The sequence below is a fragment of the Pseudarthrobacter oxydans genome (assembly GCF_013314975.1).
Lineage (GTDB): Bacteria > Actinomycetota > Actinomycetes > Actinomycetales > Micrococcaceae > Arthrobacter > Arthrobacter oxydans.
Window position 1 is genome coordinate 56,498 of the sequence record NZ_JABTYH010000008.1, and the last position, 57,671, is coordinate 114,168.

Annotated in this window: 48 protein-coding genes (1 of these 48 cut by a window edge); 33 read left to right on the plus strand and 15 right to left on the minus strand. The window is 66.8% G+C overall.

Translation table 11 applies throughout. From position 1 onward, the window contains the following. The 19 genes from ftsL to dnaE form a co-directional block, all read left to right on the plus strand. A protein-coding gene (ftsL, locus tag HTS88_RS07535; RefSeq protein ID WP_174176981.1) for a cell division protein FtsL crosses the window boundary here: on the plus strand, positions 1 to 457 show its 3' portion. 290 nt of this gene lie to the left of the window's left edge; the window shows 457 of its 747 coding nt (coding positions 291–747); its start codon lies beyond the left edge, outside the window; it ends in the stop codon at positions 455 to 457. Between the two features lie 48 nt (positions 458 to 505). Next, positions 506 to 2,302, plus strand: a complete 1,797-nt coding sequence (locus tag HTS88_RS07540; RefSeq protein ID WP_174176983.1) for a peptidoglycan D,D-transpeptidase FtsI family protein — start codon at positions 506 to 508, stop codon at positions 2,300 to 2,302. A gap of 83 nt (positions 2,303 to 2,385) precedes the next feature. Beyond that, on the plus strand, positions 2,386 to 4,047 hold the full coding sequence (locus tag HTS88_RS07545) for a UDP-N-acetylmuramoyl-L-alanyl-D-glutamate--2,6-diaminopimelate ligase (protein WP_174176985.1): 1,662 nt from the start codon (positions 2,386 to 2,388) through the stop codon (positions 4,045 to 4,047). A 6-nt stretch (positions 4,048 to 4,053) separates the two neighbouring features. Continuing rightward, a complete protein-coding gene (locus HTS88_RS07550) occupies positions 4,054 to 5,520 on the plus strand; it encodes a UDP-N-acetylmuramoyl-tripeptide--D-alanyl-D-alanine ligase (RefSeq protein WP_174176987.1) in 1,467 nt (488 codons plus the stop codon). After that, a complete protein-coding gene (gene mraY / locus HTS88_RS07555) occupies positions 5,517 to 6,626 on the plus strand; it encodes a phospho-N-acetylmuramoyl-pentapeptide-transferase (RefSeq protein ID WP_104188696.1) in 1,110 nt (369 codons plus the stop codon). Before HTS88_RS07550 ends, mraY begins: the two co-directional genes overlap by 4 nt. Then, the gene (gene murD, locus HTS88_RS07560; RefSeq protein WP_174176989.1) at positions 6,608 to 8,182 is read left to right on the plus strand and encodes a UDP-N-acetylmuramoyl-L-alanine--D-glutamate ligase; all 1,575 of its coding nucleotides are present in this window, start codon (positions 6,608 to 6,610) and stop codon (positions 8,180 to 8,182) included. Before mraY ends, murD begins: the two co-directional genes overlap by 19 nt. 2 nt (positions 8,183 to 8,184) lie before the next feature. Continuing rightward, positions 8,185 to 9,525 carry a putative lipid II flippase FtsW gene (gene ftsW, locus HTS88_RS07565; RefSeq protein WP_174176991.1) on the plus strand — a complete coding sequence of 447 codons (1,341 nt, stop codon included), beginning with the start codon at positions 8,185 to 8,187 and terminating at the stop codon, positions 9,523 to 9,525. Between the two features lie 6 nt (positions 9,526 to 9,531). Beyond that, entirely contained in the window at positions 9,532 to 10,632 is a 1,101-nt protein-coding gene (gene murG / locus HTS88_RS07570; RefSeq protein ID WP_174176993.1) for an undecaprenyldiphospho-muramoylpentapeptide beta-N-acetylglucosaminyltransferase, read from the plus strand. Continuing rightward, positions 10,629 to 12,005 carry a UDP-N-acetylmuramate--L-alanine ligase gene (murC, locus tag HTS88_RS07575; protein WP_174176995.1) on the plus strand — a complete coding sequence of 459 codons (1,377 nt, stop codon included), beginning with the start codon at positions 10,629 to 10,631 and terminating at the stop codon, positions 12,003 to 12,005. Before murG ends, murC begins: the two co-directional genes overlap by 4 nt. Beyond that, on the plus strand, positions 11,998 to 12,978 hold the full coding sequence (locus HTS88_RS07580) for a cell division protein FtsQ/DivIB (protein ID WP_174176997.1): 981 nt from the start codon (positions 11,998 to 12,000) through the stop codon (positions 12,976 to 12,978). The genes murC and HTS88_RS07580 overlap by 8 nt, the downstream gene beginning before the upstream one ends. Positions 12,979 to 13,160: 182 nt before the next feature. Then, on the plus strand, positions 13,161 to 14,399 hold the full coding sequence (gene ftsZ / locus HTS88_RS07585) for a cell division protein FtsZ (RefSeq protein ID WP_066275125.1): 1,239 nt from the start codon (positions 13,161 to 13,163) through the stop codon (positions 14,397 to 14,399). An 8-nt stretch (positions 14,400 to 14,407) separates the two neighbouring features. Further along, positions 14,408 to 15,097: a purine nucleoside phosphorylase YfiH/LACC1 family protein gene (locus tag HTS88_RS07590; protein WP_174176999.1), complete on the plus strand. Its 690-nt coding sequence runs from the start codon at positions 14,408 to 14,410 to the stop codon at positions 15,095 to 15,097. Beyond that, positions 15,090 to 15,851 carry a YggS family pyridoxal phosphate-dependent enzyme gene (locus HTS88_RS07595; RefSeq protein WP_174177002.1) on the plus strand — a complete coding sequence of 254 codons (762 nt, stop codon included), beginning with the start codon at positions 15,090 to 15,092 and terminating at the stop codon, positions 15,849 to 15,851. Before HTS88_RS07590 ends, HTS88_RS07595 begins: the two co-directional genes overlap by 8 nt. A gap of 90 nt (positions 15,852 to 15,941) precedes the next feature. After that, the gene (locus HTS88_RS07600; protein ID WP_104188679.1) at positions 15,942 to 16,472 is read left to right on the plus strand and encodes a cell division protein SepF; all 531 of its coding nucleotides are present in this window, start codon (positions 15,942 to 15,944) and stop codon (positions 16,470 to 16,472) included. A gap of 120 nt (positions 16,473 to 16,592) precedes the next feature. Further along, complete coding sequence (locus HTS88_RS07605; protein ID WP_066275136.1) at positions 16,593 to 16,880, plus strand: YggT family protein; 288 nt, start codon at positions 16,593 to 16,595, stop codon at positions 16,878 to 16,880. A gap of 178 nt (positions 16,881 to 17,058) precedes the next feature. Further along, positions 17,059 to 17,739, plus strand: a complete 681-nt coding sequence (locus tag HTS88_RS07610) for a DivIVA domain-containing protein (protein WP_174177004.1) — start codon at positions 17,059 to 17,061, stop codon at positions 17,737 to 17,739. Between the two features lie 92 nt (positions 17,740 to 17,831). Continuing rightward, positions 17,832 to 18,404, plus strand: a complete 573-nt coding sequence (gene lspA, locus HTS88_RS07615) for a signal peptidase II (RefSeq protein ID WP_174177006.1) — start codon at positions 17,832 to 17,834, stop codon at positions 18,402 to 18,404. A gap of 4 nt (positions 18,405 to 18,408) precedes the next feature. After that, positions 18,409 to 19,335, plus strand: a complete 927-nt coding sequence (locus tag HTS88_RS07620) for an RluA family pseudouridine synthase (protein WP_174177008.1) — start codon at positions 18,409 to 18,411, stop codon at positions 19,333 to 19,335. Positions 19,336 to 19,371: 36 nt separating this feature from the next. Then, on the plus strand, positions 19,372 to 22,929 hold the full coding sequence (dnaE, locus tag HTS88_RS07625; protein WP_174177010.1) for a DNA polymerase III subunit alpha: 3,558 nt from the start codon (positions 19,372 to 19,374) through the stop codon (positions 22,927 to 22,929). A gap of 83 nt (positions 22,930 to 23,012) precedes the next feature. On the opposite strand, the gene HTS88_RS07630 is transcribed toward dnaE, so the two are convergent. Beyond that, on the minus strand, positions 23,013 to 23,513 hold the full coding sequence (locus HTS88_RS07630) for a flavin reductase family protein (RefSeq protein WP_174177012.1): 501 nt from the start codon (positions 23,511 to 23,513) through the stop codon (positions 23,013 to 23,015). A 134-nt stretch (positions 23,514 to 23,647) separates the two neighbouring features. Here HTS88_RS07630 and HTS88_RS07635 point away from each other — a divergent pair, with 134 nt between their 5' ends. The 3 genes from HTS88_RS07635 (at position 23,648) to nrdR (ending at position 26,211) form a co-directional block, all read left to right on the plus strand. Beyond that, entirely contained in the window at positions 23,648 to 24,178 is a 531-nt protein-coding gene (locus HTS88_RS07635; protein WP_174177014.1) for a hypothetical protein, read from the plus strand. A 9-nt stretch (positions 24,179 to 24,187) separates the two neighbouring features. Next, complete coding sequence (gene hisD / locus HTS88_RS07640; protein WP_174177016.1) at positions 24,188 to 25,555, plus strand: histidinol dehydrogenase; 1,368 nt, start codon at positions 24,188 to 24,190, stop codon at positions 25,553 to 25,555. A 152-nt stretch (positions 25,556 to 25,707) separates the two neighbouring features. Then, positions 25,708 to 26,211, plus strand: coding sequence for a transcriptional regulator NrdR (gene nrdR, locus HTS88_RS07645; protein ID WP_104188663.1), 504 nt, complete (start codon positions 25,708 to 25,710; stop codon positions 26,209 to 26,211). A gap of 319 nt (positions 26,212 to 26,530) precedes the next feature. Here the strand turns inward: nrdR and ppgK are convergent, their stop codons facing one another. After that, positions 26,531 to 27,334: a polyphosphate--glucose phosphotransferase gene (ppgK, locus tag HTS88_RS07650; RefSeq protein WP_174177018.1), complete on the minus strand. Its 804-nt coding sequence runs from the start codon at positions 27,332 to 27,334 to the stop codon at positions 26,531 to 26,533. A gap of 134 nt (positions 27,335 to 27,468) precedes the next feature. After that, positions 27,469 to 28,347 carry a type I methionyl aminopeptidase gene (map, locus tag HTS88_RS07655; RefSeq protein WP_174177020.1) on the minus strand — a complete coding sequence of 293 codons (879 nt, stop codon included), beginning with the start codon at positions 28,345 to 28,347 and terminating at the stop codon, positions 27,469 to 27,471. A gap of 121 nt (positions 28,348 to 28,468) precedes the next feature. Here map and HTS88_RS07660 point away from each other — a divergent pair, with 121 nt between their 5' ends. Next, positions 28,469 to 28,630: an SPOR domain-containing protein gene (locus tag HTS88_RS07660; RefSeq protein WP_174177022.1), complete on the plus strand. Its 162-nt coding sequence runs from the start codon at positions 28,469 to 28,471 to the stop codon at positions 28,628 to 28,630. Positions 28,631 to 28,684: 54 nt separating this feature from the next. On the opposite strand, the gene panB is transcribed toward HTS88_RS07660, so the two are convergent. Next, the gene (gene panB, locus HTS88_RS07665; RefSeq protein ID WP_174177024.1) at positions 28,685 to 29,587 is read right to left on the minus strand and encodes a 3-methyl-2-oxobutanoate hydroxymethyltransferase; all 903 of its coding nucleotides are present in this window, start codon (positions 29,585 to 29,587) and stop codon (positions 28,685 to 28,687) included. A 275-nt stretch (positions 29,588 to 29,862) separates the two neighbouring features. Between panB and glnA (HTS88_RS07670) the strand changes: the two genes are divergently transcribed. The 4 genes from glnA (HTS88_RS07670) to HTS88_RS07685 are packed head-to-tail and all read left to right on the plus strand — an operon-like array spanning position 29,863 to position 35,249. Further along, positions 29,863 to 31,203, plus strand: a complete 1,341-nt coding sequence (glnA, locus tag HTS88_RS07670) for a type I glutamate--ammonia ligase (RefSeq protein ID WP_066280551.1) — start codon at positions 29,863 to 29,865, stop codon at positions 31,201 to 31,203. Positions 31,204 to 31,212: 9 nt separating this feature from the next. Continuing rightward, positions 31,213 to 34,224, plus strand: a complete 3,012-nt coding sequence (locus HTS88_RS07675; RefSeq protein WP_174177026.1) for a bifunctional [glutamine synthetase] adenylyltransferase/[glutamine synthetase]-adenylyl-L-tyrosine phosphorylase — start codon at positions 31,213 to 31,215, stop codon at positions 34,222 to 34,224. Positions 34,225 to 34,284: 60 nt separating this feature from the next. Beyond that, on the plus strand, positions 34,285 to 34,728 hold the full coding sequence (locus HTS88_RS07680) for a VOC family protein (protein ID WP_174177028.1): 444 nt from the start codon (positions 34,285 to 34,287) through the stop codon (positions 34,726 to 34,728). A gap of 5 nt (positions 34,729 to 34,733) precedes the next feature. Continuing rightward, positions 34,734 to 35,249, plus strand: a complete 516-nt coding sequence (locus tag HTS88_RS07685) for a GNAT family N-acetyltransferase (protein ID WP_174177030.1) — start codon at positions 34,734 to 34,736, stop codon at positions 35,247 to 35,249. 250 nt (positions 35,250 to 35,499) lie between these two features. Here HTS88_RS07685 and glnA (HTS88_RS07690) read toward each other — a convergent pair whose 3' ends face one another. Further along, positions 35,500 to 36,924, minus strand: coding sequence for a type I glutamate--ammonia ligase (glnA, locus tag HTS88_RS07690; RefSeq protein WP_174177032.1), 1,425 nt, complete (start codon positions 36,922 to 36,924; stop codon positions 35,500 to 35,502). Positions 36,925 to 37,224: 300 nt separating this feature from the next. Between glnA (HTS88_RS07690) and HTS88_RS07695 the strand changes: the two genes are divergently transcribed. After that, the gene (locus HTS88_RS07695) at positions 37,225 to 37,662 is read left to right on the plus strand and encodes an RDD family protein (RefSeq protein WP_174177034.1); all 438 of its coding nucleotides are present in this window, start codon (positions 37,225 to 37,227) and stop codon (positions 37,660 to 37,662) included. A 37-nt stretch (positions 37,663 to 37,699) separates the two neighbouring features. On the opposite strand, the gene HTS88_RS07700 is transcribed toward HTS88_RS07695, so the two are convergent. From HTS88_RS07700 to lipB, 4 genes are all read right to left on the minus strand, one after another. Then, positions 37,700 to 38,059, minus strand: a complete 360-nt coding sequence (locus HTS88_RS07700) for a DUF3817 domain-containing protein (protein ID WP_174177036.1) — start codon at positions 38,057 to 38,059, stop codon at positions 37,700 to 37,702. Positions 38,060 to 38,141: 82 nt separating this feature from the next. Further along, positions 38,142 to 38,894: a DUF4191 domain-containing protein gene (locus HTS88_RS07705; protein WP_174177038.1), complete on the minus strand. Its 753-nt coding sequence runs from the start codon at positions 38,892 to 38,894 to the stop codon at positions 38,142 to 38,144. Between the two features lie 97 nt (positions 38,895 to 38,991). Then, the gene (gene lipA / locus HTS88_RS07710) at positions 38,992 to 39,999 is read right to left on the minus strand and encodes a lipoyl synthase (RefSeq protein WP_174177040.1); all 1,008 of its coding nucleotides are present in this window, start codon (positions 39,997 to 39,999) and stop codon (positions 38,992 to 38,994) included. Continuing rightward, on the minus strand, positions 39,996 to 40,664 hold the full coding sequence (gene lipB / locus HTS88_RS07715) for a lipoyl(octanoyl) transferase LipB (RefSeq protein ID WP_174177042.1): 669 nt from the start codon (positions 40,662 to 40,664) through the stop codon (positions 39,996 to 39,998). The genes lipA and lipB overlap by 4 nt, the downstream gene beginning before the upstream one ends. A 162-nt stretch (positions 40,665 to 40,826) precedes the next feature. On the opposite strand from lipB, the gene HTS88_RS07720 reads away from it, so the two are divergent. Continuing rightward, entirely contained in the window at positions 40,827 to 42,800 is a 1,974-nt protein-coding gene (locus HTS88_RS07720) for a serine/threonine-protein kinase (protein ID WP_174177044.1), read from the plus strand. An 8-nt stretch (positions 42,801 to 42,808) separates the two neighbouring features. On the opposite strand, the gene HTS88_RS07725 is transcribed toward HTS88_RS07720, so the two are convergent. Continuing rightward, positions 42,809 to 43,702: a TIGR01777 family oxidoreductase gene (locus tag HTS88_RS07725; RefSeq protein WP_174177046.1), complete on the minus strand. Its 894-nt coding sequence runs from the start codon at positions 43,700 to 43,702 to the stop codon at positions 42,809 to 42,811. 73 nt (positions 43,703 to 43,775) lie between these two features. Between HTS88_RS07725 and HTS88_RS07730 the strand changes: the two genes are divergently transcribed. Then, complete coding sequence (locus tag HTS88_RS07730) at positions 43,776 to 47,306, plus strand: S41 family peptidase (RefSeq protein WP_174177048.1); 3,531 nt, start codon at positions 43,776 to 43,778, stop codon at positions 47,304 to 47,306. 98 nt (positions 47,307 to 47,404) lie between these two features. Here HTS88_RS07730 and HTS88_RS07735 read toward each other — a convergent pair whose 3' ends face one another. The 5 genes from HTS88_RS07735 to HTS88_RS07755 all read right to left on the minus strand — a co-directional run bounded on the left by HTS88_RS07735 (position 47,405) and on the right by HTS88_RS07755 (position 53,562). Beyond that, a complete protein-coding gene (locus HTS88_RS07735) occupies positions 47,405 to 47,833 on the minus strand; it encodes an OsmC family protein (RefSeq protein WP_104187558.1) in 429 nt (142 codons plus the stop codon). Positions 47,834 to 48,021: 188 nt separating this feature from the next. After that, positions 48,022 to 48,372, minus strand: a complete 351-nt coding sequence (locus tag HTS88_RS07740) for a hypothetical protein (RefSeq protein ID WP_174177049.1) — start codon at positions 48,370 to 48,372, stop codon at positions 48,022 to 48,024. 169 nt (positions 48,373 to 48,541) lie between these two features. Beyond that, positions 48,542 to 50,284: a 2-oxoglutarate dehydrogenase, E2 component, dihydrolipoamide succinyltransferase gene (gene sucB / locus HTS88_RS07745; protein WP_174177052.1), complete on the minus strand. Its 1,743-nt coding sequence runs from the start codon at positions 50,282 to 50,284 to the stop codon at positions 48,542 to 48,544. Between the two features lie 113 nt (positions 50,285 to 50,397). Then, positions 50,398 to 51,780, minus strand: a complete 1,383-nt coding sequence (gene lpdA / locus HTS88_RS07750; protein ID WP_066275209.1) for a dihydrolipoyl dehydrogenase — start codon at positions 51,778 to 51,780, stop codon at positions 50,398 to 50,400. A 258-nt stretch (positions 51,781 to 52,038) separates the two neighbouring features. Further along, complete coding sequence (locus tag HTS88_RS07755) at positions 52,039 to 53,562, minus strand: leucyl aminopeptidase (RefSeq protein WP_174177054.1); 1,524 nt, start codon at positions 53,560 to 53,562, stop codon at positions 52,039 to 52,041. A gap of 256 nt (positions 53,563 to 53,818) precedes the next feature. Between HTS88_RS07755 and HTS88_RS07760 the strand changes: the two genes are divergently transcribed. The 3 genes from HTS88_RS07760 to HTS88_RS07770 all read left to right on the plus strand — a co-directional run bounded on the left by HTS88_RS07760 (position 53,819) and on the right by HTS88_RS07770 (position 57,485). Then, complete coding sequence (locus HTS88_RS07760) at positions 53,819 to 54,757, plus strand: PAC2 family protein (protein ID WP_174177056.1); 939 nt, start codon at positions 53,819 to 53,821, stop codon at positions 54,755 to 54,757. A 33-nt stretch (positions 54,758 to 54,790) separates the two neighbouring features. Beyond that, on the plus strand, positions 54,791 to 56,137 hold the full coding sequence (locus HTS88_RS07765; protein WP_174177058.1) for an MFS transporter: 1,347 nt from the start codon (positions 54,791 to 54,793) through the stop codon (positions 56,135 to 56,137). 100 nt (positions 56,138 to 56,237) lie between these two features. Beyond that, positions 56,238 to 57,485, plus strand: coding sequence for a DUF4192 family protein (locus tag HTS88_RS07770; protein ID WP_174177060.1), 1,248 nt, complete (start codon positions 56,238 to 56,240; stop codon positions 57,483 to 57,485). The last annotated feature ends 186 nt before the right edge of the window (positions 57,486 to 57,671 follow it).

The window sequence follows — 57,671 nt, forward strand, 5'->3', positions numbered from 1 at the left end:
CACCCAGCAGGTACAGAATTTCGAGGCACCCCAGAACCTGGCTGCGAAGGCCACGGAACTGGGAATGGTTGCCTCCACTGTCAAAGGCCAGATCGATCTGTCCACCCTGTCAGTCACCGGGAAGGCAACGCCCGCAGTCAAGGGCGGTGCTGCAGGGGCGGTGATCCCCGCGCCCGCCGTTGCCGGGCAGCTGATCGTCGTGCCGCCGGCAAGCAAGGGGGAACCGCTGGAAGGCCGCAAGCCGGCAGAAGCGGCTGCTCCCGCAGCCCAGGGAGCTGAAGCAGCGGATGCTGCTGCTGCGTCCCGAGCAGCAACACCGGGTGCTGCGGCCCCGGCAGCCGGTGATCCCGCTGCCGCTGCGGCTGCCGCGGCTGCTGCAGCAGCACCGGCCGCGGCCGCCGTTGAACTCCACGGGGGATCCGTCCCCGCGCCGGAACAAAAGGTGCCCGGACAGTAATACGGCAGGTCTGGCAGGCAGCAGGGTCGAACAGCAAGGGATTTAACGGTGGCGCAGAGGACCGGCAAGGCAAACAACAGCAGGGTTCCCAACGCCACCAAGCGCCTGCGCCTGGGCCTGGGCATCATGCTGACGCTCCTGCTGGTGGTGGGCGGCAAACTCTTCCTGGTCCAGGGGCTCGACGTGGGGGGAATGGCCGAGGCCGCGCTGAACAGCCGGATGAAGCAAACCGTCCTCCCGGCAGAACGCGGAAGCATCCTGGACTCCAGGGGTACCGTGCTCGCCAACAGCGTGATCCGCTACAACGTGGTGGTGGACCAGCGGGTCAATACCAAAACGGAGACATTCAAGCGCCTGGACGACGCCAAAGAGAAGCTGGTGGACGTCAGCCGGGAGCAGGGGCTGACGGAACTTGCGGCTGCCCTCGGCATGGAAAAGGATGCGATCCGCGAGGCAGTCACCGGGCAGCAGCCCTATTACATTGTGGCCAAGGACGTGAAGCCGGACGTTGAGGACCGCATCTCGCAGCTCCAGATTCCCGGCATTGTGACCGAGGGCGTCAGCAAGCGTGTCTACCCGAATGGATCCGTTGCCGGCGGCATCATTGGTTTCCTCCAGGACGGCACCACCGGCCAGGCGGGGATCGAGCAGACCCAGGACGGCCTCCTGAAAGGTGCTGACGGCAAGAGGCTCTTCGAGATCGGTGCGGACGGCCTGCGCATCCCCGTCGGCGTGGATGAACTGACTCCGCCGGAGGACGGCAAGGATGTCAAGCTCACGATCAACTCGGACCTTCAGTACTTCGCGCAGCAGGCCATCCAAAGCCAGACGGAGAAACTGAATGCCGAGTGGGGCTCCATCATTGTGATGGATGCCAAGACCGGTGACCTGGTGGCCATGGCGGACACCAATGCGCCGGACCCGAACGACCCCGGCAGGGTGGCCGCGAAGGACCGCGGTGTCCGCTCCGTCACCGCCGCCTACGAACCCGGCTCGGTGCAGAAGATGATGACCGTGGCCGCGCTGATCGAAGAAGGCAAGGCGGGCCCGCTCGATGAATTCACCCTGGACCCGACCTATACGGTGAACGGCCAAACCTTCAGCGACTCCTTTGCCCACGGCACGGAGGACCGGACGCTCGCCGGCATCCTGGGCTACTCGATGAACACCGGAACCGTCATGGCCGGGCAGCGGCTGAGCAAGGAACAGCGCTACGACTGGCTGAAGAAGTTCGGCATCGGCGAAGCTCCGGACATTGGCCTGCCTGCCACGGCGTCCGGGATACTTACACCCTGGCAGCAGTGGGACGGCCGGCAGGAATTCACGGTCCTCTTCGGCCAGGGGGTCTCCCAGTCCACCCTGCAGACCGTGCGGGCGTTCCAGTCCATCGCCAACAACGGCGTGATGCTGCAGCCGCGCCTTATCGACTCTTATGTTGCCGCGGATGGTACCGAGGAAAAGGTTGCGCCCGCGGAACCACGCCAGATCGTGTCGGAAAGCACCGCCCAGCAGGTGCAGGACATCCTGGAGAGTGCGGTTACCGAGGGCCAGATCAAGGACGCAGGCATCGACGGGTACCGGGTGGGGGCAAAAACCGGCACGTCCGAGTCCCCGTGCGACGACGGCAAGTCCGGCTTCTGCGGCTACACGGCCTCGATCGTGGGCATGGCCCCCATGGATGATCCGCGGTTTATTGTTGAGGTGGTACTCCAGCGGCCCAAGGGCAGCATTTACGGGATTACCAACGGGCCGGTCTTCCGGTCGGTCATGAGCCAGGCACTGCGGACCTACAACGTCCAGCCGTCCACGGGTGAACCGGCCAGGCTGCCCCAGTTCGCCAAGTAATACCCCGGCAGCAGCCGCAGCAGCCCCCGGCTGCCCCGGCTGATCCACGCCGGGCACGGTCCACTAGCACCATCGGAGATCCCTTGTCAGAGTTCAACGCGTCCGGTCAACGCCCAGCCCCGCAGGAAGCGGCTCCCCAGGGAGCTGCCCCGCACGGAACGGGCGGCCAGGCACGCTTCCGCCCCTCGGCTGTGGAGGCGGTCCGGCTGGAAAGCATTGGTGACGCGGTCGGCGTCGTCATTCCGGGAGCCTCGGCGGATGTGGCGGTGACCGGCATCTCCCTGAACTCCCGCACAGTGGAACCTGGTGACCTGTACGTGGCCCTGCCCGGTGCCGTCCGGCACGGCGCAGACTTCGCCGCCCAGGCCATTGAAGCGGGAGCCGCGGCTGTCCTGACGGACGACGCCGGTGCGCGCCTCCTGGCCCTGTCCTCCGACACGTCGGTACCTGTGCTGGTGGTTGATGCCCCGCGGAACGTAGTGGGCCCGCTGTCCGCGATGATCTACCGCAGCGGACAGGACACTGCCCCGCAGTTGTTCGGTGTGACGGGCACCAACGGCAAGACCACCACCACGTATTTCATCACCTCGCTGCTGCGCTCCCTTGGCAAAAGGACCGGGCTGATCGGGACCATAGAGATCCTGGCAGGCGGGGACCCCATTCCCAGCCTGCTCACCACGCCGGAATCCCCGGAGGTCCACGGGCTCCTGGCGCTCATGCGTGAAAAAGAACTCGACGCCGCCGCCATGGAGGTCTCCTCCCACGCCATCTCCTACCAGCGGGTGGACGGAGTGCTGTTCGACGTAGCCGGCTTCACCAACCTCACCCAGGACCACCTGGACCTGCACCACACCATGGACGACTACTTCGCCACCAAGGCAGAGCTTTTCACGCCTGCCCGTGCGCGGAAGGCCGTGGTGACGGTCGACGACGAATGGGGCCGCCGCCTTGCCGGCAGCGCCGGGGTGCCGGTCACCACCCTCAGCACCTCAAGGGCGAACCCCGCGGACTGGACCGTGACGGAAACCGTGCCCCGCGGGCTGGGCACCGAGTTCACGCTCAGCGGGCCCGGCGGCACCGTCCTTGCGGTCCACACGGGTCTTCCCGGCAGCTTCAACGTAGCGAACGCAGCCCTGGCCGTGGTGATGGTGCTCGCCGGCGGCGTGGACGCCGCAACGCTGCAGGCTGCACTCGACGCAGGCGACCCCTTTACGGTGGCCGTGCCGGGACGGATGCAGCTGGTCTGCGAGCAGCCCGCCGCCGTCGTGGATTTCGCCCACAACACCGACGCGCTGGCCCGGGCCCTGGAAGCTGTCCGGTCACCGGAACCGGACTCCCGCCTGATCGTTGTGTTCGGTGCGACGGGCCAGCGTGACCAGGGCAAACGGCCGGCCATGGGCGCCATCGCTGCGCGGCTGGCGGATACCGTGATCATCACCGACGACGACCCCCACGACGAGGACGCGGCCGCCATCCGCGCCGATGTCCTTGCAGGGGCACGGGAGGCCCAGGAGCGGGAAAAGCTGCCCTGTACCGTGCTTGAGGTCTTCCCCCGCGACGCGGCCATCCAGCGCGCCGTGGAACTCGCGCGGCCGCACGACACCATCCTGGTGGCAGGCCGCGGCCACGAGGTGTGGCAGGAAGTGAAGGGCGTCAACCTTGCGCTCGACGACAGGGTGGAGCTGCGCAGCGCCTTGACAGCCAGGGGATTCAACGTTCTCCAAGACGACCGGATAGAGTCCTAGACCGAGATGATTGCATTTACTGCGGCGGAAATCGCCGATATCACCAAGGGGCGCCTGGACGCCGATCCTGGAATCACGCCTCTTTCGGTGGTCACGGATTCCCGCGAGGCCGCACCCGGGTCGCTCTACGTAGCGAAACCGGGGGAGTACGCTGACGGCCACGACTTCATAGCGGCCGCTTTCGCCGCCGGCGCCACCCTCGCGCTCGTGGAACGCCCCGTAGCCGGCCCCGACGGTGCTGCCTACCCTTCCATCGTTGTCCCTGATGCCGTGCTCGCCATGGGCGCACTCGCTGCGGAGGCCGTCCGCAGGATCCGCGCCGCACGGGCTGCGGCAAACGGGGAACTGACGGTCATCGGCATCACCGGCTCGGCTGGGAAGACCACCACCAAGGACCTGATCGCGGGCATCCTCTCGCTGCACGGCAACACCGTGGCGCCGAGGGGTTCCTACAACGGCGAGATCGGAGTGCCCCTCACGGTGTTCACCGCCGGAACGGACACCCGGTACCTGGTCATCGAGATGGGCGCCACAGGCGTTGGCCACATCAGCTACCTCGCAGACATGGTCAAGCCGGACATCGGCGTGGTACTTGGGGTTGGAACCGCACACGCCGGTGAATTCGGGGGAGTGGACAACATCGCCCTGGCCAAGGGCGAACTGGTGGAAGCCCTTGCAGCCTCCGGAACCGCCGTCATCAACCTCGACGACGACCGGGTGTCGGCCATGCGCGCACGCACCTCAGCGTCCGTCGTCGGATTCTCCGCCGAAGGGCGGACCGACGCCGCAGTGCAGGCACTCAATGCTGACACCAACACTGACGGCAACCCGGAATTCGACCTCCTCCTCCCCGGCGAGGACACGCCGCACCATGTCAAAAGCCGGCTGATCGGCGCCCACCACACCGGCAACCTGCTGGCGGCGGCAGCGGCCGCCCGGGCTGCGGGAATCGCCGGCGCAGACATTGCCGCGGCCCTCAGCAGCCAGGCGGCTGCCAGCCGGTGGCGCATGGAGCGCACCGAACGGGCTGACGGCGTGACCATCATCAACGACGCCTACAACGCCAACCCCGAATCCATGCGGGCCGCGCTGCGCACCCTCGCCGACCTGGGGCAGGGCAGGCGCACCTGGGCAGTCTTGGGCGCCATGCTGGAGCTCGGCGAGGATTCCATCCGCGAGCACACAGCCGTGGGCACCCAGGTGGTGCGGCTCAATATTTCCCGGCTGGTGGTGGTGGGCAGGGAAGCCCGCGCGCTCTACGTATCCGCAGTCCAGGAGGGCTCCTGGGGGGACGAATGCGTCTTCGCCGAGACCGCCGAGGAAGCCTACGAACTGCTCAACGCCGAACTCGAACCCGGCGACCTGGTGCTCTTCAAATCGTCCAACAGTGTTGGACTTCGCCACTTGGGCGATCGGATAGCATTACCCGGACAAACCCCGCAACCCGCCGATGGAAGGAGCACTCTGCTGTGATTGCACTTTTGATCGGCGCCGGGCTGGCCCTGTTGTTCGCGCTGGTGGGCACGCCGCTCTTCATCCGGCTCCTCGTGCGCCGGGGCTACGGGCAGTTCATCCGCGACGACGGGCCCACGTCCCACCACACCAAACGCGGAACGCCCACCATGGGCGGGACCGTGGTGGTGGCTGCCGTCCTGCTGAGCTACGGCCTGACCCACCTCATCATGCTGATGGTGAACCCGGCCTCCCCGGGCCCCTCCGCGTCCGCCCTCATCCTGCTCTTCCTGATGGTGGGCATGGGGCTTGTGGGTTTCCTGGACGACTTCATCAAGATTTCGCGGCAGCGCAGCCTGGGGCTCGACGCCAAGGCCAAGCTGATCCTGCAGGCCGCCGTCGGCATCATCTTCGCCGTCCTGGCCCTGAACTTCCCCGACGAGGACGGCCTCACGCCGGCCTCCACCAAGATTTCCCTGGTGCGCGACCTGCCGTGGCTGGACCTTGCCTTCGGCGGGACTGTGCTGGGGGCGATCCTCTTCGTTGTCTGGTCCAACCTGATCGTTACCGCTGCAACCAACGGCGTGAACCTCACCGACGGCCTCGACGGGCTGGCTGCAGGGGCCTCGGTCATGGTGTTCGGCGCCTACACGCTCATGGGCATCTGGCAGAGCAACCAGGCCTGCGGCTCGCCCCGGGAAGCGGGCAGCGGCTGCTACTCGGTCCGGGACCCCCTGGACCTCGCCCTGCTGGCAGCGATCATGAGCGCGGCCCTGGTGGGCTTCCTCTGGTGGAACACCTCGCCGGCCAAGATCTTCATGGGCGACACCGGCTCGCTGGCCATCGGCGGCGCCATCGCGGGATTCGCCATCCTGTCCAGGACCGAGCTGCTGCTGGGCATCATCGGCGGGCTGTTCGTCCTGATCACGCTGTCCGTCATCATCCAGGTGGGCTACTTCAAGGCCACCGGAGGCAAACGCGTTTTCAAAATGGCGCCTTTGCAGCACCACTTCGAACTGCAGGGGTGGGCCGAGGTGACCGTGGTGGTCCGGTTCTGGATCCTCGGCGGACTGTTCGTCGCCGTGGGCCTGGGAATCTTCTACGCTGAATGGGTCGTGCTGCTGTGACCGTTTCCCCACGCCTCCAAACCCTCGTGAGCTGGGACTCCGACTGGTCCGGACTCCGGGTGGTCGTTACCGGCATTGGGGTCTCCGGGTTCGCCGCAGCGGACACGCTGATTGAACTCGGCGCCCGTGTGGTGGTGGTGGATGCCGCCACCAGCGACAAGGCGAAAGCCCATGCCGACACCCTGAAAATTGTTGGCGCTGCGGATGTCCTCCTCGGAGAGGACGCAGTCACCCGTATCCCCAGGATCGACGGCGGGCTGCCGGAGCTGATTGTCACGTCCCCTGGCTGGCGTCCGGACCAGGCCCTGCTGGCCGCAGCCGCACGGGCCCACATCCCGGTATGGGGAGACGTTGAACTGGCTTGGCGCGTGCGCGTGCGGGAAGGCCGCAAGACCGCGGACTGGCTTGCCATTACGGGAACCAACGGAAAGACCACCACGGTAGGGCTCACCGAATCAATGCTGCGCGCGGGCGGGCTGAAAGCCATTGCCGTGGGCAACGTTGGCACGCCCATCCTGGATGCGCTCCGGGATCCGGTGGAATACGACGTCCTGGCTGTGGAGCTTTCGAGTTTCCAGCTGCACTGGTCCGAGTCGATCTCGCCGGTAGCCAGCGTCTGCCTGAACGTTGCCGAGGACCACGTTGACTGGCACGGATCCTACGATTCGTACCTGGCGGACAAGGCCAAGGTCTACGAACGCACCCAGAAGGCCTGCCTCTACAACGCGGAGCAGATCGAAACAGAGCGCATGGTGGAAAACGCCGACGTGGTGGAAGGATGCCGCGCCGTTGGTTTCACCACCGTCACCCCTGCCGTCAGCATGCTCGGAGTTGTGGAAGGGCTCCTGGTGGACCGGGCGTTCATCGAAGAGCGCCGGGACAGCGCAGCGGAACTCGCCTCAATGACGGACCTTGGTGCACTGGCGCCGCGGCACATGGTGGCCAACGCCCTGGCGGCAGCAGGACTGGTGCGCGCCTACGGCATCGAGCCCAAGGCGGTCCGGCAGGGAATCCAGGACTACGTGCCGGGGGACCACCGCATCCAGCCGGTGGCACGCCACAACGGCGTCCTGTGGATTAATGACTCCAAAGCCACCAACCCGCACGCGGCATCGGCCTCCCTGGCCGCCTTCAGCAACGTCATCTGGATCGCCGGCGGCCTCTCCAAAGGCGTGACCTATGACGACCTGGTGCGGGAACACGCCCCCCGGCTCAAGGCCGTGGTGCTCATCGGAGCTGATTCCTCCGCACTGGCCGACGCCCTCCGGCGACACGCGCCCGATGTCCCCGTGATCGGGACGGCCCCGGGTGAAACTGAACAGGTGCAGACTGCTGCAACAGACGGCACTGAGGCCGGTTCTCCCGACGCCGGGAAAACCGCCATGTCCCGTGCAGTTGCGTCAGCAGCCCAGCTGGCCGCATCCGGCGATACTGTGCTGATGGCTCCGGCAGCTGCTTCCATGGATCAGTTCTCTTCCTACGCTCACCGTGGTGACACTTTCATCGAAGCTGTCCGCGAGCTGGTGGAAGGGCAGGCCCAGACCGGCGAGGAGTAACAATGGTCAGCACGCCCACACGCCCGCCAGCCCGGAAGCAGGCAGGCAAGCCGCGTCCCGGCTCCTCCGCATCACCGCTCCGGCCACCTGCCGCCGCCGGCACCAGGCTGCGCGCCGCCTACCGGAAGTTCTGGTCGGCGCTTGAAGGGACCGGAACGTCCAGGAACGGCTCCACCTACTACCTCATCCTGGGCTCCACCCTGGCACTGACGGCCATCGGCATCATGATGGTCCTCTCCGCCTCGAGCGTGGAATCGATCGCCGCCGGCAAGTCGCCGTACGGGGATGCGCTGAAACAGGGCATGTTCGCCGCCATCGGCATCTTCACCATGTTCGTGCTGTCCCGCATCAACGTGGTCTGGCTCAAGCGGCTTGCCTGGCCCGCCGTCATCGCCGCCGTCGTCCTCCTTGGACTCGTCCAGCTGGTCGGCGCGGAAGTCAACGGCAACAAGAACTGGATCGACCTCGGCGGTATCACCTTCCAGCCGTCCGAAGCATCAAAGCTCGCACTCGCGCTCTGGATGGCCACCGTCCTGGCCCGGAAGGGAAAGCTGCTCAGCCGGTGGCAGCACGTCGCGGTCCCCGCCGTTCCGATGGCCATCATCATCGTTGGCCTGGTCCTGGTGGGAAACGACCTCGGAACCGCCATGATCATCATGATGGTCACGGCTGCCGCACTCTTCTTCGCCGGGGCGCCTCTCTATCTCTTCGGCATTGCCGGCCTGGCCGCAGCCGCAGGGACGGCTGTCATGGCCGTCACCAGCTCCAACCGCATGTGCCGCATCACCTCATGGTGGACCGGGCAGTCCTGTGCCGACGGTATCGACGCCAACTACCAGGCCACGAACGGCCTCTACGGGCTTGCCTCCGGAGGATGGTTCGGGGTGGGGCTGGGACAAAGCCGGCAAAAGTACAGCTGGATCCCCGAAGCCCACAACGACTTCATCTTCGCCATCATCGGCGAGGAACTCGGACTGGTGGGGACCGTCGTCGTCCTGATCCTCTTCGCCATCCTGGGAGCCGCCATCTACCGCGTGGTAGTGGCTCAGGAGGACATGTTCCACCGTGTCCTCGCCGGCACCATCATGGTGTGGCTGCTGGGCCAGGCAACCGTGAACATGTCCGTGGTGACCGGCCTGATGCCCGTCATCGGCGTCCCGCTGCCCTTCATCTCCTACGGCGGCTCGGCGCTGCTGATGTCGCTCTGCGCCATCGGGGTTGTGCTTTCCCTGGCCAGGGAACAGATGGCCCCGGCCATCCGGCCCAAACGGATGCTCAAGTTCAAGGCCAAGCCGGCGCGGAAAAACGCGGACCGGAAGAAAACTGCAAGAAAGCGTACCTAGCCCTCCATGACCACCAATACCCCGTCCATCGTCCTGGCCGGCGGCGGCACTGCCGGACACATCAGCCCGCTGCTCGCCATCGCCGCGGCACTCCGGGAAGCCTCCCCGGAAGCCGCCATCCTCGCCGTCGGCACGCCGTCCGGCATGGAAACCAGGCTGGTTCCCGCCGCAGGGGTGGAACTGGCCACCATCGACCGGGTGCCGTTCCCGCGGCGGCCTTCCGCGGACCTGCTGCGCCTCCCTGCCAGGCTGGCCGGGGCCGTACGCCAGGCCGGAGCAATCCTGGATACAGCAGGCGCTGATGTCCTGGTGGGAGTTGGCGGCTATGTTTGCACGCCCATGTACCTTGCCGCGCGCAAACGCCGGATTCCCATCGTGATCCACGAGGCCAACGCGCGTCCGGGACTCGCGAACAGGGTGGGAGCCCTGATGACCCGCCGCGTCGCCGTGGCGTTCGCCAACACTCCGCTCCGCCACGCCCGGCACGTTGGAATGCCCATGCGCACCGAAATCTCAGGCCTGGACAGGGCAGCCGCGCGCACCGCCGCCCGCGCTGCCCTCGGCCTGGACCCGGTCCAGCCTGCGCTGATCGTCACCGGAGGGTCCTCCGGCGCCCAGAGCATCAACCGCACCATTGCCGCCGCTGTTGAACGGCTGTCGGCGGCAGGCATCCAGACCCTGCACATCACCGGACGCGGCAAGGCTGTCATGGACAGCGACGGCCGGCCGCTTGCCGCAAAGGACTACCGCCAGGTGGAGTACGTGGACGGTATGGAGCTTGCCTACGCCGCCGCGGATGTGCTCCTGGCCCGCTCCGGGGCGGCCACCGTCTGCGAGGTCGCCGCCGTCGGCGTCCCCGCCGTGCTGGTGCCGCTGCCCATAGGCAATGGCGAGCAGGCCCTGAACGCTGCCGGACTGGTGGCCGCGGGCGGTGCGCTGCTGGTGAATGACCGCGATTTCACCCCCGAATGGGTGGACCGGGAACTGATCCCGCTCATCACGGACCAGCCGCGGCTCGCAGCCATGGCCAGCAGTTCCTACCGGCTTGGCATCCGAAACGCCGATCAGCGCATGGCTGACCTCATCCTGGAAGCAGCAGCATCATGAACCACGCCACCATTCCCAGCCTCGAGTCGCTGGGCCGCGTCCACTTTGTGGGAATCGGAGGCGTCGGCATGTCCGCCGTTGCCAGGATCATGGTTGCCCGCGGCGTTCCGGTCAGCGGCTCCGACGCGAAAGACCTGCCGGTGATGGCCGACCTCGCCGCCGCGGGTGCCCGCATCGCGGTGGGATACGTTTCCGCCAACCTGGGAGATGCCCAGACAGTCGTGGCCGGATCCGCCATCCGCACCGACAACCCGGAGCTGGTGGCCGCCAGGGAGACAGGACTGCCCGTGCTGCACCGGTCCGAGGCGCTGGCCGCCACCATGGGCGGCGACACGGTGGTCACGGTGGCTGGCACCCACGGTAAGTCCACCACCACGTCCATGGTGACGGTCCTGCTGCAGGGCGCCGGGCTGGACCCTTCATTCGCCATCGGCGCCAATGTTCCCGCGCTCGGCGTCAACGCAGCGCACGGCAGTTCCGGAATCTTCGTGGCCGAGGCCGACGAATCCGACGGCTCCTTCCTCAACTACCGGCCCAGGATCGCCGTGGTGACCAACGTTGAACCGGACCACCTGGACCACTACGGCACGGCCGAGGCTGTGTACGAGTCCTTTGACCGGTTCACCGCGCTGCTTCCCGCGGACGGCGTGCTGGTTGCCTGCGCGGACGACGCCGGCGCGCTGGCCCTCGCTGAAAGAACACGGACCAGGGGCAACACGCGCGTGGTGCTGTACGGAACCACCGAGGGGGCGGACCTCGTGCTGCACGACGGCGGTCCCGGCGACGTCGCGGTCTCCACGGCTTCCGGACGTTTCCCGCTGGCCCTTCAGGTGCCCGGACGGCACAACGCACTGAACGCCGCGGCCGCGTTCGCCGTCGCGCTTGAACTTGGCGTCGACCCCGCAGCGGCCGCAGCCGCCCTGGCGCACTTCTCCGGCGCCTCCCGGCGCTTCGAGCTCAAAGGCGAGGCCCGCGGAGTCCGCGTGTTCGATGACTACGCCCACCACCCGACCGAAGTCCGGGCCGCCCTCGCCGCTGCCCGTTCGGTCGCCGGCGCACACAAAGTGCACGTCCTCTTCCAGCCCCACCTGTTCTCCCGCACCCGCGAGTTCGCGCAGGAGTTCGCCGAGGCGCTCAACCTCGCCGACACCGCCCTGGTGCTGGATATCTATCCCGCCCGTGAGGATCCCATTCCGGGAGTGACCAGCCAGCTCATTGCCGACCACCTGGACAGCGGGGGACGCCTTGTGAATGCCGGCGACGCCGTCTCCGCACTGACGGCCGCTGCCGCGGACGGGGACATTGTGCTGACAGCCGGCGCCGGCGACGTCACGGCGTACGGGCCGCGGATCGTCGAGGCCCTGCGTGGCTAGCACCCGCCGCCCCACGTACACCTCCACCGGCCGCCCGGCCCGCTCCGGCGGCGCAGGCGGCAGCGATGGAAATACCGGCAACGGTGGAAAGGCCGGACCCGCGGCCGACGACGTCATCTCGGCCTCCCGGAGCGTTCCGGAGCCCGGGCCCGAAGGGGGCGGCAAGGGTACGGATCCGGCAAAACCGAAACGGGCCGGCATTCCAGGCCTGGGCAGGGGCCGGAAGGCGGAACCGTCCGCGGCAGCCGCCGGGAACGTGCTGGTTTTTCCCGAGCCCAAAGGGAAGCGCCGCAAACGGAATATCCTTGCTGTCGCCGGAACGCTCATCGCCCTCGTGGCCGGCCTCCTGGCGGTGGCCACCTTCTCGCCGGTCCTGGCCGTTGACACCATCTCCGTTTCCGGGACGCGCCTGCTGACGCCTGCCCAGGTGGAAACCGCGCTTGAGCCCCTGCGGGGAAAACCGCTGCCGCAAATCAGCGACGACGAGGTGGCGAGGCTGCTGGAGCCCCTGGTCCAGGTTAAGTCGGTCTCCGCGGAAGCCCGGCCGCCCTCAGGGCTGGCCGTGGCAGTGCGGGAACGGGTGCCGGTGGCACTGGTCAAGCAGGGGGAGCAGTACCAGCTCGTGGACGTCGAAGGAGTCCAGCTGGCGGCCACCGCCGATCCCGCGTCCGTCTCCCTGCCCGTCATCGACGGCGGTGCGGGAGCCATCGGGCAGGATCTCTTCCGCGCGACGGCCGCTGTCCTGGGCGCCCTGCCCGCCGACGTCCTCGCCAGGCTTTCCAACGCCTCCGCCCAGTCGGTGGACGCGGTGGAACTCAAGCTCGTGGACGGCCAGACCATCATCTGGGGCAACGCGGGGGAGAAGGAGCTCAAGGCCAAAGTCCTGGCGGCGCTCCTGAAGGTTCCCGCCGATCCCAAGAACCCCGTCAAGGTTTACGACGTCAGCGTGCCCCGGCACCCGGTGACGCGCTGACGGTTTATTTCCGGTATTAATCCGACACGCGGAGCCGGTTATTGAATGTGGCCAGCAGAGGAAATACCGTCACAGACATGAGTTACTTGACATAACTATAACCTTCAACTCGAAGGTTAAGGTTACTGGCTTCAAGCTCTCCATCAGTTTTCGCAATAAGACACGAACAAGGGACACGTAACGTGGCAGCTCCGCAGAATTACTTGGCCGTCATCAAAGTCGTCGGCATCGGCGGCGGTGGCGTGAACGCAGTCAACCGCATGATCGAGGTCGGCCTCCGAGGTGTTGAATTCATCGCCATCAATACCGACGCCCAGGCCCTGCTCATGAGCGACGCGGACGTGAAGCTCGACGTCGGACGCGAGCTGACCCGCGGGCTCGGCGCAGGCGCCAACCCGGAGGTGGGCAAGCAGGCCGCCGAGGACCACGCCGACGAGATCGAGGAAGTGCTCCGCGGCGCGGACATGGTCTTCGTCACGGCCGGCGAAGGCGGTGGCACCGGCACCGGCGGCGCTCCCGTCGTCGCCCGCATTGCCCGTTCGCTGGGTGCACTGACCATCGGCGTGGTCACCCGTCCCTTCACGTTCGAGGGCCGCCGCCGCGCCGGGTCCGCAGAGGCCGGCATCGACGCCCTCCGGGACGAGGTGGACACCCTCATCGTCATCCCCAACGACCGGCTCCTGTCCATCAGCGACCGCAACGTGTCGGTCCTGGACGCCTTCCGCTCAGCAGACCAGGTGCTCCTCTCGGGCGTCCAGGGCATCACGGACCTCATCACCACCCCGGGCCTGATCAACCTTGACTTCGCCGATGTGAAGTCCGTCATGCAGGGTGCAGGCTCCGCGCTGATGGGCATCGGCTCTGCCCGTGGTGAAGACCGCGCCGTCAAGGCAGCCGAGCTGGCCATCGCATCGCCGCTGCTGGAAGCGTCCATCGACGGCGCCCATGGCGTCCTGCTGTCCATCCAGGGCGGTTCTGACCTTGGCCTCTTTGAGATCAATGAAGCCGCGCGCCTGGTCCAGGAAGTCGCCCACCCTGAGGCGAACATCATCTTCGGTGCCGTGATCGACGACGCCCTCGGTGACGAGGCCCGCGTAACGGTCATTGCTGCCGGCTTCGACGACGTCAAGGCCACCTCGCCGTCCATGGACCAGTCGCAGCCCCAGGTTGCTCCCCAGCGGCCCGCAGCTCCGGCAGCGGCCCCAGCGCCGTCGCAGGCTCCCTCCGCCGGAAACCACCAGGTGCACGTCCAGCCGGTCCACGCAGGTGTCGGGGCAGCAGGCCTCAGCAACTGGGGGCAGCAGCGCCCGTCGGCCGTCCCGGCCGATTCCGGCTTCGACGTTGACCTTCCCTCCGTCGTGGAACCGGACCTCACCGGCAGCCGCTCGGATGACCTGGATGTCCCCGACTTCCTGAAATAGGCTCCGGCTTGTTCCATTGGCGGGCCGAGATCCTTCCCGGGGTCTCGGCCGCTTTTACTGACAGCGGTGCGGGGAATCTCGCCCTGCACGTGGGCGACGACGCCGGCGCCGTGCAGCGGCGGCGCGAACAGCTCGAAGCCGCGGCGGGAATCGAACCCCGCAGCCTGCGGTTCATGAACCAGGTGCACGGCACCACGGTGGCCGTGATGGACCGGGGCAGCGGGACGCCGGAAGCAGATGCGATGGTTTCGCGTTCCCAGCCGCTGGCTGTCATGGTGGCTGACTGCATCCCGCTCCTGCTGGCGGGAACGTCCGCTGACGGCCACGTCCTGGCCGCCGTCCACGCCGGGCGGCCCGGCGTGGCCAACGGGGTCATCCCGTCCGCCGTGGACACCATGAGATCGCTCGGCGCGGCGGACATCCGCGCCTGGCTCGGTCCGTCCATTTGCGGCAGGTGCTACGAGGTGCCGCCTGCGCTGCGGGACGAGGTGGCCGCGGCGGTGCCCGCCACCTGGTCCACCACCTCCTGGGGAACCCCGGCGCTGGATCTTCCGGCCGGCGCCCGCAGCCAGCTGGAAAACGCCGGGGTCGGCGTTGAATACGCCGGTCCCTGCACCTTGGAAACGGCTTCCCTCTACTCCTACCGCCGCGACTCCGGCACGGGCCGTTTCGCCGGCCTTGTCTGGTGCCATGACTGACCCCGCACTGAACGACGGCAGTGCAGGCGCAGGCGATCCGCGCACCGCCGAGCTTGCCGGGCGGCTCGAGGCAGTCCGGCGCCGGATCGGCGTGGCCGCGGCTGCGGCCGGCAGGGAAGACAGGCTGCCGACCCTGATCGTGGTCACCAAGTTCCATCCGGTGGAGGACATCCGGCGCCTCGCGGCCCTGGGAGTGACCGACGTCGGGGAAAACAGGGACCAGGAGGCTGCGGGGAAAGCGGAAATCCTGGCCGAGTGCGGGCTGACCTGGCACTTCGTGGGCCAGTTGCAGACGAAGAAAGCCAAATCGGTGGTCCGCTACGCGTCCGCCGTGCACTCGGTGGACCGGCCCCAACTCGTGGATGCCCTGGCGAAGGCGGCGCACAACGAGCGCGCCGCGGCGGGGCGTGCGCCACTGGACTGCTTCATCCAGGTCAACCTTGAAGACCATGCCGACGCCGGTGCGCACCGGGGAGGTGCCGCGCCCGGTGACGTGTTGCTCCTGGCGGACAGGATTGCCGAAGCCGAAGGCCTGCGGCTGGCGGGCGTGATGGCAGTGGCGCCCTTGGGCGCCCCACCCGAGCCCGCCTTCGAAAAGCTGGCCGGAGTCTCAGCGCGGCTCGTGGCGCAGCACCCAGGCGCTGCCGCCATTTCCGCCGGCATGAGCCAGGACCTTGAGGCAGCCATCGCGTTCGGGGCGACACACCTGCGAATCGGTTCCGATATTCTCGGATCGCGTCCCGTCGTGGGGTAGCGTCGGAGCTATTGCAAGTGATGGGCGGGGGACTTCAATGCTGTCAAGTCATTGGGCGGCCCGCTTACGGGACACGATTAGGAGTCGACCATGGCCGGCGCTCTGCGCAAGACAATGATCTATCTTGGGCTCGCCGACGGCGATGAGCATTACGAGTCCGAGCAACAGACAACACGTAAGGATGAGGACGAAACTATGGAAGCTGACCGCGAGGAACGCCGTGCACCTGCACCCGTCCGTGAGGTCAGCCGCGAAACGTCCTACACCCCCGAAGAGGAATACCGCGCCCCAGTGACCCCCATCAAGCGTGCGGCGTCGAGCCGCGAAGAGACCAGCGGGCTCCGCCAGATCACCACCATCCACCCGCGCTCCTACAACGATGCCAAGCTCATCGGTGAGAGCTTCCGGGACGGCATCCCGGTGATCATGAACGTCACGGACATGGGTGAGGCCGACGCCAAGCGCTTGGTGGACTTCTCCGCCGGCCTGGTCTTCGGACTCCGCGGAAGCATCGAGCGGGTGACCAACAAGGTCTTCCTGCTGTCGCCGTCGTACGTTGAGGTCATCGGTGACGACAAGAAAATCAGCGAAACGCAGGCCAGCTTCTTCAACCAAAGCTGACCCTCGGGCAGTACACGGATGCCAGGCAGGGACACCTGTCTGGCATCTGTGTTGAAATAGACGGGACACATCGGCAGGAAGCCGCGGTACACAGATGAACATGGAGATATGAGTTAAGTCATGGGAATTGCTTTCGGACTTGTCTATCTCGCGCTGCTCCTGTTCTTCGTTGCCCTGATCATCCGCCTGGTCTTTGACTGGGTGCAGATGTTCGCCCGGGAATGGCGTCCGCGGGGCGTCGCCCTGGTGGCCGCCCACGCTGTGTACTCCATCACCGATCCGCCACTGAAGGTACTGCGCCGGGTGATCCCGCCCCTGCGGCTTGGCGGCATCTCCCTGGACCTGGGCTTCCTGGTTCTGTTCATCGCCGTCAGCATTGCGATGGGAATCACAAGGGGCCTGGCCTGATTTACCCCGTATAGACCTAGCAGCACAGGGTGGACCCGTCCGGGAACAGCTACTGTGAAGCGAAGAAAACTCACGTTTGACACCGCAGTGTTGAATTAGAGTAACCAGACCAAATTTAGGTACCGTAGTTTTGACGGCCGGAAGGCCTACTGACTAACTAGACCAGTGAGGTGACCAGATGGCTTTGACGCCAGAAGACGTTGTCAACAAGCGCTTTCAGCCGACCAAGTTCCGCGAAGGGTACGACCAGGACGAAGTTGATGACTTCCTGGACGAGATCGTCGTTGAACTCCGCCGCCTGAACCAGGAGAACGACGAACTTCGCAAGAAGCTCGCCGAAGCCGGTTCCAGCGTTCCGGCCAGCTCGGCCGCTGCCCCCGTTGTGGAGAAGGTTCCCGCGCCCGTCAAGGCCGACAAGGATGAGGCACGCGAGAAGGCGGAAGCCGAAGCCAAGGCTGCCGAAGCCAGCAAGAAGAAGGACGTCCAGCCTGCCGCCGCTGCAGCCCCTGCAGCAGCTGCCGCCGTCGCCACGCCTTCCGCCGAGTCCGCAGCCGGCCTCCTGGCCATGGCCCAGCAGATGCACGACCGCCACGTGGCCGACGGCCAGGCCCAGAAGGACAAGATCATCGCCGAGGCGCAGATCGAAGCCAGCAGCCTGGTCAACGATGCACAGGAGAAGTCCCGCAAGATCCTGGGCGCCCTCGAGCAGCAGCGTTCGGTCCTGGAGCGCAAGGTGGAGCAGCTCCGCGGCTTCGAGCGCGACTACCGTTCGCGCCTGAAGGCCTACATCGAAGGCCAGCTGCGCGACCTGGACGCCCGCGGTTCCGTGGCTACGCCGGAAGTCAGCGAAGCCAACTAGTCCGTCAAAGCACGTATTCTGAAAGCCGGTGGCTGAGGATTCCTCGGCCGCCGGCTTTTGGCATTGCCACCTGTTGTACGAATGAAAGCACCATGACTGACGAACTTGCTGCGGATCCCGCACGCCCTGTCCCACCCGCACCGCGCCCGCGCCGGGCCGTGCTGCTCTCCGTCTTCGCCGGGTTCGCCCTCTTTGCCTACGTCCTGGACCAGCTCACCAAGCTCTGGGTTACCTCCAGCATGGTGGAGGGCGAACGGATCCCCGTGTTCCCGCCGCTCCTGCACTGGTACTTCATCCGAAATTCGGGCGCGGCCTTTTCCATCGGGGAAAACGTCACCTGGGTGTTTTCGATCATCATGGCCGCGGTGTCCGTGGCCATTCTCTTCCAGGTCCGCAAGCTCGGCTCGGTCTGGTGGTCCCTGGCGCTGGGCCTGCTCCTGGGTGGAGCGCTCGGCAACCTGACCGACCGGCTGTTCCGCGAACCGTCCTTCGGCATGGGCCATGTGGTGGACTTCATCCAGCTCCCCAATTTTGCCATTTTCAACATCGCGGACTCAGCGGTGGTGTCCGCCGTCGCCATCATCTGCATCCTGACGCTGCGCGGTATTACCCTCGATGGAAGCAGGCTGACCCCTGAACGCAAGGACAAGTCCGGCGATGCCTGAAGCAATGCCTGAACAGATTATCGTTGCCGACGAATACGGGGGAACCCGTGCGGACGCCGGGCTCGCGGCCCTCCTGGGCATCTCGCGGTCCCTTGCCGCGTCCCTCCTTGCGGAGGGGCATGTGGAGAGCAAGGGCAAGCCCCTGGGCAAGTCGGCAAAGCTGGTGGCGGGCGATGTCCTCAAGGTCAGCATGCCGGAGCGGCGTGACCCGCTGGAAGTCGTGGAGGAAGTTGTGGAAGGCCTGAAGATCCTGCTCGACGACGAGGATTTCGTCGTCGTCGACAAGCCGGTCGGTGTTGCCGCGCACCCCTCACCGGGATGGGTGGGGCCCACGGTGGTGGGAGGGCTCGCAGGGGCCGGCTACCGCATCTCCACCTCCGGGTCGCCGGAGCGGGCAGGAATCGTGCACCGGCTGGACGTCGGGACATCCGGCGTGATGGTGGTGGCAAAGTCCGAGCGTGCCTACACGGCCCTGAAGAGGGCCTTTAAGGAGCGGACGGTGGACAAGGTCTACCACGCGGTGGTGCAGGGCTTGCCTGACCCCCTGGCGGGTACCATCGATGCGCCCATCGGCCGGCATCCTGGGCATGACTGGCGCTTCGCTGTGATCGAGGACGGACGCCCGTCCGTCACGCACTACGAAGTGATTGAAGCGTTCGGCAAGGCCAGCCTGGTGGAAGTCCACCTGGAAACGGGCCGCACCCACCAGATCCGCGTCCACTTTTCCGCGCTCCGGCATCCCTGTGCCGGAGATCTCACGTACGGCGCCGACCCGCGGCTGGCCGCCACCCTCGGCCTGACCCGGCAGTGGCTGCACGCCCGCGAACTGGGGTTCGACCACCCGGTGACGGGGGAGCGCGTCCGGGTCACCAGCGACTACCCGCAGGACCTGGCCTATGCCCTGGAAGTCCTCGGGTCCGGGCAGGCCTAGCGCTTTCGCCGCCTGTCCGGCGCATAGAATAGTGCGGTGACTTCCAGCAATGACTCGTTTGTCCATCTCCACAACCACACCGAGTACTCGATGCTGGACGGCGCCGCCAGGCTCGGTGAGCTGTTCGACGAGACCGAGCGGCTGGGGATGCCCGCACTCGCAACCACCGACCACGGCTACCTCTTCGGTGCCTTCGACTTCTGGAAGAAGGCCACCGACAAGGGGATCAAACCGATCATCGGCGTCGAAGCCTATGTGACTCCGGGAACGGCCCGCGGCGACAAGAGCCGCGTGCGGTGGGGCGAAGAGCACCAGCGCAAGGACGACATCTCCGGCGGCGGTTCCTACACCCACATGACCCTGCTCAGCTACAACAATGCGGGCATGCGGAACCTGTTCCGGGCGTCCTCCATCGCGTCGCTGGACGCCGTGTTCGGCAAATGGCCACGCCTGGACCGGGAACTGCTCAACACCTACTCCGAGGGATTGATCGCCACCACGGGCTGCCCCTCCGGGGAGATCCAGACCCGGCTGCGGCTGGGCCAGTACCGTGAAGCGCTGGAAGCCGCCGCGGAGTTCAGGGACATCTTCGGGGCCGAGAACTACTTCTGCGAACTCATGGACCACGGGCTGGACATCGAGCGGCGCGTCACCGGCGACCTGCTGCGGCTCGCGAAGGACCTGAACCTTCCCCTCGTGGCCACCAACGACCTCCACTACACCCACGAGCACGACGCGAAGGCCCACGAGGCGCTCCTGGCCATCCAGTCCGGGTCCACCCTCCTGGAGCCCACTTACGACAACGGCGGTTCACGCTTCGCCTTCTCCGGCAGCGGCTACTACCTGAAGTCCCCGCAGGAAATGCGCGAACTGTTCCGCGACCACCCGGACGCCTGCGACAACACGCTCCTCATCGCCGAGCGCTGCGAGGTCTCCTTCAATACCGGCGCCAACTACATGCCGCGGTTCCCCTGCCCGCCGGGGGAGGACGAAACGTCCTGGCTGGTGAAAGAGGTTGCCAAAGGGCTCGACTACCGCTATCCGGGCGGTGTACCCGATGACGTCCGTGCCCAGGCGGACTACGAGCTGGGCGTCATCACCTCGATGGGTTTCCCGGGGTACTTCCTGGTGGTGGCGGACTTCATCAACTGGGCCAAGAACAACGGCATCCGCGTAGGCCCGGGCCGTGGCTCCGGCGCCGGCTCCATGGTGGCGTACGCCATGCGCATCACGGACCTCGACCCGCTGCGCCACGGCCTGATTTTCGAGCGGTTCCTGAACCCGGACCGCGTTTCCATGCCCGACTTCGACGTCGACTTCGATGACCGGCGACGGTCCGAGGTCATCGATTACGTGACCCGGAAGTACGGCGACGAGCGCGTGGCCATGATCGTCACGTACGGCACCATCAAGACCAAGCAGGCGCTGAAGGACTCCTCCCGCGTGCTGGGCTACCCGTTCAGCATGGGCGAGCAGCTGACCAAGGCGCTCCCGCCGGCCGTGATGGCCAAGGACATTCCGCTGGCGGACATCCAGAATCCGGAAGCCAAGCGCTACGGCGAGGCGGGCGACTTCCGCCAGCTGATCAGCACCGACCCGGAGGCTGCCAAAGTCTTCGAGACGGCCCTGGGCATCGAGGGCCTGAAGCGGCAATGGGGCGTCCACGCCGCCGGCGTCATCATGTCTTCGGACCCGATCATCGACGTCATCCCCATCATGCGCCGCATCCAAGACGGCCAGGTCATCACCCAGTTCGACTACCCCACGTGCGAGGGCCTGGGGCTGATCAAGATGGACTTCCTGGGCCTGCGGAACCTGACGATCATTTCCGACGCCCTGGAAAACATCAAGATGAACCGCGGCACCGACCTGGACCTCGAGTCCCTGGAACTGGATGACGCCCCGTCCTACGAGCTCCTGGCCCGCGGCGACACCCTGGGCGTGTTCCAGCTCGACGGCGGGCCCATGCGGTCCCTGCTCAAGCTGATGAAGCCTGACAACTTCGAAGACATTTCCGCCGTCCTTGCCCTGTACCGGCCCGGGCCCATGGGCGCCAACGCGCACACGGACTACGCGCTCCGCAAGAACGGGATCCAGGAAGTCATCCCGATCCACCCCGAGCTGAAGGAACCGCTCGCGGAGATCCTCGGCGGAACCTACGGCCTGATCGTCTACCAGGAGCAGGTCATGGCGGTGGCGCAGAAGCTGGCCGGCTACTCGCTGGGCCAGGCGGACATCCTCCGCCGCGCCATGGGCAAGAAAAAGAAATCGGAGCTGGACAAGCAGTTCGCCGGGTTCTCCCAGGGCATGCAGGACAACGGCTACTCAATGGAGGCCGTCAAGACCCTGTGGGACATCCTGCTTCCCTTCTCCGACTACGCGTTCAACAAGGCACACTCCGCCGCGTACGGCGTGATCTCCTACTGGACCGCGTACCTCAAGGCCCACTACGCGCCGGAATACATGGCCGCGCTGCTGACGTCGGTGGGGGATGACAAGGACAAGTCGGCGATCTACCTCAACGAGTGCCGCCGCATGGGCATCACCGTGCTGCCGCCGGACGTCAATGAGTCCGCACTGAACTTCACCCCCGTGGGCAACGACATCCGCTTCGGCATGGGCGCCATCCGCAACGTCGGCGTGAACGTGGTGGAGGCCATGGTGGCCGCCCGCGAGAGCGAGGGCGCGTATACGTCCTTCAAGGATTACCTGATGAAGGTCCCTGCCGTGGTCTGCAACAAGCGGACCATCGAATCACTGATCAAGTCCGGCGCCTTCGATTCGCTGGGGCACCACCGCCGGGCCCTGGCCATGATCCATGAAGAGGCCATCGACTCCGTCATCACCCTCAAGCGGAACGAGGCGATCGGACAGTTCGATCTCTTCGCCGGGTTCGACGAAGCCGAATCCGAGTCATCCCTGAGTATCGAGATCCCCGACCTGCCGGAGTGGGAGAAGAAGGACAAGCTTTCCTTCGAGCGGGACATGCTCGGACTGTACGTCTCGGACCATCCGCTGCAGGGCCTGGAGGGACTGCTCAGCCAGCACGCGGAGATGAGCATCACCTCCGTCCTCGGCGAGGACGGGCCGCAGGACGGCGCCATCATCACTATTGCGGGCATGATCACCTCGCTGAGCCGGCGCATTGCCAAAGCCAGCGGCAACGCGTACGCCCGGGCCGAAGTGGAGGACCTTGGCGGTTCCATGGAAGTCATGTTCTTCGGCCAGGTCTACGGACCCATCGCCTCTGTCCTCGCGGAGGACCTGATCGTGGTGGTCAAGGGGCGCCTCCAGAAACGGGACGACGGTGCCATCACCCTGAACTGCATGGAGCTGTCCGTTCCGGACCTCAGCGAGGGGCTCAACGGGCCGCTGGTGATCACCATGCCCACCTACAAAGCCACCGAGGCTGTGGTCACCGAGCTGGGCGACGTCCTCCGCACGCACCGCGGCAACTCCGAGGTGCGCCTGCACCTGCAGGGCGATACGCGGACGGAAGTCATGGGACTGCCGGTCCACCTCCGCGTGAACCCCAGCCCGTCACTGTTCGGCGACCTCAAAGTGCTGCTCGGCCCTGCCTGCCTGGACGCCTAAGCGGCCTCCTGACGAGAGGACGACGAGGGAAGGACGACGACGGGAGGCGCGTCCCGTCGTCGTCCGCGGGTGGTGGGGGACTGCTAGATCTCGTAGTCCAGCGGGACGGGCTGGCCGTACGCGCCGCCGTGGTACAGCAGCGGTGAGCCGTCGCCGCCCACCTGGCCGTCCACCACCTGGACCACCACCACGGCGTTGTTCTCGAAGGACAGCCGCATCTGCACTTCGCCGATCAGCCAGCCCGCTACGTCCTTCAGGATGGGCACCCCGTGCGGACCGGTTTCCCAATGGTCGCCCTCAAAACGGTTGCCTGCCCCCGCGAACCGGTCGGCCAGCTGCATGTTCTCGAGGCCTAGCATGTGGACCCCCAGGTAGGCGGTGTTGGCGACAGCAGGCCACGACCGGGAGCTGCGGGCCATGTTGAACGTGAAGCGCGGCGGCTGTGCGGACAACGAGGCCACGGAGGTGGCGGTGAAGCCGTAGGGCTGGTCCTGGTAGTTCACCGTGATGATGGCGACACCGGCGGCGTGGCGCCGGAACATCTCCCTGAACGTCCGCTCGAACGGAACGTCATTAGTTGTCACGGAAACTCCTGGTGGCTGGAAGGCGGGTACGTGTGCTTTCCTTCAAGGGTATGGCTCTGCCGCCCCGGCAGTGAACTCCCGGAAAGGCCCGGATCCGGCGATGAACGCCGCGGACATTTGTTAAGGTTTGTTGCATGACGAAAGCCATCCGCCGCATACGCCCGCGGCTGCCCTGGGCGATGCTGGTGATCCCGGCTGCGGCAGGTGTCCCGCTGGGCATCCTTTGGTGGCTCCTGGCGCCCGGGGGCCTGAACCTGGTCACCAGGGACCCGGCCTTCGGCAGCGGCACCAACCCGAATGTCTGGCTGCCGCGGGACCTGACGCTGGCAGGACTGCTGGTGCTTGCCGGATGCCTCCTGGCCGTTGTCCTGGCAGACAGGAAACGGGCGGATCCGCAGGCGGACCTGGTGGCGGGCCTGGCGGGAGCCCTGTGCGGTGCAGCCCTGGCGTGGCAAACGGGGCTGCTGGCAGCGCAGCTGTGGGCGCCTGCAGTTGATGCCTCAGCCAACGCCAGCATTGCCTTTTCGCTCCGCGCCTGGCCGGTGCTGCTCCTGTGGCCCGCTGCCACGGCCGTCTCGGTTTTCGTGTTGGAGCTTCTCGATCTCATGAGCCGGAAGCCGGCGGCGGACCACGGGAGTCGCCGGACGCAGTGGCAGGGCCAGTAAAATAGGCCAGTGACCATTTCTTCGGAGAACTCCGCCAGCCCAGCCGCCACCGCCGTGGACTTCCGCACCGTTGACCTGCGTGGCCAAAGCCTTACCCTCGCCGGACTCCGGGCCGCCGTGCCGCGGGCCCAGGGCCAGACCGTGGCCGACGCCGAGGAGAAGGTCCAGGACATCATTTCGGCTGTCCGGCAGGGAGGATTCGCGGCGCTGGGTGAACTCGCCCGGCGTTTTGACGGCGTGGCGCAGGACCACCCGCTGGTTCCCGCGGAGGCCCTGGCGTCCGCTCTGGAGGAGCTGGAGCCGTCAGTCCGCGGCGCGCTTGAGGAGTCCATCAGCCGGGCCCGCCGGTTCGCTGACGGCCAGCGTCCGCGCAATATCGAGGTGCAGCTCGGCGACGGCGCAGTGGTGGCACAGAACTGGGTTCCGGTGTCGCGGGTGGGTCTTTACGTCCCGGGCGGCCTCGCCGTCTACCCCTCCTCCGTGATCATGAACGTCGTCCCGGCCCTGGCCGCGGGAGTCCAGTCCATCGCCCTGGCGTCCCCTCCGCAAAAGGAGTTCGGCGGGCTGCCCCACCCCACCATCCTTGCCGCTGCCGCGCTGCTGGGCATCACCGAGGTGTATGCCATCGGCGGCGCCCAGGCCGTCGCCGCGTTCGCCTACGGTGTCCCGGCAACCGAGGCGGGCCCGGCCCTGGAACCGGTGGACGTGGTGACCGGACCGGGCAACATCTTTGTTGCCACCGCCAAGCGTCTGGTCAAGGGCGTGGTGGGGATCGACTCCGAGGCGGGCACCACTGAAATCGCGATCCTCGCAGACTCCACGGCCCAGCCGCGCCTGGTGGCAGCCGACCTCATCAGCCAGGCCGAGCACGATCCCAAGGCAGCCTCCGTGCTGATTACGGACTCCGGGGACCTCGCCGCCGCCGTCCGTGCCGAGCTCGACCGGCAGGCCGCGGCCACCAGGCACTCCGCCCGCGTCCGCGAGGCGCTGTCCGGTCCGCAGTCCGGGGTGGTCCTGGTGGACAACCTTGAACAGGGCATTGCGGCGTGCGATGCCTACGCGGCAGAACACCTGGAGATCATGACGCAGGATGCCCCAGGGGTCGCCGCCAGGATCCGGAATGCCGGTGCCATCTTTGTGGGCGACTACAGCCCGGTCAGCCTGGGGGACTACTGTGCCGGATCCAACCACGTCCTGCCCACCAGCGGAACGGCTGCCTTCTCGTCGGGCCTGAACGTCACCACTTTCCTGCGGGCCATCCAGGTGGTGAACTACACCCGTGACGCGCTGGCGGAAGTCAGCGGCCACATTGTCAGCCTTTCCGGAGCCGAGGACCTTCCCGCGCACGGGGATGCGGTGACCGCCAGGTTCTCCTGACATCTGCCCGCAATGTCGACATGTAGTGGTGGCAACCACAACATGTAGTACTTACACGCTTGTTATTAGCCGGAGCGGAGACGTAAACTGGGATACGGCGCAGTTGCGCCTGCAGTTTTTCGCCGGCACAGATCCTGGGAGAGGGAGGCACAATGTACTGTCCGTTCTGCCGCAACCCCGATTCCCGGGTGGTGGACAGCCGCATGGCGGATGACGGCTCAGCCATCCGGCGCCGCCGCCAGTGCCCGGAGTGCGGACGCAGGTTCACCACCGTCGAAACCACCAGCCTTTCCGTGATCAAGCGCTCCGGCGTGGGCGAGCCCTTCAGCCGCAGCAAGGTGATCAACGGGGTACGCAAAGCCTGCCAGGGGCGTCCCGTTAGCGAGGACGACCTCGCACTGCTGGCGCAGGAAGTCGAGGAACAGATCCGTTCCTCCGGCGCCGCCGAAATCGACGCCCACGAGGTGGGCCTGGTCATCCTCGGACCCCTGCAGAAGCTGGACAAGGTTGCCTACCTCCGCTTCGCGAGCGTCTACCAGGCCTTCGAATCCCTTGAGGATTTCGAGACTGCCATTGCCCTGCTCCGCCAGGAAGAACAGGACGCCCGGGGCGTTGCCGCGAAGGGCGCCAAGAGCTCCGAGAAGAGCCCCCTCTAAACTCCGGTGGCGGCAGCGGAGGGGAAGCCGAAGCCGCCACCGGCACTCTGTCCCGGCATGTTGCCCGACGGGAGAATGTGCCGCCTGCGGCGGAACTACCGAGCCGGCTGACGGACTCCTGCCACACTCCAGCGGAACCCCCGCGCCGCCGTCGACCCTTATGCCTGCCCTGGCGACGCCACTCCGGCGGCCGGCAGGAAAGGGCCCGCGACTCCCGTTTATCCCTTGTGGGCAGCAAGCAGCTCTCTAAGAGCACTAATTCTGCGGCTGGCGCCCTTGGCCGGTGCCGCCCCGGTCCGGGGCGGCACCGATCCCACGGCTACTTGGCGAGCTTGTGCTGCAGGGCGATTTCGATCGCGGCGCCCACGATGCCGGCCTCGTTGCGGAGGACCGCCGGCACGATCGGCGTGCGCAGCCGCAGGTTGGGCAGGTACTCGTCAGCGCGCTTGGAAATGCCGCCGCCCACAATAAACAGTTCGGGCGAGAACAGGAATTCGACGTGGGAAAAGTAGCGCTGCAGCAGCACGCTGTACTCGTCCCAGGACAGGCCGTCGCGTTCGCGGGCCACCGCGGAAGCCTTGGTCTCGGCGTCGTGGCCGTCGATTTCGAGGTGGCCAAGTTCAGCATTGGGGACGAGCTTGCCGTCGAAGATGAAGGCCGAGCCGATTCCGGTGCCGAGCGTGATGACCAGGACCGTGCCCTTGACACCGGCACCGGCGCCGTAGCGCGCCTCGGCCAGGCCCGCGGCGTCGGCGTCGTTGATGACCTCAACGGGCCGGCCAAGGCGGGCAGTCAGGAGCGCATCGATGTCCGTGTTGAGCCAGCTCTTGTCCACGTTGGCCGCGGAGTGGACCACGCCGTGCTGGATGATGCCGGGGAAGGTCACGCCGACGGGGGAGCCGGCAGCAGGCGCTTCGGGGCGGGCGGACAGCTCGGCAACCACCAGCGCCACGGCTTCGGCAACTGATTCAGGCGTGGCGGGCTGAGGAGTGGGGACACGGAACCGTTCCCCCAGCAGTTTGCCCTTCTTCAGGTCGACAATGCCGCCCTTGATTCCGGTACCTCCGATGTCGATGCCGATCAGCGGGGCGTTCTTGTGCGACTTTTCGTCCTTCTTGGCCAATGGGTTTCCGTTCGTGGCAGGGGCGGTCAGGGTTGCGGCGGCCGGTGGCCGGCCGGGAATTGATGTCCGGTCAAAAACCGGGAAGGGGTGGGGCCATGGTGTGTGCGTCGTAGGGGTGCCAGGTGGGGGCAGGGCTAGGGCAGCGTGAGGATTTCCGCGCCGGAGTCCGTCACCAGCAGCGTGTGCTCGAACTGGGCAGTGCGCTTCCGGTCCTTGGTGACAACGGTCCAGTCATCGGCCCACATGTCCCATTCCACGGTGCCGAGGGTGAGCATCGGTTCAATGGTGAAGACCATGCCGGCCTCGATCACCGTGTTGTAGGCCGGTGCAGCGTCGTAGTGCGGAATGATGAGCCCGGTATGGAAGGCTTCGCCCACGCCGTGCCCGGTGAAATCACGGACAACACCATAGCCGAAGCGCTTGGCGTAGGACTGGATGGCCCTGCCGATGACATTGATTTCCCGTCCGGGAGCCACAGCCTTGATGGCCCGGTTCAGGGACTCCCGGGTGCGTTCCACCAGCAGCCGGGATTCCTCGTCCACGTCGCCCACCAGGAAGGTGTAGTTGGTGTCCCCGTGGACTCCGTTGATGAAGGCGGTGATGTCGATGTTGAGGATGTCCCCGTCCCGGACCACTGTGCTGTCCGGGATGCCATGGCAAATGACCTCGTTCAGGGAGGAGCACAGCGACTTGGGGAAGCCCCGGTAACCGAGGGTGGACGGGTAGGCGTGGTGGTCAAGGAGGAACTCATGTCCCACTTTGTCCAGCTGGTCGGTGGTGACGCCGGGCTTGATGTGCTTGCCCACCTCCACGATGGCCTGTGCCGCGATCTTCCCCGCGATCCGGATCTTCTCGATTGTTTCCGGGGACTTGACCTCCGAACCGGTGAATTTCGCCGGTGCGGGCCTGCCGACGTACTCCGGCCGGGGGATGGACGCCGGGACGGGACGCTGCGGACCTATGGTTCCCGGGGTGAGGGTGCCGATGGGTGCAGTCGAGGCAAGGGAAGGCATAGATTGATCATATAAGGCAGTGCAGAACGCCTAACAACCGGAAGCCGCGCAGGGCCTGCGTAAGAATTTAAGTTACGCGGGTCACGCCGCAGCTTTCCCGCCGCCGGAACGAGGAGCAACGATGACTGAGTACTGGTACAACGTCAATACGCATGAGATCGAAGAGGACCGGCTGTCCGACTGGAGCCAGCTGATCGGACCGTACAAAACGCGGGAGGAAGCCGAACACGCGCTGGAAAAGGTGCGGGCCCGCAATGAGGCCTGGGAAAAGGACGACGACTGACCGTCGGGCGGGCAGGCCGGCCGGGTGCCGGCCCGCCTGTTCCGTCGGCGCCTTTTAGAACGAGTGTTCCGGCCCGGGGAACTGTCCTGACCTGACGTCATTGCCATACTGCGTGGCAGCGTCCAGCAGCGTGCTGCGCAGGTCTGCGTACTGCTTGACGAACTTGGCCATCCGCCCGCCCCGCAGCCCGGCCATGTCCTGCCACACGAGCACCTGTCCGGTTGTTTCCTTGCCCGCGCCGATGCCCACGGTGGGGACGGGAACAGCCGCGTCCACGGCAGCTGCCGTCCCGGCGGGGACCATCTCCATCAGCACGCAGAACGCGCCCGCCTCAGCGAGGGCGACTGCGTCGTCGATAAGGCGCTGCGCATCGTCGCCGCGGCCCTGCACGCGGTAACCGCCCAGGGCGTGCTCGCTCTGCGGGGTGAAACCGATATGTGCCATGACCGGAATGCCGGCCTGGACCATGGCCTTCACCGTGGGCGCATAGTAGGCGCCGCCCTCGATCTTGACGGCGTGCGCCAGGCCTTCCTTGAGGAACCTGACGCCGGCCCCGACTGCCTGTTCCGCGGACACCTCATAGCTGCCGAACGGCAGGTCGGCCACGATGAGAGCGCGCTTGGCGCTGCGTGCTACGGCACGGCAGAGAGGCAGCAGTTCGTCCACCGTGACGGGAAGGCTGGTCTCGTTGCCGAACACGTTGTTCGAGGCCGAGTCGCCGACCAGGAGAACCTCGATTCCGGCGGCGTCAAAGATTTCAGCCGTGTACTGCTCGTAGGCAGTCAGCATGGCGAACTTGGTACCGTCCCTCTTGGCCTGCTGCAGGTGGTGGATGCGCACCTTGGCCGGCTTCGGCTCTGCCGCAGCCGCAGGCGCAGCTGCCTGGCCCGGCCCGGTGCCGTAGGGGGCGGGGACGTCGGCGGACATGCTGGAATCGGAGCTGGTGCTTGAGGCCATGGCATGAGCGTAGTGGGGGAGCCGCTGTCCTAGCTACCGCGGACCGGAGGCTCCCCTGGTGATAAGGGTCATAGGGGCCGGCCTGCGGCGGGTCCCGACGGTGCGCACAGCCCGGTTGCGCGGCTCAAATCCGGTGGCGGGGCGTTAACGCTGTGTTACGCGCGGCGCAGGCTTCAGCATCGGCGCCGAATGCTTAGTACAGTGTTGGTGAACTGCTGCCGGCTTCCCTTTACTGCGGGCCCGGAGCATGGACGTTGACCGGAGAAGAGGCCATCATGGACCGCCAGCAAGAGTTTGTCCTGCGCACAATCGAAGAGCGCGACGTACGTTTCGTGCGCCTGTGGTTCACCGACGTCGTGGGTTCGCTCAAGTCCGTGGCACTGGCCCCCGCAGAGGTTGAGGGTGCGTTCGAGGAAGGCCTGGGCTTCGACGGCTCCGCCATTGAAGGCCTGGCCCGGGTATTCGAGTCAGACATGCTGGCCCAGCCCGATCCCTCCACCTTCCAGATCCTGCCGTGGCGCGGGGAGACGGAACAGACCTCGCGCATGTTCTGCGATATCCTCACGCCGGACGGCGAACCGTCTGCCGCGGATCCCCGCAACGTCCTGAAGCGGACCCTCGCCAAGGCCGCCGACATGGGCTTCACCTGCTACACCCACCCCGAAATCGAGTTCTACCTCCTCAAGTCCCAGGAACCCGGCCCGGACGGCGCTCCCGTGCCCGTGGACGAGGGCGGCTATTTTGACCATGTTCCGGGCGGCGTGGCCCAGGACTTCCGCCGGACAGCTGTCACCATGCTCGAATCCGTGGGTATCTCCGTGGAATTCAGCCACCACGAGGCGGGCCCCGGCCAGAATGAAATCGACCTGCGCTACGCGGACGCCCTGCAGACCGCGGACAACATCATGACCTTCCGCACCGTCATCAAGGAAGTGGCTCTGCAGCAGGGCACCTATGCCACCTTCATGCCCAAGCCGTTCACCGCCCACCCGGGCTCCGGCATGCACACGCACTTCTCGCTGTTCGAAGGCGACACCAACGCGTTCTACGAGGCCGGCGCCGAATTCCAGCTCTCAAAGACCGCCCGCCAGTTCATCGCCGGCATCCTCAAGCACGCGCCCGAATTCACCGCAGTGACCAACCAGTTCGTTAACTCCTACAAGCGCCTCTGGGGCGGCGGAGAGGCTCCGAGCTACCTGAGCTGGGGCCACAACAACCGCTCAGCCCTGGTTCGGGTTCCGCTGTACAAGCCGGGCAAGGGCCAGTCCGCACGGATCGAGTACCGCGGCATCGACTCCGCGGCCAACCCCTACCTGGCCTACGCGGTCCTGCTCGGGGCCGGCCTGAAAGGCATCGAGGAAGGCTACGACCTCCCGGCCGCCGCCGAGGACGACGTGTGGTCGCTGAGCTCGGCCGAACGTCGCGCCATGGGACACGATCCCCTCCCTGCCAGCCTGCATGACGCCATCCGGACCATGGAAGACTCTGAGCTCATGCCCCAGATCCTGGGAGAGCAGGTGTTTGAGCACTTCCTGCGCAACAAGCGTGCCGAGTGGCAGGACTACCGCCTGCAGGTGACGCCCTACGAGCTGCAGCGCAACCTCGGCATCCTCTAGGCTGCCGGCGTGAGCCTGGCACGCCGCCTAATTGCGGCCGGATTCAGCGACCTCGAGAAGGGGGAGCGGTTCCTTGCTGCGCCGGAACTGGAAGGGCTGGACCAGGACAGGCTGTTTGCGGGCCTGCAGCTGGCAGCCAGCCCGGACACCGCGCTGCAGTCCCTGGTCCGCCTGATCGAAAAGCACCCGGCGCTCCGGGAACTGGCCGCCGCCGACCCCGACGCCAGCGAACCGATGTACCGCGTGCTGGGCGCATCCGAAGCCCTGGGGGAGTTCCTGATCCGGCATCCGGAACACCTGGAGGCCTTCCATGTCCGCGCCAGCCCCGAGCCGATGCAGGCCGATCCCGCCGCCCTGCGCGGGGTCCTCCTGCAGTCTGTGGGAGCCGACCCCCGCGCCGTCCGGCCCGTGGCAGCAAGCACCGGGAATGATGCCTATGCGGCGCTTCGCACGGCGTACCGCAGGGGCGTAGTGGACCTGGCCGTCAAGGACCTGTGCGCAGCCGATCCCCTGGACTTCCTCCCGTCAGTGGGGGCGGAGCTCGCGGACCTTGCCGGCGCAGCCATCGAAGCCGCGCTTGCCGTCTCGCGCGCAGAGGCGGTCGAGCAGTACGGCTCCGGGGACGTTGCCGACGTCGGCCTTGCCGTGATTGGGATGGGCAAGTGCGGCGCCCGCGAACTGAACTACATTTCCGACGTCGACGTCATCTACGTGGTGGACCCCGGCGCCCTCGATGACGCGAAGGCGAACACCATAGGAACAGCGCTGGCGAGCGGAATTTCCCGTGCCATTTCCTCCGTTGCCCGTGAACCGGGCCTGTGGGAGGTGGACGCGAACCTCCGGCCGGAAGGAAAGTCCGGGCCATTGGTCCGTACCCTGGCCTCGCACCAGACGTACTATGCCCGCTGGGCTGAAAGCTGGGAGTTCCAGGCGCTGCTGAAGGCCCGGACCATTGCCGGCGACGCCGACCTCGGCCGCCGCTACGAGGAAGCCGTGGCGCCGCTGATCTGGAGTTCGGCCAGCCGGGACGGATTCGTGGAATCGGTGCAGGCCATGCGCCGCCGGGTGACCGAACACATTCCGGCTGCGGAGGAGCAGCGGCAGATCAAGCTTGGCCGCGGCGGGCTGCGTGACGTCGAATTCACCGTGCAGCTGCTCCAGCTGGTCCACGGCAAGGCAGACGAAACATTACGGCGCCGGGACACCACCTCCGCCATCGCGGCCCTGTCCGCGGGGGGCTATATCGGCCGCTCGGACGCGGCCGCCTTCGACAACGCCTACCGCTACCTGCGCCTGCTGGAACACCGCATCCAGCTCTTCCAGCTGCGCAGGACGCACTTGATGCCCGTTGCCGAACCGGCGCTCAGGTCGCTGGCAAAAGCCGTGCTGGGCCCGTTCTCCAACGAGCGGCCCCATCCGGACGCCCTGCTGTCCACCTGGCAGAAGACCAAGCGCTCCGTCCGGGAATTGCACGAGCGCATCTTCTACCGCCCGCTGCTCAACACGGCGGCCAAGCTCAGCAGCGAAGACGCAAGGCTGACGCCGGAAGCAGCCGAGGGCCGCCTGGCTGCGCTGGGGTACCGGGACCCGAAGGGCGCCATGCGCCATATCGAGGCGCTGACCGCCGGGGTCAGCCGGCGCGCAGCCCTCCAGCGGCAGCTGCTGCCGATCCTGCTCGACTGGCTGGCTGAAGGCGTGGACGCGGACGCCGGGCTCCTTGCGTTCCGGCGCGTCAGCGAAGCCCTGGGAACCACGCACTGGTACCTGGGGATGCTCAGGGACTCCAATGCTGCCGCAGAGCGGCTGTGCCACATGCTGTCCAACTCACGGCTCATCGCGGATCTGCTGGAGGTTTCGCCCGAGTCCGTGGCCTGGCTGGGCCAGGACAAGGACCTGGCACCTGTGGGGTTCGATGCCCAGTGGCAGGAAATCACCTCCAAGATGTCTCGGCATGCGGATCCGGAAAGCGCCATGCGCCTCATCCGGCTGATCCGGCGTCGTGAAATCCTTCGGATCGCCATCGCCGATTCGGCCGGCCTGCTGGACCAGGACCAGGTGGGGAGGGCCCTGGCGGACACGGACAGGGCCGCGGTCCTGGGCGCCCTGCGCGTGGCGGAGGGCATCGTCTCCGCCAACGGACCGCTGAAGACCACCGTGCTGGTGGTTGCCATGGGACGCCAGGGCGGCCGCGAGATCGGCTACGGTTCGGACGCGGATGTGATGTACGTGCACAGGGCCCTGCCCGGGTTCAGCCCCGAGGAAGCACAGGAGCAGGCCACCCGGATCGTCAACAAGGTTTCCACCCTGCTGACGCAGCCGTTGAAGCCGGCCATCATGGCCGAGCGGGTGCTCCAGATGGATGCGGACCTGCGCCCCGAGGGGAAGAACGGTGCCATGGTCCGTTCCCTCGACTCCTTTGCCGAATACTACCGGCGCTGGTCCCTCATCTGGGAGGCGCAGGCACTGCTCAGGGCCCGTCCCATGGCCGGCAATGACAACCTGGCCAAGGACTTCCTGGAACTCATCGACCCCATCAGGTACCCGGAATCGGTTGCGGAGACCGACGTGCGGGAAATCAGGCGGATCAAGGCGCGCGTGGAGTCCGAACGACTGCCCCGCGGCGCGGACCCCGCCCGCCACCTCAAGCTGGGCCGGGGCGGACTGAGCGACGTCGAATGGCTTGTGCAGCTCCTGCAGCTGCAGCACGCCGGCAGCCACCCGGAGCTGCGGACCACGTCCACCCTGGAAGCGCTGGATGCTGCCGCCCGGTCCGGCCTGCTCGCACGGGACGACGCCGGCCTGCTGGCCGCCGCCTGGCGTCTTGCAAGCCGGATCCGGTCCGCGAACGTCATCTGGAGCGGCAAGGCGTCGGACCTTCTGCCGTCGTCCCGGCGGGACCTGGAAGCTGTGGCCCGCTGGTGCGGGTACGAACCGGGACAGGCAGCGGCGCTGGAGGAGGATTACCTGCGGGTCAGCCGGCGGGCGAGGGCTGTCTTCGAGCGGGTCTTCTACGGCCAGTAGCCGGCAGGGGGCGGCAGGAAGCGGCTGACGCCTGTCAGGGGCCGGTGCTAGGTTGAGCGCATGGCAAGCCAACTCTTCCTCAACCTGCCCGTCCAGGACCTCCAACGCTCGGTCCGGTTCTTCACGGCCCTGGGCTTCACCTTCAACCCTGATTTCACGGACGAGAACGCCACGTGCATGGTGGTCAACGAGAACGCGTACGTGATGCTCCTGGTGGAGGCGTACTTCAAGACCTTCACCACCAAGGAGGTCGCCGGCACCAGCGGTTCAGCGGAGGCAATCATCGCCTACTCCGTGGACAGCAGGGAGGCCGTGGACCAGGCAGTGCAGACTGCCCTGGCCAACGGCGGCTCGGCGTCCCAGGGTGCCCAGGACTACGGCTTCATGTACAACCACAGCTTCCAGGATCCGGACGGTCACCTTTGGGAGGTTTTCTGGATGGACCCGGCAGGCCCGCCGGCCGGCTCCCCTTCAGGCGAAGATCCTGCCGGACCGCAGTCCTGAACAGCATGGGCACGGGGGTCTGGCTGATTTCGCTCCAGGACCTCGACGACGACGCCCGCGCCATCCACCTCGAGGCAGTTGCCGGACTCGAAACGGGGCCGGGGCAGGACAGGTTTGTTGGCGATCCGCTCCGCATGGCACTGGCCGGACTCGCCGAGGAATCACGCCGGCCCTATGTGATCGAGTCCGCAGGCCGGGCCGTTGGTGTCCTGACCCTGCAGGCCGGGGCGGCGCGCCTGGCAGGCTGGCCGGACGACCACTCTGCGTGGCTCCTCAGGGGTTTCCTGATCGACAGGCGCGAACAGGGCAGGGGGCTCGGTCCGCTCGCAGCGGCCGCCGCTGTGTCCGCCGCCCAAAAACTCACCGCCAGGCACCAAACGGGGGAGGCCGGCGTCGTTCTTTCCGTCAATGAAGCGAATGCTGCGGGCCTGTCCGCCTACCGCCGCGCCGGGTTCGTGGACCGGGGACAGTACATTGGCGGGCAGGCGGGTCCGCAGCGGATCATGTTCCGCAGTTTTTGACCACAATGGCATAACAGGCGGCGGGCCGCATTGCGCTGAGAAAGCGATTGCCCGATCATGTGGAATGGCGGTGTTCTTCAACCTTGTTGGGGGGAGGGCTGAAACTGGTCTTCGTCCCGGGGGGCATTCGTCAGGGGGTCCGGCTCCCGGTCTCAGCACGTCTGGAGCCGGGCTCCCACCTTCGGGCCACACGCAAAGGCGGCCACCGGTGAACCGGTGGCCGCCTTTGGTGTCTCAGGAGACGGTGATGCTAGACGCCGTAGTAGAGCTCGAACTCGTAGGGGTTCGGGCGCAGGGACAGCGGGCGGATCTCGTTCTCGTACTTGTACTCAATCCAGGTGTCGATCAGGTCCTGGGTGAACACGCCACCGGCCTGCAGGAACTCGTTGTCCTCGCGCAAGGCCTCCAGTGCTTCCTCGAGGGTGCCCGGAGCCTTGGGGATGTCCTTGGCCTCTTCGGCGGGGAGCTCGTAGAGGTCCTTGTCGATCGGGGCCGGGGGCTCAATGCGGTTGCGGATGCCGTCGATGCCGGCCATCAGCTGGGCAGCGAACGCCAGGTAGGGGTTGGAGGAGGGGTCCGGAGCGCGGAACTCGATGCGCTTGGCCTTGGGGTTGGAGCCCGTGATCGGGATGCGGATACCTGCGGAGCGGTTGCCCTGCGAGTAAACCATGTTGACCGGAGCTTCGAAGCCCTTGACCAGGCGGCGGTAGGAGTTCACCGTCGGGTTGGTGAAGGCCAGGACGGCGGAGGCGTGCTTGAGCAGGCCGCCAATGTACCAGCGGGCGGTGTCGGACAGGCCGGCGTAGCCCTTCTCGTCGTAGAACAGCGGCTCGCCGCCGTTCCACAGCGACTGGTGGCAGTGCATGCCGGAGCCGTTGTCGCCAAAGACCGGCTTGGGCATGAACGTTACGGACTTGCCCCAGGCGTCTGCGGTGTTCTTGATGACGTACTTGAACTTCTGCAGGTCATCGGCAGCGTGCGTCAGGGTGGTGAACTTGTAGTTGATCTCTGCCTGGCCGGCGGATCCAACTTCGTGGTGGCTGCGCTCGACCTCAAGGCCGGCCTCGTCCAGGGCGACACACATGGCGTCGCGCAGGTCAGCCTGCTTGTCGGTGGGGGAAACCGGGAAGTAACCGCCCTTGACGGGGGTCTTGTAACCCAGGTTTCCGCCTTCTTCCTCGCGGCCCGTGTTCCAGTGGGCTTCCTCGGAGTCGATCTTGTAGAAGCTGCCCTGGGGGGAAGACTGGTACTGCACGTTGTCGAACACGAAGAACTCAGCTTCGGGAGCGAAGAACGCGGTATCGGCAATGCCGGTGGAGGCCAGGTAGGCTTCGGCCTTCTCGGCCACGCCGCGGGGGTCGCGGTGGTACGGATCGCCCGTACGCGGGTTGACGATGGAGAAGTTCAGCGCCAGCGTCTTCTCCATGCGGAAGGTGTCCAGGAACGCAGTGGTGACGTCCGGGATCAGCTGCATGTCAGATTCTGCAATGCCCTGGAAGCCGCGGATGGAGGATCCGTCGAAGAGCTGGCCGTTGACGAAGAAGTCAGCGTCAACGCTCTTGGCCGGCACGTTGAAGTGCTGCTGGACGCCGGGGAGGTCGGTGAAGCGGATATCGACGAATTTAATATCTTCGTCCTTGATGAACTTGAGGACTTCGTCCGCAGTCTTGAACATCTATGCTCCTAACGCATATGTAATATCTGGCTGGCAAGCCAGCTGATCCAGCGCAATCCGAAGCGCAGGGAAACGCAGTTTCCCTGCTGTAAGTACCCTGCTGGTGTTACCTGCCCTGTACTGCCCGCCGGCGGATTGCTTGAAACTGGTAACAGCCTATGGACGCGGCATTTCCCGTCCGTGTCCGCATTGTTTCGGGCAGGTTACATAGTGCCCTGATATGGCAACGCTATCTTCCGTCCACTCTGTGGTCTAACTCCATCCACAGTGTGGTCGGCGGGAAGTCGCTAAGCTTGGACCGTGGTAGATCGCAAAGACATCGGCTCCTGGCTCTCCGGCCCCGATACATCGGGCATCTCGAAATATCCGGGGGAGCGGCTGGGACTGCCCGAGTCGGGACCGGGCTCCATTGCGCGGGCGGGCCGCAGGATCGCGGCCATCATGATCGACTGGGGCGTCGCGCTCCTGATCAGCAACTTCGCTTTCGGAGGAGATCCGTGGGCCACCCTGGCGATCTTCGCCGTCGAACAGACCCTGCTGATAGGAACCCTGGGCTACAGCATCGGACACCGTGCCATGGGCATCCACGTGGTGAAGGCCGGCGGCGGGCCGGCCGGGCCGCTGGCGGCGCTGGTGAGGTCCCTGCTGCTTTGCCTGGTCATCCCCGCGGTCATTTTCGACCCCGACCACCGGGGCCTCCACGACAAGGCCATGGATACGCTGCTGGTGCGGCGCTGAAGGCTGCAGCGTTGGGCTCCCGGCCCCTGAAGCGCCGCTAGACGGAGCTGGCTTCCCGGACTGCCGTGGTGTCCGGCGTCGCCGGGGCGGCGTCCAGGTAGTTCCGCTTGTCCGCCCAGCGCTCGAACAGGACCGTGGCGAACGGGAAGACGGCGGAGATGCCTGCGAACAGCGCCACGACGAAGGGCCACCGCTGCAGCCTCCAAAGGGCAAGGGCGGCAATGCCGTAGCCCACGAAGAGTGCACCATGTATTGGTCCGGCAACCTGGACGCCAATTTCGGTGGTGCCGGCAATCCATTTGAAGTACATGCCGATAAGGAGCGCCGCCCAGCTGAAGGCTTCGGCGATGGCCAGGATCCGGAATGCGCGGATCACCGCTGTTTTCTTGAAGGTCACAATAACGTCCTCTCCTGCCGTGAAAGCGGCAAAGAAACGCCCCGGCTGCCGGCCGGAGCCGGAACCGGGGCAGGTTCAAAAACTAGCGTCCGCGGTTGGGACGCGCCTTGTAGGGGTCGATGCCCTTGGGGATCGGGAGGCGGTTGCCCAGTGAGGAGATGCGCTTGGACACTGCGTTCACCTCAAGCTTGGTCAGTTCCTTTTTGAGCTTGCCCATCTTCTTGGCCACCTCGCTGATGGGCACCTGGCCCTCGCCCCGGCCGCTTTCGATGACGTGGACGGTGACGTTCGGCAGGATGCGCGCAAGCCGTTTGCGTTCCGCGTCCAGCAGAGGCTTTACCCGGTGCGTGGGGCCTTCGCTGACAAGGACGACGCCGGGACGGCCGATGGCGCGGAAGACGGCGTCCTGCGTCCTTGGGTTGACGGCAACAGGCTGTTCCTCGGTGATCCAGCCGCGGCGGAGCGTTCCCAGTGCGGCGCCGGAAGCGCCGGGCTGGTTCTCGATCTGGGCGAATGCGGCGCGTTCTGCCCTGCGGGACAGGATGAACGTGGCGCCAAGCAGGCCCAGGGGGATGCCGATGATCAGGCCGGTGATCCAGTTTTCCAGCCAGAAGCCCACCAGGAAGCTGACAGCCACGACGCCAAGGAAAACCAGCAGCATCAGCCACGGGACCATGGGGTCATGACGGCGGGTCATGGTGAAGACTTCGCGGATCTGCTTGAGCCGGCTGGGCTTCTTGGCCTTCGCTTCTTTCGGCTTGCGGGAGAAGAGGCCACGCTTGACTGCGCTGGAGCCAGACGGAGTGGAGTTGCTGGAATCAGGGGATTTCGCCATAGTGCCTTAATTCTACGTGACCAAAGCCGCAGGGCCGGCACCGGATTATTCCTGTGCCGGCCCTGCGGGGACGCTGCGTTTTTTGGGGAACTGCAGATCAGTGGTGTGCTGCGATGAGTGAGCTGGCTTCCTGGCGGGTGCTGCCGGAGGACTCGATGTGGGCGAGTTCGGCGGGGATCTCCCAACCTTTCTTCCGCATCGCGGTGGCCCAGAGCCGCCCGGCGCGGTAGGAGGAACGGACCAGCGGCCCGGACATCACGCCGAGGAACCCGATCTCGGTGGCCTCGTCCTGGAGGTCCACGAATTCCTGCGGCTTGACCCACCGGTCCACCGGCAGGTGCCGCTCACTCGGGCGCAGGTACTGGGTGATGGTGATCAGGTCGCACCCGGCCTCGTGCAGGTCCCGCAGGGCCTCGGAGATCTCCTCGCGGGTTTCGCCCATGCCCAGGATCAGGTTGGACTTGGTGACCATGCCCAGGTTCCGGCCCTGCGTGATCACGTCCAGGGACCGCTCGTACCGGAACGCGGGCCGGATCCGCTTGAAGATCCGGGGCACGGTCTCGACGTTGTGCGCGAACACCTCGGGCCTGGAATCGCAGATGGCTTTGATGTGCCCGGGTTTGCCGGAGAAGTCCGGGATCAGCAGTTCCACCCCGGTGCCGGGGTTCAGTTCGTGGATCTTCCGGACCGTCTCGGCGTACAGCCACACGCCCTCGTCTTCGAGGTCGTCCCGGGCCACGCCGGTGACGGTGGCGTAACGCAGCTGCATCGCCTGCACGGACCGGGCCACCTTGGTGGGTTCGAACATGTCCACCGGGGAGGGCTTGCCGGTATCGATCTGGCAGAAATCACAGCGCCGGGTGCACTCGGACCCGCCGATCAGGAACGTGGCTTCCTTGTCCTCCCAGCACTCGAAAATGTTGGGGCAACCGGCCTCCTCACACACCGTGTGCAGGCCTTCTTTCTTGACCAGGTTCTTGAGCTGGACAAACTCCGGGCCCATCTGGACCTTCGCCTTGATCCACTCCGGCTTACGCTCCACCGGAACAGCAGAATTGCGCTGTTCAACGCGCAAAAGCTTCCGGCCTTCAGGTGCCAATGTCACAGTAGTGCTCCTTCGGGGGTAGCGACCAGGGCGTCTTCATTCTTGCGCAGTTCTTCTGTAATGCGGGCCACGAGGTCAGCCGGGGCGACGTCACGGCCCGTTTCCTGGGCGATGGTTGTCACGCCGGCGTCAGTGATGCCGCAGGCGATGATCTGGGAATAGGGGGCGAGGTCGTTGTTGCAGTTGATGGCGAACCCGTGCATGGTCACGCCCTCATGCACCCGAATGCCGATGGCGGCAATCTTCCGGTCCGGGCCCTTGCTGTCCGCGGTGATCCAGACTCCGGCCCTGCCCTTGATGCGGACTGCGGTGATTCCGTAATCGGCCAGCACCGCGATGATCACGGCTTCCAGGCGTTCCACATAGTCGCGGATGCCTGCCCGGTTTTTCAGTTTGATGATGGGGTATCCCACCAGCTGGCCGGGCCCGTGCCAGGTCAGCTTTCCGCCCCGGTCCACGGGGACCACCGGAGTGCCGTCGAAGGGCCGTTCATGATCCTCGGTCCGTTTGCCTGCGGTGTAGACCGCAGCGTGTTCCAGGAGGAGGACAGTGCTGGGGGCCATCCCCGCGACCACTTTGTCGTGGAGTTCGCTCTGGATCTGCCAGCCACGGGTGTAGTCGACAAAATCGGGAGCAAGACCCAGCTGTGAAAACTCAAGAGTCATGGCATCCAGCTTAGACCCCGCGGCGTCCCGTGCCCGGTTTAGTGTTGAAGCTCACCCACCTGCCGGAGGGACGTCACACGGAGCCTCCAGCGTGGCCGGGCGCTGCCGTGAAGCCTGTGGATAACTTCTGCACGGCGAAGAGGATTCGGCTAGACATGTCGTATGGAAATTTCGCAGGTGCCCGAGGTGCCGCCCGGGGTGCCCGGCTTCGCCGTGGGACGCATGCTGGGGCGCGGAGGGTGCGCGACGGTCTGGCTGGCCAGGGAAAACCGGACCGGGCGGGACTTTGCCCTCAAGTGCTTCCACCCCGGCACGGCCGGCCCAGCCGGTGGTGAACCGCTGACTGAGGACGCGGTCCGGCGCGAGGTCCGCATCCTGTCAGTCCTGGACCACCCGCACCTGGTCAAGGCACATGATGCCGTCCGGTTTCCAGGACAGCCCGAAGGCGGCACGGCCCTGGTGATGGATTATGCGCCGGGCGGGTCCCTGGCCGGCCTCATGGCCAGCCGCGGAAAGTTGAGCGTTGGCGAAACGGTCACGGTGCTGACACCCATCGCCCAGGCGCTGGGATACCTGCACAGCAAGGGATTCACCCATGCGGACGTCTCGCCGGGAAACGTCCTGTTCACCGGGCAGGGAAAACCCTTGCTGTCAGACGTCGGCATCGCGCGGATGCTGGGCGACCCCGGCCATGCAGCAGCGTCAGGAACACCGGGCTTCGTGGACCCGTCACCGGTGGACGCCGTGCGTGGCCTGCAGCCCGAAAGGGATGTCTATTCGACGGCGGCGCTGGGCTGGTTCTGCCTCACGGGCCAGGCTCCGCCCAGGACGTCGGGCCGGCCGCCGCTGCCGCTCCTGGTTCCGGATGTTCCGCGGGAGCTGGCCGCTGCACTGGAAGCAGGCCTGAACGAGGACCGGCGTGCCCGGCCCACCGCGGCGGCGCTGGCTACCGCCGTCTACCGCAGCGCGTCGCCCCGGCCACTGGACCTCGCCGCCTCCGTCCATCCCACGGTGATTCCGGAGCTGTTGACCCGCCGGCAGAACCCGGCACCATCCCGGCCCAGGGCAGCTGCGGAAAAGTACAAGGCCGCAGGAAGGTGGATCGCCACTGCCAGATGGTCCGGCCATTCCTTCGCCGGCCCGCGCATGCCGTTTCCACAGCCCGTCAACGAACGCCGCCCTTCCGGCGGGAAGCACGCCGGCCGAGCGGACGTTGGCAGCGCCCAAGCTGGCCCGGCAGATGTCGGCACAGCAGAAGTTGGCACAGCAGATACCGGCACGGCACGATCCAGCCCAACAGGTGGAGGTCCAGTACGATCCAGCCCGGCAGATGCGGGCGTGGCACATCCTGGCCCAGCCCACCTCAGCAGGGGACGGCGCCGCTCACCCCTGCAGCGGCGCGTGCCACTGCTGCGCGGCTTCCTCCCTGCGGCCGCCGTGGTGGCGGCGGCCGTGGCATGGTGGCTTGCAGGGGCCGCAGAACTGCCAGTTAGGCCAGGTCCTGCGCCGGAGTCCGTCACGGCCCGGGAGTCCAGTGTTGGTCAGGAATCCGGCGGACGGGCGCCCGACACTCCCGCGGGTGGGACTGCGGAAAGTGAGAGTGCAGCAACTGGACCTGCTGCCAGCCCAGCAGCCCAGGCCATCTCCGGCGCTCCCACCGAAATCGGCGGCAGCGAACAGGGAGCAAGGATAAACGGCGGGGGCGACAACAGTGGCGGCCCTGCGGCTGCGGCCAGGCAGCAGGCGCGGGCGTCAGACCCCATCCAGGCTGTCCAGGGCCTCGCTGCCCTGCGGGACCTGGCCTTCAGCACGGGAGAGCTCGGGCTGTTCGACGAGGTGAACGCGGGAGGCTCCCCGGCAGCTGCCGCCGATGCGCGGACAGCCGAACGGCTTCGAAGCTCCGGCCACGTCCTCGCCGGGTTTTCCAGCACCCTTGCCGAGCTGCATCTGGAGGACGGAGCCACTGCCGCCCGCGCCCTGGTGCGGGTGCGCTCCAGTTCCTCCGCATATGAGGAGAAGGATGCCGGGGGCTCCGTCGTCGGGACGGGCCCGGCCACCACCAGCCGCCAGCTCCGACTGGTCCTCGTGACCGTGGGCGGCGCGTGGCGCATCAGCGAGATCCTTCCAGGGGACTGACCCCCCACCTAGTCCTTGCCGGCAACCCACTGGGCGGCCTCTGCCACCGTGGGGTGCTGCCACGCGAAACCGGCCTCGAGGAGCACCGCCGGTTCCATGCGCTGGCTGGAAAGCAGGAGTTCCTCCGCCAGATCCCGCATCAGCAGCCGCAGCACAGGGGCGGGGACCCGCAGGGCCGCGGGCCGGTGCAGTGCACGCGCAATTTCCCCCACCAGCGTGCCCACGTCAGCCTGCTCGGGAGCGCACAGGTTCACTGGCCCGCTGACCCGTGACTCGAGCAGAAAGAGGAATGCCGCCGATACGTCCGGCAGGGTGACCCAGGGCCAGTACTGCCGGCCGCTCCCCAGCGGCCCGCCCAGGCCCAGCCGGATCAGGGGCAGCAGCCTGCCCAGCGCCCCGCCTGACCGGCTGAGGACAACGCCTGTCCGCGTTGTCACCACCCGCACCCCGTCCGGGGCCGAACGGGCTGCGTCCTCCCACTCAACGCAGATCCGCGACAAGGTTCCCGATCCCGGCGGTGCGGACTCACGGAGTACGGTGTTGCCGGCGTCGCCGTAATAGTTCGAGCCGGACTGGCTGATAAAGGCCGCCGGCGGGGAATCCAAGTGCCGCATCGCCTGCGTGAGGGTCCGCGTTGATCCAATCCGCGAGCTGAACAGCTCCTCCACCCGTTTGCGGGTCCAGGGCCGGTCCCCGATGCCGGCCCCGGAAAGGTTAACCACGGCATCCGCCCCGGCCAGGGCCTGCGGATCCAGGTCACCGGCCGCGGGATCCCACCTGACCTCGGACGCGGAGGCGGGGTCCCCCCTGACCAGGGACACGACGTCGTGGCCTGCCTTGGTGAAGGTTTCTGACATGGAAGTGCCGAGGAGCCCGGAGGCGCCGGCCATGACGATGCGCATAGTCCATCTCACCACGCCGCAGCGCCGGCGGCACCTCCCGACAGGCCGCAGGAGGGTTGACTATGATCGAACGATGACGTTTTCCAGCTACTTCCGTTTCCCGCATCTGCACGGCGATCTGGTCACTTTCGTGGCCGAGGACGACGTGTGGATCGCGCCCTTGGGCGGCGGCCGCGCCTGGCGCGTCTCGGCCCTCCAACTGCCCGCCCGCAACCCCCGCTTCACCCCCGACGGGAAGCGGCTGGTGTGGACGGTGGTCCAGGGAACGGCGCCGGAAGTGGTGTCGGCAGAAGTCGACGGCGGCGGGTACAGGCAGCTGACCTTCTTCGGCCACACCACAACGCGGGTCAAGGGATTCACTGCCAGCGGTTCAGTGGTGGTCACCAGCGCGTTCCGCCAGGCCGAAAGCAGGCACACGCACGCCTACAGCGTCCCGCTGGAGGGCGGCTGGGCCGAGGAACTCCCGTACGGGCCGGTTGAGTCCGTAGCCTTTGGTCCGGAGGTGGGCGACGAGCGGCCCGTGGTGGTGGGCAGCGTGCTGTCCCGCGAACCCGCCTGGTGGAAACGCTACCGCGGCGGCACCGCGGGGAAGCTGTGGATCGACGCCGACGGCAACGGGGAGTTTGAACGCCTGGTGCCGGAGCTTGACGGCAACCTTGCCGATCCCATGTGGGTGGACGGCCGGATCGCCTTCCTTTCGGACCACGAGGGCTACGGCAACCTCTATTCGGTCCTTCCCAGCGGAAAGGACCTGCGCCGCCACACGGACCACGAGGACTTCTACGTCCGGCATGCCGCCACCGACGGCAAACGGGTCATTTTCGAATCCGCCGGCGAGCTGTGGGTACTGCACGATCTCGGCTCCGACGCCGTTCGGCTGGACATCACCCTTGGCTCCGCCTCGCAGTCCAGGCGTCCTGCCCTGCTCAAGACCGCCAGGCACCTCGGTGCGGCAGTACCTGACACGACCGGTTCCGCCAGTGCAATCGAAGCCCACGGCACCATCCACTGGCTGCGCCACAAGGACGGGCCGTCCCGCATCATCGAGGCGACGCCGGGTGTCCGCGCCCGCCTGCCCCGGCCCCTGGGGGACGGTCGGATCGCCTACCTCGCAGACCACGGCAACGTGGAGGCGTTATACATCAAGGACATCGCGGCTCCGGTGCCGCATGCCGGGCTTGCCGGCACGGAAGGGAGCGCGGGCCCGGGTGGCGCCGCAACCCGCAGCACGGCGGACGTTCCCACGCCGGTGGCCGCAGGAAAGGAAGAGGCCGTAGTCCTGCCGCAGCCGGTCCCCGCTGCCGGTGCTGCCGCGCTGGCCGGGAACCCTGCGCTGGCCGGGAACGCCGTGCCGGCCCACGCCTCTGATGAGCAGGCCGACGTTGCTCCTGAAGCCGGCACCTCCGCCGAAGCACAGGCACTTCCGGCAGCAACCCGCATCGACTTTCCCCGTCCGTCGCGTGCCAGCGCCCTGGAAGCCAGTCCTGACGGGCAACGGCTCGCCCTCGGCACGTCCTTCGGCGAGGTTTATGTGGCGGACACCCGCACAGGTGAACTGACGCTGGTGTCCAGCATTGGCGAGGGCACGGTTGCCGACCTCTCGTGGTCGGCGGACTCGCAGTGGCTCGTGTGGTCGGAACCGGTCACGTCCTTCGGTTCCCGCAGCCGGCTGCGGATGGCCAGCGTGGCAAAGCCGGGATCCGTCCCGGTGGATGTCACGGACGGCCGCTTCGGAGACAAGTCCCCGGTCTTTACCCCGGACGGGAAGTTCCTGGCGTTCCTGTCGAACCGCAGCTTCGACCCGGTGTACGACGGACATTCCTTCGACCTCTCCTTCCCCAGCCCCATCAAGCCGTACCTTGTGGCACTCGCGGCGGACACGCCGTCGCCCTTTGGTCCCGCGGTGGACTCCGATGCAGGGGAAGCTGCCGCCGCAGGGGGAGACGGGCAGGGCCCGGACGGGGAATCGGCAGCACCGGACGTTCGGGTGGACGCCGAGGGCCTGGCCCACCGGGTCATCACCGTTCCCGTGCCGCAGGGGAACTACACCTCACTGAAGGCAACTGAGGGGGCCCTGCTGTGGCTCGACTGGGCCCTCGCCGGGGTCACCGGCGACGGCAAGGCCAGCCAGGACGACAAGGACGCCCGCCCCAGCCTGGTCCGGTTCGACCTTGGACGGCGAAAGCAGGCCACCCTGGTGGACGCGCTGGACAGCTACCGGCTGTCAGGGGACCGCAGCAAGGTGGTGCTGGTCTCGGACAAGCAGGTCACCGTGGTGCCCGCAGATGCCAAGGCGGATGAGGAGTCCGGGAAGCTGGTCAAGGTTGACCTCGGCCGGATCCGGGTCATGATGGAACCGCTCAGCGTATGGGGCCAGGCCTTCGACGAGGCGTGGCGGCTGCAGCGCGACTTCTTCTGGACCGAGGACATGGCCGGCCAGGACTGGGAATCCATCCACAAGCGCTACCGTCCCCTGGTGGAGCGCCTGGGCTCCCACGATGACCTGGTGGACCTCCTCTGGGAACTGCACGGCGAGCTGGGAACCTCGCACGCCTACGTCCGGCCGGCACTCGTCACGGAGAACGGCAGCCACGGCCAGGGCAGGCTGGGCGCCGACCTGGCCTACACGTCCGCCGGCTGGGAAATCACGCGGATCCTTGCCGGCGAGTCCTCCGACCCGCTGGCGACGTCGCCCCTGACCCGGCCCGGCGTCGGCGGCAAGGCGGGGGATATCCTGCTCGCCATCGACGGCGTGCCGCTCTCGGAAAGCGTCACCCCGGCCATGCAGCTTGTCGGAGCCGCAGGGCGCGCCGTCGAGCTGACCCTCCTGAACGGTGCTGCGCACGGAGCCGCAGCGGGCACCCAGCGCCGCGTCGCCGTCGTGCCCGTCAAGGACGAGGAGCGCCTCCGGTACCAGGAATGGGTGGCTTCGAACCGGCGGACCGTCCGTGAAGCGTCAGCGGGCACATTCGGCTACCTCCACATCCCGGACATGATGGCGAACGGCTGGGCACAGCTGCACCGGGACCTGGACACCGAAACTGCCCTGGACGGACTGATCGTCGATGTGCGGCGCAACCGCGGCGGGCACACCTCGCAGCTGGTGGCAGAGCTCATTGGACGCAAGGTCACGGGCTGGAGCATGCCCCGCGGCGAAAAGCCCCGGACATACCCCCACCATGCGCCGCGCGGTCCGGTGATCATCCTGGCCGATGAGTTTGCCGGCTCGGACGGGGACATCATCACGCAGGTGTCCAAGCTGAGGGGGATCGGGCCGGTCATCGGAACGCGCACGTGGGGCGGGGTGGTGGGCATCGACAACCGCTTCGCCCTGGCCGACGGCACCGGCGTGACGCAGCCGCGGTACGCCACCTGGTTCGGCGGCGGTGTGGGCTGGAGCGTGGAGAACTACGGGGTGGACCCGGACATCGAGGTCACGTTCCCGCCCCATGCCTATGCCGCGGGCCGGGACCCCCAGCTGGAGTACGGCATTGGTGCGCTGAAGGAAATGATCCAGGAACTGCCCACCGACCGTCCGCCGGCCCGCGAAGGCTACCGCCGGCTGCGTCCCGCCCCGCTGCCGGCACGCCGCCAGGGGAAGTAGCCCCAGCAGCAGAAGCCGCATCGGCAGTAGAACCGCAGCGCAGCAAAAAGCCCTGCCTGGCCGGAATGGCCAGGCAGGGCTTTTTTACTTTTGCCGGATCAGGACTCCAGGGTCGCATCCAGGGTGATGTCGATGCTGGCCAGGGCGCCGGACACGGGGCAGCCCACCTTGGCCTCGCCCGCGATCTTCTGGAACTCCTCCTCGGAAATGCCGGGGACCCGCGCTGACATGGTGAGGTGGCTGCCAGTGATTCCCGTGCCGGGAACAAACGTCACGTCTGCCTTGGTGCGGACTTCCTCAGGTGTGTGGCCCGCCTTATCGAGCTCGTTGCTGAAGGCCATGGAGAAGCACGCGGCGTGGGCTGCGGCGATGAGTTCCTCCGGGCTGGTCTTGCCGTTGGCCGCTTCGGTGCGGGCCTTCCAGGTGACATCGAACGTGCCCAGGCCTGAGGTGGCCAGGCTGGTGGTGCCGGCACCTTCCGTCAGGTTGCCGTTCCATACTGCGTTTGCCGAACGTGTTGCTGCCATGTTCACTCCTCAGGTCGATGTGTACCGGGGCAGGCCGCTGCCTGGACCCCGCCGTGTCCCATCCTAGGGACAACACCCGCGGCATGCACCGGCTGTCCGCTGTCAGAGGATTATGACCGGGGCATGAAACAACGACGGCGGCGCTCCCCGGGAGGTGAACGCCGCCGTCGTGGTTTTGGCCGGGGCTGCTACTGCCAGAGCGTCGCGATGGCGATGTTCAGCAGCGCGAGTCCGCCTACGCCGTGCGCCAGGCCTGCGCTGATCTCCTCGCCCTTCTTGTACTTGCGGCGGCCGATGAAGGCGAGCACGCCAACGGCCAGCGCCACAGCGAACTTAATGCCGAGCTTGAAATAGTTGGCGTCCATGTCCAGGGCCGGGATAAGCCCCATCAGTGCCACTCCGGTCAGCAGCTGGAGCATGGCGCCGTCGAACTGGCGGGGGTGGACGGTGGGCTTCTTCATCTGGCCGATCCAGATGCCGACGATCATGGCGGCGCCGACGATATGTAGGAAGACCACGATGTTATAGACGATGTTCATGGGACCAGTGTAGCCATTCGTTCTACCGGGCGTAGTAGCGGTTCGGGTGCGTGGTGCCCCGTCCGCATACTTTCCGGGCGGGAGCCTGAGCGTTAAACGACGACGGCGGTGCAGGCCGTCCGGGAGGTATCCCGCCGTTGCCTGCACCGCCGTCGTGTGCGTCCGGGTGTTACAGCCCCAGGTCCGCTTCGAAGGCGCCTTCTTCAAGGCGTGCCTTCAGGGTCTGGAGGAAACGGCCGGCGTCCGCGCCGTCCACCAGGCGGTGGTCGTACGTCAGGGACAGGTACATCATGGAGCGGATGGCGATCGAATCGTCACCGTTCTCATCGGCCACCACCACAGCGCGCTTGACGATGGCGCCGGTGCCGAGGATGCCCACCTGCGGCTGGTTGATGATCGGGGTGTCGAACAGGGCCCCGACCGAACCGATGTTGGTGATGCTGAATGTGCCGCCGGACAGCTCGTCCGGGCCGATCTTGCCGTCGCGGGTGCGGCCGGCAACGTCGGCGATCTTGCCCGCCAGTCCCGCAAGGTTCAGGCTGCCGGCATCGGAGATGACCGGAACCAGCAGGCCCTTGTCAGTATCGACGGCGATCGCCAGGTGCTCGGCGTTGTGGTAGGTGATCTCCTGCTTGTCCTCGTCGTAGGCAGCGTTCAGCTTGGGGTGCTGCTTGAGGGCCTCGGCGACAGCCTTGGCGATGAACGGCAGGAAGGTCAGCTTGACGCCGTTCTGTGCCTGGAAGGAGTTCTTGGCGCGGGCACGGAGCTTGGCGACCTTGGTCATGTCCACTTCGTGGACCTGGGTCAGCTGCGTGGAGACCTCAAGGGACTCGCGCATGCGGCGGGCGATGACCTGGCGGATGCGCGGGGCCTTCTGGGTGGTGCCGCGCAGCGAGGAAGCGGCCTGGCCCGCGGATGCGGAGGCTGCCGGGGCGGACGCTGCCGGAGCTGCGGGCGCGGCCGCGGGAGCTGCCTTTGCCTCGGCTGCGGCGATGACATCCTGCTTGCGGATGCGGCCGCCGACGCCGGTGCCAGAGAGGGAGGTGATGTCCACGCCGTGCTGGTTGGCGAGCTTCCGGACCAGGGGAGTCACATAACCCGACTCGGATCCGCCTGCTGACGGTGCAGCTTCTTCGGACGCCGGTGCAGCAGCCTGGGGAGCCGGGGCAGCCTTGGGGGCTTCCTGCTTGGGTGCTTCCTGGGCCGGAGCGGCCTGCGGTGCGGGTGCTTCAGCCTTCGGTGCTTCGGCCTTGGGCTCTTCCTTGGCTGGTGCCTCGGTGGAGGGGGCCTCGGCCGGGGCGGCAGCAGCGCCTGAACCGATGACGGCAAGGACGGATCCAACCTCGGCGGTCTCATCCTCGTTGACGCGGATTTCCTGGAGGGTGCCGGCCACGGGGGAGGGAATTTCGGTGTCCACCTTGTCGGTGGAAACCTCCAGCAGGGGCTCATCCACCTCCACGGCGTCGCCAACAGCCTTGAGCCAGCGGGTGACGGTACCTTCCGTGACGCTCTCACCGAGGGCCGGCAGGGTGACGTCGTGGCTTTCGCCGCCGGCGGCCGGTGCCTCTGCGGGAGCGGGCGCCTCGGTGGAGGGCGCTTCGGCGGGAGCCGGCGCTTCCTCGGCAGCAGGGGCCTCCTCGGCGGGAGCCTCTTCGGCGGGTGCGCCGCCGCCGGAGCCGTCCCCGATGCGGACCAGGGGAGCGCCGACCTCGGCGGTCTCGTCCTCGGCCACCAGGATTTCCTCAATCACGCCAGCTACAGGAGAGGGGATTTCAGTGTCTACTTTGTCGGTGGAGACTTCGAGCAGCGGCTCGTCCACCTCTACCCGGTCACCTACCTGCTTGAGCCAGCGGGTGACGGTTCCTTCGGTGACGCTCTCACCGAGGGCGGGCAAGTTAACGGATTCAGACATGTCGTCCCCGTTCTCCTTATTGATCTTTAGTGCGGATGATTGCTGCCGTTTGGCCAGCCTAGTGCACCCGGCATTCCGTGCCGGGTGCACCAGGCCCTTGGGTTTTGGGGAGACTAGCCGTGAAGCGGCTTGCCGGCGAGTGCCAGGTGGGCTTCGCCCAGGGACTCGTTCTGGGTGGGGTGGGCGTGGAGCAGCTGGGCCACATCCTCCGGGTACGCTTCCCAGTTCACGATCAGCTGGGCCTCGCCCACCTGCTCGCCCATGCGCGCGCCGATCATGTGGACGCCCACCACGGGGCCGTCCTTCTGCCGGACCAGCTTGACCAGGCCGGAGGTGCCCAGGATGGAGCTCTTGCCGTTGCCTGCGAGGTTGTATTCCTGGGTCTGCACCTGGTCCTCGCCGAACTTCTCCTTGGCGGCCTTTTCGGTGTAGCCCACGGTAGCGATCTCCGGCTCGGAGTAGGTGACCTTGGGAATGTTGATGTCCTCGACCACCACAGGCTTCAGGCCGGCGATTTCCTCGGCCACGAAGATGCCCTGCTGGTAGCCGCGGTGCGCCAGCTGCACGCCGGGGACGATGTCGCCCACCGCGTAGATGTTGCCGACGCCCGTGTGGAGGCGCTCGTTGGTGATGACGAAGCCGCGGTCAATGGTGATGCCCGCTTCCTCGTAGCCGAGGTTGGCGGTGACGGGGCCGCGGCCCACGGCAACCAGCAGCAGGTCGGCCTCGAACGTCTTGCCGTCCACCAGGGTGACCTTGACGCCGTCGTCGTTCTGCTCGACGCCCTGGAAGAACACGCCGGTGGAGAACTTGATGCCGCGCTTCTTGAAGGCGCGCTCGAAGTTCTTCACGATGGTGGCGTCCTCGTTGGGAACCAGCGAGGGCAGGCCCTCCACGATGGTGACGTCGACGCCGAAGGACTTCCACACAGAGGCGAACTCGACGCCGATGACGCCGCCGCCCAGGATGATGGCGCTCTTGGGGATGAAGTCCATGGTCAGGGCCTGGTCGGAGGTGATGACCTTGCCGCCGAGCTCCAGGCCGGGCAGGGTGCGCGAGTAGGAACCCGTGGCCAGGACGATGTTCTTGCCCTTGTACGCGGTGCCGTTCACCACGACGGTGTCGGTGCCCTGGAGCTTGCCTTCACCTTCGATGACGGTGATGCCCTTGGACTTGATGAGTCCCTGAAGGCCCTTGTACTTGCCGGCGATGATGCCGTCCTTGTACGCGTTGACGGCATTGATGTCGATGCTGTCAAGGGTGACGTTCACGCCGTACTTGGCGGAGTCACGGGCGTGGTCGGCCAGTTCCGCGGAGTGCAGGAGGGCCTTGGTGGGGATGCAGCCGTTGTGGAGGCAGGTGCCGCCCAGCTTGGCCTTCTCCACGAGGCCGACGGTGAGGCCAAGCTGTACTGCCCGGAGCGCGGCGGCGTATCCGCCGCTGCCGCCACCGAGTACCAGGATGTCGAATTCTTGCGCAGTTGCCTGATCGGCCACTTAAACGCTCCCTCGCGTGAACGATGACGCGATCCTGCGCATCATCTGGTCTTGGAACTTGCACTGCCGTGATTATGCCAGCAGGCCAATTCTCTTGCATTTGTGACTACCGTGGTTCACCTTAGCGAACCACTTATCCATGCTCCACCCTGGCACCACGTTTGTGGAGCGCTTGTGTCGAGTGTCACGCGGCTTTGTGGCACAGGGATCACCGGTCCCGCAAAGCCGCGTGACAGCACGCCGGAGGCCGCCAAAGGGTCAGGCGGCAGCCAGGATGTCCTCCACATACGCCACCAGGGTCCGGACGGTGCAGCCCGTTCCCTGCTTGTGCGTGTAGCCGTACGGGCTCCCGTTATTAAAGGACGGCCCGGCGATGTCGATGTGGGCCCAGGGGATCTGTTCCCCGTCCTTGCCCTTACCCACGAACTCGCGGAGGAAAACGGCGGCGGTCATCATGCCGCCGTGGCGTTCGCCGATGTTGGCGAGGTCGGCGACCTGCGAATCCAGGCTGGGCCGCAGTTCCTCGGGCAGCGGCATGGGCCACACGAGTTCACCGGCCCGGTCCGCTGCCGCCTTGAGCGGGCCAGTCACGCTCTCGGATCCCATGACGCCGGCTGTCCGGTTGCCCAGGGCGATCAGCTGCGCCCCGGTGAGCGTGGCAACGTCGATGATGGCGTCCGGGTATTCGCGGCTCGCGGCCACGATGCCGTCGGCCATGACCAGCCGCCCCTCGGCGTCGGTGTTCAGGACCTCAACGGTCTTGCCGCCGAACATGGTGAGGACGTCGGCCGGGCGGGAGGCGGCGCCGGAGGGCATGTTCTCGGCGATGCAGAGCCAGGCGGTGGCCTTGACCGGCAGGCCGAGTCCCGCGAGGGCCAGGACAGTGTTAAGGACGACGGCGGCCCCCGCCATGTCGCTCTTCATGTCGCCCATGCCCAGGGCCGGCTTGATGGAGATGCCGCCGGTGTCGAACGTGATGCCCTTGCCGACCAGCGCGATCTTCGAGGTTGCCTTCGCAGGGGAGTACTCCACCTTGACCAGGCGGGGCTGGCGTGCCGAGCCCTTGCCCACGCCCATGATGCCGCCGAAGCCTTCCTTCTCGAGTCGCTTCTCGTCCCAGACGGTCACTTTGACGGGCAGCCCCTTGGCGAGGTCCTTCGCGGCGTCGGCGAAGGTTTCCGGGTAGAGGTGGCTGGGCGGCTGGTTGACCAGGGACCGGGTGGCGTTGACCGCCCTGCCGATCAGCGTGGCGCGCTTGAGGACCTCGTCCAGTTCCTTCTGGCCGGCCAGTTCAGTGAAGATCACGGCATTGCGGACGGGGTCCTTCAGGCCGTCCTTGGAGGACCGGAACTCGCTGAAGGAATAGGCGCCCAGCGCGGCACCTTCGGCTACGGCCTCAACGTCGGCGAGGGACGCCGTCGGGAATGCCAGGGCAACCGTGGCCAGGCCGGCGAGCTGGCGGACGGCGGAGCCTGCTGCCCGCCGCAGGGCTTCCCCTGCCAGTGGCTTCGAGGCTGATACCTTGCCCACCCCGGCGAGGACCAAAACGCCCGCGCCGGTCTCGGGAAGGCCCGGCAGGCGCACCAGCTGGTCCGCTGCGCCCGTAATGCCGAGGGCCTTCAGGGAATCGGCCAGCGCCTCGGCGGACCGGGCGGTCAGCGGGTTGTCCAGGAGGACGGGTCCGTCCGCACCCTGCCCCACACCTATGACGACGGCGTCACTGGGGCTTTTCTTCAGGTCCCGCGAGAGGGTACTAAGGTTGATTTCAGTATTCTTGACCACGCGGATCAGTCCTCGATTCTCGAAAGATGTTCGGGCAGGGGTGCATGTTCGGCGCTCTGCCATGGTTGCCCGGGTACCGCCGTTCGGAACGCAGTCCGGGTGCCTGCGGGCCCGTCTGGCAGGCCAGTTCCGATCGTAGCCCGTCCGTGTCTGAGCTGGTGAATTCCGTGAGAGGTGCGCCACAGCCGGCGCCGGAATGCCCCGCTGCCCCCGGGCGTTGTAAAGAATGTCCACCCGCACCTGAAAGGAACATGCCGTGCTTGAACGGATCTCCGGCTCCCTGCTGGACCCCGATGCGCTCTATGCGAGCAACATTGAGCTGTTCCACAGCCCTGAACTCCGCGGGCTGAACCTGGTGATGGGCTTCACCGGGTTTGCCGACGCAGGCCACGTGGTGAAGCAGATCAATGCCGAACTGCTGGATTCCCTCGACGCCGAGCCGGTGGCGGTTTTTGATGCGGACCAGCTTATTGACTACCGCTCGCGCCGGCCGCACCTGACGTTCGTGGAGGACCACCTCCAGGATTACCAGGAACCCCGGCTGGCCCTGTACCGGCTGAAGGACGGGCTGGGTAAGCCCTTCCTGCTCCTGGCGGGCTTCGAACCTGACCTGCAGTGGGAGAGGTTCGCGCGGGCCGTGGTGGGCATCGTGGAGACACTGGATGTGAACCTGGTGACCTGGATCCACTCCATCCCCATGCCCGTTCCCCACACCAGGCCGGTGGGTGTGACGGTGCACGGTAACCGTCCTGACCTGATCGAGGGTATCTCGGTGTGGAAGCCCACCGTGGAGGTCCCTGCCGCCGTAGGCCACATCCTGGAACTCCGCCTCGTGGAGGCAGGACGCAATGTTGCCGGCTATGTCATCCATGTGCCGCACTACCTGGCCGAGGCGGAATACCCCACCGCCGCCGTCGCAGGCCTTGAATACCTCGGTGCCGCCACATCACTGATGCTGCCATCGGACAGGCTCCGGGAAGCAGGCCGTGAGGTAGGCCGCCAGATCGCGGAACAGATCGACGCCTCCGAGGACGTCCAGCAGGTGGTGTCGCGGCTGGAGGCCCGCTACGACGAAAAGGCCGAGGGCACGGTCCGCCGGTCGCTCCTGGCGGACGAGAACGACGAACTGCCCAACGCCGACGACCTCGGCGCTGCCGTGGAGGCCTACCTGGCCCGGGAGAACCCCGGCAAGTAAGGGCCCCGGCGGGCGCCCGGGCATAATGAAGGAGTGACTGCACCCCGCGCCTGGCTTATCTGGACCATCGGAATATTCGGGTACCTGGTGGCCGTCGCGCAGCGCACGTCCTTTGGCGTGGTGGGGCTGGAAGCCACCGAGAGGTTCCAGGCCAGCGCGTCAGCGATCTCCTTCTTCACTGTCCTTCAGCTCCTTGTCTACGCGGGGCTCCAGATTCCCGTGGGGCTTCTGGTGGACAGGTTTGGCTCCCGTGCCATGATCGCCGGCGGCGCAGTCCTCATGGGGCTGGGCCAGCTCCAGCTCGCCTTTGCAGACAGCATTCCCGGGGGAGTGGCCGGCCGGGTCCTGGTGGGCGCCGGGGACGCCATGACGTTCATTTCCGTGATCCGGCTGATTCCGCTCTGGTTCGCTCCTGCCCGGGTTCCACTGGTGACGCAGCTGACGGGCATGTCCGGCCAGCTCGGCCAGCTGTTCAGCGTTATCCCCTTCGCCTTCGTCCTGCATCTCGCGGGCTGGACCCCGGCGTTCCTCATGCTTGCCGGGATGTCAGCCCTCGCCGTCGTCCTGACGCTGGTGCTGCTGCAGGACGTCCCGCCGGGAACCGCCCGCCCGCAGGCCCAGCAGGGGCTGCGGGCTACCGGGTCCTCGCTGGCCCGGGCCTGGCGCCAGCCGGGGACCCGCCTGGGGCTCTGGAGCCACTTCACCATTCAGTTCAGCGGCACCGTGTTCGCCATGACCTGGGGCTACCCGTTCCTGCTCTCCGGCCAGGGCCTGGACGCAGGAACGGTGGCGGCCCTGATGGCCCTCTACGTCGCCGCCGCGATGGCGGTGGGGCCCTTCATCGGACGCTTCGTCTCCCGCCACCCGTTACGGCGTTCCACCATGGTCCTGCTCATCGCCGGCGCAACCGCGGCAGCGTGGGCCGCCGTCCTGCTGACCCCCGGCCGTGCTCCGCTGTGGCTGCTGGCCGGTCTCGTGGTGGTGCTGGCCGTCGGCGGTCCGGGGTCCATGATCGGCTTCGACTTTGCCCGTACCTTCAACCCTGCGCACCGGATCGGGACGGCCACGGGCATCGTCAACGTGGGCGGGTTCATCGCCGCCCTTGTGGCGATCTTCCTGATCGGGCTCGTGCTGGACATCCTGTTTGCCAGCGGGTTCTCCCAGGGCGTCCTCTACGGCCTGGACCCTTTCCGGATCGCCCTGAGCGTCCAGTTCCTGCTGCTGGGGTTCGGGGCGGCAGCCATGCTCGTGTGCCGGCGCAAGGTGCGGCGGCAGATGGCCGCCCAGGGTGTGGTGGTGCCGCCGCTGCGCAGCGCGCTGGCCCGGCAGCGGCGCGAGAACCTTGCGCGGCGGCGCGGGTCCTCGATCCCCGATGAGTGACGCTGGTCCTCCACTGGCACTGATCCTCCACAGGCCCGGTTTCCGCACATAGCCGCTGTCCGTTCTTATCGGGAGCCGGCGGGGGGCGGAAGCTGGAGCCATGACTTCTCCAGACCACCTGACAGTCCGCAGCCCCGAAGACATCCTCGGCTTCATCCCGCACTCGCTCGGATACTGGCCAGCGCAGAGCCTGGTGGCGATGACCCTGCAGGGTACGAGGCTTGGCGCTACCCTCCGGCTGGACCTCCCAGGACGCGAGGTCCTGGCCGCACCGGCCAAGTTCCTGCAGGCCGTCCGGCGCTACCTGGCGGCGGACAAGGAAGCTGACGGCACCTTGCTGGCTTTCTTCACCAGCAACGGCAGCGCGTCGTCGCCGTCCCCGTACGACGGTCTGCTGGCCGGCCTGGACTCCATGCTGGAAGACGCCGGGATGCCGGTCCGGGAAGCCTGGTATGTCGGTGATGATTTCTGGCGCGAGGCCTGGTGCCTGGATGTTTCGTGCTGCCCGCTCCCCGGCCGGCCGGTGCAGCAGATCCGTGACAGCACCTTGAACACCGAGATGGTCTACCGCGGAAGCAGCATTGGCCCGCAGCCGGAGGAGCAGGCACCCGCGCTTCCGGTTTCCAGCCTCTACCTCGCTGCCGTCAGGGAAGCTGAAACCGCGTGGTCCGCGCAACTGGACCTTCGCCGGGCAAGCAGGCAGCAGTTCGACTCGGTCCTCAGGCTCTGGCTGGATCTGCTGGACCGCCCGCTGAAGGAAGCCTGGCTGCCCGAGGCGGATCGCGACGGATTCCTGCGCGCCTCGCTGTTGGTCCCCGCGTACCGGGATGCTGTCCTGATGATGGCGGCAGCCGGTACACAAGCTGCCCGGGCCGGTGCCGGGCAGTTGGGGCTCTTCCGGGATGAATGCCTCCTGGCCCCTGTGGCGCCCCAGGCCTTCCCGGGGACCGGGGCATGCGCGGATGGACTGCAGGGCGCTGCGGCGGAGACAGGACCGCCGAAGGAAGGACCGCCCGGTGCAGGAATCCCGGGCTACGGGGACGTCCTGATGGGCGTGGCCCCGGCCGTCCCGGACTGGGAACGGCTCAACGCCCTGGACCTGGCCTTTGGGCAGCTTGCCGCAGCCGGCGGCCGGGCGGCGGCTGCATCGTTCACGGGAAGGGGCTGGATCGCCTGGTGCCGCGGCCGCGGCTCCTACTCGGCGGCCTATCTCCGGCAGGCCCTTGACGCGGAACCCGGGTACCGCTTGGCGGAACTGCTGCTGGAACTGGTCCGGCGCGGAACACTTTGCGGCTGGGCGGCACGGAAGGACGCTGCCTGGCAGAAGTTCGGCCCGGACGCGGCGTGACCGCTGCCGGGGTCCGGGGGAGCGGCGGCAGACGGGGCCGGACGGCGGGGACACCCGGCGGTGGCGAATGACGGGGAGGCCCGATTCGGGGAAAACATGAGACAATGGAGGCCGAGACCCGGTTGGGTCCGTGTATTGAGCGCACACGAGTGGACCCTGCGGGGAACATAACAGCGGCTCCGGCAG

Coding starts and splice junctions, on each gene's coding strand:
- nrdR (WP_104188663.1), top strand. CDS start 25,708: ATGTACTGTCCGTTCTGCCGCAACCCCGATTCCCGGGTGGTGGACAGC.
- lspA (WP_174177006.1), top strand. CDS start 17,832: ATGACTGACGAACTTGCTGCGGATCCCGCACGCCCTGTCCCACCCGCA.
- HTS88_RS07660 (WP_174177022.1), top strand. CDS start 28,469: ATGACTGAGTACTGGTACAACGTCAATACGCATGAGATCGAAGAGGAC.
- glnA (WP_066280551.1), top strand. CDS start 29,863: ATGGACCGCCAGCAAGAGTTTGTCCTGCGCACAATCGAAGAGCGCGAC.
- HTS88_RS07720 (WP_174177044.1), top strand. CDS start 40,827: ATGGAAATTTCGCAGGTGCCCGAGGTGCCGCCCGGGGTGCCCGGCTTC.
- HTS88_RS07635 (WP_174177014.1), top strand. CDS start 23,648: ATGACGAAAGCCATCCGCCGCATACGCCCGCGGCTGCCCTGGGCGATG.
- sucB (WP_174177052.1), bottom strand. CDS start 50,284: ATGTCTGAATCCGTTAACTTGCCCGCCCTCGGTGAGAGCGTCACCGAA.
- HTS88_RS07610 (WP_174177004.1), top strand. CDS start 17,059: ATGGCTTTGACGCCAGAAGACGTTGTCAACAAGCGCTTTCAGCCGACC.
- HTS88_RS07740 (WP_174177049.1), bottom strand. CDS start 48,372: ATGAACATCGTCTATAACATCGTGGTCTTCCTACATATCGTCGGCGCC.
- HTS88_RS07550 (WP_174176987.1), top strand. CDS start 4,054: ATGATTGCATTTACTGCGGCGGAAATCGCCGATATCACCAAGGGGCGC.
- HTS88_RS07735 (WP_104187558.1), bottom strand. CDS start 47,833: ATGGCAGCAACACGTTCGGCAAACGCAGTATGGAACGGCAACCTGACG.
- HTS88_RS07730 (WP_174177048.1), top strand. CDS start 43,776: ATGACGTTTTCCAGCTACTTCCGTTTCCCGCATCTGCACGGCGATCTG.
- murG (WP_174176993.1), top strand. CDS start 9,532: ATGACCACCAATACCCCGTCCATCGTCCTGGCCGGCGGCGGCACTGCC.
- murC (WP_174176995.1), top strand. CDS start 10,629: ATGAACCACGCCACCATTCCCAGCCTCGAGTCGCTGGGCCGCGTCCAC.
- HTS88_RS07620 (WP_174177008.1), top strand. CDS start 18,409: ATGCCTGAACAGATTATCGTTGCCGACGAATACGGGGGAACCCGTGCG.
- map (WP_174177020.1), bottom strand. CDS start 28,347: ATGCCTTCCCTTGCCTCGACTGCACCCATCGGCACCCTCACCCCGGGA.
- glnA (WP_174177032.1), bottom strand. CDS start 36,924: ATGTTCAAGACTGCGGACGAAGTCCTCAAGTTCATCAAGGACGAAGAT.
- panB (WP_174177024.1), bottom strand. CDS start 29,587: ATGGCCTCAAGCACCAGCTCCGATTCCAGCATGTCCGCCGACGTCCCC.
- HTS88_RS07600 (WP_104188679.1), top strand. CDS start 15,942: ATGGCCGGCGCTCTGCGCAAGACAATGATCTATCTTGGGCTCGCCGAC.
- murD (WP_174176989.1), top strand. CDS start 6,608: ATGGGTCGTGCTGCTGTGACCGTTTCCCCACGCCTCCAAACCCTCGTG.
- HTS88_RS07725 (WP_174177046.1), bottom strand. CDS start 43,702: ATGCGCATCGTCATGGCCGGCGCCTCCGGGCTCCTCGGCACTTCCATG.
- HTS88_RS07770 (WP_174177060.1), top strand. CDS start 56,238: ATGACTTCTCCAGACCACCTGACAGTCCGCAGCCCCGAAGACATCCTC.
- HTS88_RS07680 (WP_174177028.1), top strand. CDS start 34,285: ATGGCAAGCCAACTCTTCCTCAACCTGCCCGTCCAGGACCTCCAACGC.
- HTS88_RS07705 (WP_174177038.1), bottom strand. CDS start 38,894: ATGGCGAAATCCCCTGATTCCAGCAACTCCACTCCGTCTGGCTCCAGC.
- HTS88_RS07595 (WP_174177002.1), top strand. CDS start 15,090: ATGACTGACCCCGCACTGAACGACGGCAGTGCAGGCGCAGGCGATCCG.
- HTS88_RS07605 (WP_066275136.1), top strand. CDS start 16,593: ATGGGAATTGCTTTCGGACTTGTCTATCTCGCGCTGCTCCTGTTCTTC.
- lipB (WP_174177042.1), bottom strand. CDS start 40,664: ATGACTCTTGAGTTTTCACAGCTGGGTCTTGCTCCCGATTTTGTCGAC.
- ftsW (WP_174176991.1), top strand. CDS start 8,185: ATGGTCAGCACGCCCACACGCCCGCCAGCCCGGAAGCAGGCAGGCAAG.
- HTS88_RS07685 (WP_174177030.1), top strand. CDS start 34,734: ATGGGCACGGGGGTCTGGCTGATTTCGCTCCAGGACCTCGACGACGAC.